We start from the raw sequence: 57,403 nt of genomic DNA on the forward strand, positions 1-57,403 counted from the left end.
CGCCTCGGCCACGGAGGACCTCGTCGGGCTGCTCGGGAGCGACCTCGCGGATCTGCGCAAGGCGGCCGCGCAGGCGCTCGGCGAAATCGAGGCGGCGGCCGCGGAGGCGCCGCTCCGCCGGCTGCTCGGCGACGCCGACGTCGAGGTGCGGAAGGCGGCCGGCCGCGCGCTCGAGGCCATCCGGACGGGGATCGGACGAGGCGACGAACGACATGAGACCTTTGCGAGGGATTGAACCGATGACCAGGGCACTTCGCGCGCTCGTCTTCCTCACGTTGCTCGCTGCGGTCGTCGCCGGGCTATCGTGCAAGCCCGAGGCGAAGCAGACGATCCGGATCGCGATCGGGACGCAGGACACGACCATCAATTGCGCCACCGGCGGGCTGCTCATCCGGGAGCTCAAGCTGCTCGAGAAGCACCTGCCGAAAGACGGCAAGTACAAGGACGTCACCTACGAGATCGAGTGGAAAGACTTCACCTCGGGGCCGCCGCTGACGACCGAGATGGTGGCCGAGAAGCTCGATATCGGCGCGATGGCCGACTTCCCCGGCGTGCTGAACGGCGTGGCGTTCCAGAAGCAGGGGAGCCGCAGCCGCTTCATCGCCACGCTCTCCGGCAGCGCGCTGGGGAGCGGCAACGGGATCGTCGTGCCGAGCGACTCCCCGGCCCAGGGCCTGAAGGACCTCAAGGGCAAGCAGATCTCGGTGCCGTTCGGGTCGTCGGCCCACGGCATGCTGCTCCGGGCGATCCGCGATCTCGGCTGGGATCCGGACAAGGACGTGACGCTCGTCTCGCAGTCGCCGGAGGTGGGCGGCTCGTCGCTCAAGGCGAACAAGATCGACGCGCACGCGGATTTCGTCCCGTTCGCGGAGCTGTTCCCCTTCCGCGGCTTCGCCCGGAAGATCTACGACGGCTCCGGCGTGAAGGTGCCGACGGCGCACGGCGTGCTGGTGCGCGAGGCGTACGCGGAGAAATACCCGGAGATCGTCGTGGCCTTCCTCAAGGCGGCGCTCGAGGCCGACCGCCTGTTCGCGGAGGAGCCCGAGAAGTACAGCGAGCTCATCGAGAAGGTGACCGGGGTGGACGCCGAGGTCGCCTACATGTTCCACGGCCCGCTCGGCATCCAGACGCGGGACTTCACGATCAAGCCCGAGGTCCGCCGCGCGCTCCAGGTGGCGGTCGACACGCTCACGCTGCTGAAGCGCACGGACACGACCCTCGATGTCGGCACCTTCGTGGACGACCGGTACATCCGGCGCGCGGCGGCGGAGCTCGGGCTCGACTACGAGGCGCGGCTCGCGAGCTACGCGAAGCTCCCGCTGTCCGGGAAGGACGCGCTGTCCGGCGAGCCGATCGCCGAGCCGACGCTCGTCGCGCAGATCTGGGTCGCGGGCGAGCCGAAGGTGCGCGCGTACGCCAGCCCGGGCACGGCGCTCGCCGCGCTCGGGCAGCTGACGATCGAGGGCAAGGAGATCCGCGCGGTGTTCGTGCACGATCGCGCGAGCGGGGTGAAGCTCCTCGCCGATCGCGCGTGGTACGCGAGGCGCCCGGACGGCGGCCTGTCGGCGTTCCTGGCGAAGGAGGACGCGGAGCGGTGGGCCGCGGAGAACGGCGCGGCGGTCGTCGACTTCGCGACCCTGCGGGCCGAGCGCGCGAAGCTCACGGCGGCGGCGCCATGACGATGATCTCCGAGCGCAGCGCGCCGGCCGGGGCGGAGCTCGCCGGGGGCGCGGCCTTCGCGCCCGCCCCGGCGAGCGCGGCCCGGCGGGGCGCGCCGTCCCCCGCGCCGGGCCGCGCGCCCGGCGAGGGGCGCCCGCGGCGCGACCTCCGCCGCGCCTTCCTGCGCGCCCTGTCCGTGGCGGCGTGCGTCGGCCTCTGGCAGTGGGCGTCGATGACCCGCGCGGATCTCGGCGTCGTCACGTTCCTCAACGTGCCTGCGCCGACCGACGTCCTCGCCGCGGCGCGGGAGCTCTTCGCCTCGCAGAAGCTCTGGCAGCACCTCGGGAACAGCGTGTTCCGCGTCCTCGCGGGGTTCGCCGCCGCGGGCGCCACGGGGGTCGTGCTCGGGCTCCTCATCGGCAGGTCGCGGCTCGCCGAGGACACCCTGCTGCCGCCGCTCGAGATCCTGCGCCCCATCCCCGGCGTCGCCTGGCTCCCGCTCGCGATCCTGATGTTCCCGTCGGCCGAGCTGAGCATGATCTTCATCACGTACATGGGCGCGCTGTTCCCGATCCTGATCGCGACGATCCACGGCGTGGGCGCCCTCGATCCGCGGCTCATCGCGAGCTCCCGAAGCCTGGGCGCGCGCCCGCTCCGCCTGTTCATCGAGGTGGTCCTGCCGGGCGCGCTGCCGAGCATCGTCACGGGGATGAGCATCGGCATGGGGACGTCCTGGTTCTGCCTCGTGACCGCCGAGATGATCGGGGGGCAGTACGGCATCGGCTACTTCACCTGGGAGTCGTACAACTTGCAGCGTTATCCGGACATCGTCCTCGGCATGCTGCTCATCGGCCTGCTCGGGATGCTCAGCAGCGCGCTCGTCCTGCGGGTCGGCGCGTGGCTCACCCCGTGGCAAGAGCCCCAGGAGAAGGGCCGATGACGCTCGACGCGAACCGCGCGGCGGCGCGCCGGGAGAGCCCGGGGGGCGCCGTGGAGATCCGCGGCCTGTCCGTGGCCCTCGGGACGGGCGCCCGCCGCGTCGAGGCGGTGCGGGATCTCGACCTCCGCGTCGAGGGCGGCGAGCTCGTGAGCCTCCTCGGCCCGTCCGGGTGCGGGAAGTCGACGATCCTGAACGCCGTCGCCGGGTACGTGGCGCCGGAGCGCGGCAGCATCGTCGTCGGCGGCGAGCGGGTCGAGGGGCCGGGGCCGTCGCGCGGCATGGTCTTCCAGCAGAGCTCCCTGCTCCCCTGGAAGACGGTGCTGAACAACGTCGGCTTCGGCCTCAAGATGCGCGGCGTCCCCGAGCGCGAGCGCAGGGAGGCGTCCCGGCGCCTGCTCTCGCTGGTCGGGCTGTCGGGGTTCGAGGACGCGTATCCGGCGCAGCTCTCCGGCGGCATGCGGCAGCGCGTGGAGATCGCGCGCGTGCTGATCACGGAGCCGCGCGTCGTGCTGATGGACGAGCCGTTCAGCGCGCTGGACGCCCAGACCAGGCTCTCGATGCAGGAGCTCTTGCTCGACGTCTTCCGCCAGGTCCGCACGACGGTGCTGTTCGTCACGCACGACATCGACGAGGCCATCTTCCTGTCCGACCGGATCGCCCTGATGACCCGCCGCCCCTGCCGCGTCGGCGCGGAGATCGCGGTGCCGTTCGGGCGGCCGAGGACGGCGGCGATCGTGGGCTCCGGCGAGTTCGCGGCGATCAAGCGGCGGTGCCTCGAGGCCCTCCGCGACGAGCGCGCGGCCGCCGCGCACCGCCACGACCTGGAGGCCCAGACCAGCGCGTGAGGCGCGGGCCGGCGCGCCGTGCCCGGGCCGCGGGGCCCCGGCGCCCCGGGTCCGGCGGCGCCGGTCCTCGCGTACGCGCTTGATGTCCCGGGCGTTCCTCCTTACTACCGAGCCGAGAGGAGTGATCCCGATGCTCAAGAGATTCCTGCGGGTGACCGACGTGCCGTTCTCGGCCTCGGTCGGGCTGCTCGCGCTGCGCGTCGTTATCGGCGTCGCGTTCATGTTTCACGGCTGGGGGAAGATCCAGGCCCCCTTCAGCTGGATGGGGCCCACCGCGCCCGTTCCGGGGTTCTTGCAAGGGCTGGCCGCGCTCTCGGAGTTCGGGGGCGGCCTTGCCTGGATCCTCGGCCTCCTGACGCCGGTCGCGTCGCTGGGCCTCGCCGCCACCATGGCCGTCGCGGTCGCGGTTCACGTCTCGAACGGCGATCCGTTCGTCGCGATGGGCGGACCCTCCTACGAGGCGGCGGCGGTCTACCTCGGCATCTCCGTTGCGCTCCTCCTCGTCGGGCCGGGGAGGCTCTCCGTCGACGCGGCGGTCTTCGGGACGAAGCGCTGAGCGCTCGCGCGCGTCCTCGCCCGATCCGCGCGAGGGCGTCGCCGCTCGCTCTCGCGCGGCCGATCTGAGCCGCGTTGCCCTGCTGCGTCCCGCCGGGCGGATGATGTCGGCACGCGCTGGAGCGCCCTGATCCATCTGGGTTGGACAGCGTGTGCGCCGACCCATGTGGGCGCTTGAATCGCGCCTGTGAAGCCGCGCCGTCCCGGCACTATGCTCGGGTCGGGAGGACCCGATGAGAGACGCCGAGGCGATGGCACCTTCGAGCAGCGCGCGGCGGCGCGGTGTCGTCATCGCAGCGACCTGCTCGTTCGCCATTGGGTGCGTGACGCTGCTCGGCTGGTGGATCGGGGCGACCGCCCTCGTCGCCATCGCGGACGGCCTGCCGCTCATGGTGCCCAACACCGCCGTCGCCCTCGTCCTGGCGGGGGTCTCGCTCTGGGCGCTGGGCCTGCGAGCGTGTCCGGCGCCGCTCCGCCGGCTGGGACAGGCGTGCGCCGCCGTCGTCGTCGCGCTCGGCCTCGTGGTCCTCGCGCAGTACATCTTCGCCTGGGACCTCGGCATCGATCGCGTGGTGTTCGCGGGGCGCGTGGATTTCCCGGGCAAGTTCCCCGGCAGGCCGCCGCCGAACGTCGCGCTCTGCTGTGTCCTGATCGGCCTTTCGCTCCTCTCGCGCCGCGTGGAGACGCGGCGAGCGTGCCTGTTCTCGGAATGGTGCGCGCTCCTGGCCGCGGCGCTCGCGCTGACGGCGCTGACCGGCTACGTGTTCGGCGTCGGCTACTTTTACGGGCTGCCGCCGCTATTTCCGTTCATGGGGATGGCGCTCCACGGGGCGATCGCGTTCCTCGCCCTCTGCGCCGGGCTCCTCATGGCGCGGCCCGATTGCACTGCGCTCGCCACGCTGACGGCCAGCAAGTCCGGAGGCATCCTGCTGCGGCGCTTCCTGCCCTACGTCGTCCTCGTTCCGCTCGTGAGCGGCCGCCTCTTCCTGTTCGGCGCGGCGCGCGGAGCATACCCCATCGCGGCGTCGTTATCGCTCGCCTCCGCCATCACGACGCTCCTGCTCGGGGCCATGCTCTGGGTCAGCGCGGCGCGCATGAACCTCCTCGACGAGGCGCGGCAGCGCGCCGAGGAGGCGCGCGCCTTCCTCGCGACCGTCGCGCAGGCCTCGGACGACGCCGTGATCGGCACCTCCCTCGACGGGACCATCCTGAGCTGGAACCCGGCGGCGGAGCGCCTTTACGGCTACCGCGCCAGCGAGGCGATCGGGAAGAAGCTGCCCCTCCTGTGCCTGCCCGAGCGCGCCGGCGAGGCGGAGGCCGTCCTCGCGCGCCTGCGCCGCGGCGAGCGCGTCGAGCGCTTCGAGGCCGTGAGCCGGACCAAGGGCGGCGAGAGCATCGACATCGAGGTCACGGTGTCGTCGATCGTGGACGCGTCGGGCCGCGCCACCGGCGTCTCGACGATCTGCCGCGACATCGGGCGCCGCAAGGCGATGGAGGCCGAGGTCGCGAGCGCGCACGAGGCGGAGCGGCGCATCCGCTCGCAGCTCGAGGCGGTCATCGAGCAGCTGCCTGAAGCGGCGATCCTGGTCGACGCCAAGGGGCGGCTCATCAGCTGCAACAAGCTCGCGCTCCAGTACGCGTCGCGCGTCGAGGACGATCCCGATCCCTGGGGCAACCGGCTGTGTTTCGAGCACAGGACGCCGGCGGGAGAGCCCCTCGCCTGGGACGAACGCCCGCTGTTCCGGGCCCTTCAGCGCGGGGAGGTCGTGACGGGCGCCGAAGGGCTCTTGCGGCGCGCCGACCGGGGCCTCGTCCCGGTGCTGGTCAACGCGGCTCAGGTGCGCTCGGACGACGGGGAGCTCCAGGGCGCCGTCGCCGTCTTTCATGACATCTCGGCGTTCAAGGAGATGGAGCGGCAGCGCCAGGAGTGGATCGGCGTCATCGCTCACGATCTCCGCCAGCCCATCCAGGTCATCGCGACCGCGAGCCAGCTCCTGGGTCGCGCTGCCGGCGAGCGGCCCGTCGCGGACTGCCGAAAACAGCTCGACAGGATCACCTCGTCCATCGAGCGGCTGCGCCGCATGATCGACGACCTCCTCGACGCGTCGCGGATCGATGCGCGGCAGCTCACGCTGGATCGTTCGCCGGTGAATCTGCGCGCGCAGCTCGGCGAGATCCTCGAGAAGTCGGCCGAGGTGACCGCGGGCCACGCCCTGCGCCTGGAGGTGAACGGCGATGTGCCCGCCGTCCTGGCGGACCCAGGGCGGCTCGAGCAGATCGTCACCAACCTGCTCTCCAACGCGGCCAAGTACGGTCGGCCCGATGGCGACATCGTGGTCGCGGTCGACGCCGGGCCGGGCAGCGCGCACGTCGCGGTGACCAACTGGGGCGGCGGTATCCCGGAGTCGTCGCTCCCGTACCTGTTCAAGCGCTTCTCGCGCGCGCCCGATGCCGTTCCGCGCAGCGTCCGCGGCGTCGGTCTCGGCCTCTACATCACGAAGGCCCTCGTGGAGGCCCACGGGGGCAGCATCTCCGTCGAGAGCAGCCCCGGCGGCGCGACGACATTCCGCTTCTCGCTGCCGCTCGCGCCCGATACCGCGCGAGCCGCCGGGGCGTAACGCGCAGACAGCCCCTCTCTGCCCCTCTCTCCCGCTTCCTGCTCCACCGGCGCCCCCATCCCGAGAAGGAGGCTATCAGGCGGGCTCGTCAATCCGCCATCGGCGAGCTCGTCAATCGATCCTCCCAATCCTCCCAGCATCGAATCGACATTCATCCTGCCGCTGTCCGTTCTCCGTATTCCGTTTTGCGGTGCTGCCATCCTTTCGCAGGTTTCTACGGCTCAGATCGTCAGAATGATTGCAGAAGGAACTTCCTGAGGTTCGCATCCTTGCTACACCTGAGATCCGCTCCGGCCCGACGCCGGAGCAGTGAGGTGGCGCAGCAGTGAATTCCTGGTTCTTGCAGGTGAGTAAGCGGCTGGGGCCCGCGGGGCGCCGGCTTTGGTTGCTTGGGTTCATGGGGGTGGTGCTTGCGGTCACGCTCGGGCTCGCCCTGCGAGCGGCGCGCGAGTCGGCTACGCAGCGTACGGCGACGTACACCGAGCTCCTCCAGATCGCGCAGGCGGGGCAGGCGACCGCGGTCGAGGTGAGCGGGGATCGCTTCCTCGTGCGTCAGGCGGGCGGCGCCGTGGTGACGGCCGTCGTCGACGAGCCGACGCTCCGGCAGGAGCTGGTCTCCCGGTTCGCGGGCGCCGGCGCCTCGGTCGACTTCGCCTCCCGGGAGGATCCGTCGCGCGCCGCGTCCGCGGTGCTCCCGGTGGTCGTGCTGGCCGCGGTCGGCTTCGCGCTCTTCACGGTGAGCCGGCGGCGCAGCCCGAAGGTCTTCTCCGACGTGAAGGCCGGGGCGGCGCGGGCGGCGGTGCGCTTCGCCGACGTCGCCGGGATGCACGAGGTCAAGCAGGAGCTCGCCGAGACGGTCGAGTTCCTGAAGAGCCCCGATCGCTTCGCGCGCCTCGGCGGCCGCCCGCCGCGCGGCGTGCTGCTGACGGGCGAGCCCGGGACCGGCAAGACGCTGCTCGCGCGCGCCGTCGCGTGCGAGGCGGGCGTGCGGTTCCTCTCGGCGTCGGGGTCGAGCTTCCAGGAGATGTTCGTCGGCGTGGGCGCCTCCCGCGTCCGCGCGCTCTTCGCCGAGGCGCGCAAGTCCGCGCCGTGCATCGTCTTCATCGACGAGATCGACGCCGTGGGGCGGGCTCGCGCGAAGGGGCACGGCGACTCCGCCTCCGCGGAGCACGACCAGACGCTGAACCAGCTGCTCGTCGAGATGGACGGGTTCGACCACGAGACCGGCATCGTGGTCATCGCGTCGACCAACCGCGTCGACATGCTCGATCCGGCGCTGCTCCGGCCGGGGCGCTTCGACCGTAAGGTCACCGTGCCGCTCCCCGACGTGCGCGGCCGCGAGGAGATCCTCAACGTCCACGCCGGGCCGATCCCGCTCCAGGGGGAGGTCGATCTCAGCTACATCGCCCGCGGCACGCCGGGCTTCTCGGGCGCCGACCTGGCCAACCTCCTGAACGAGGCGGCCATCCTCGCGGCCCGCGAGGGCGCCGACGCGGTGGACCCGACGCACATCGACCGCGCGCGCGACCGGGTGCTCATGGGGCTCGAGCGCAAGGGGGTGCTCGTCGACGAGGACGAGCGTTATGCGACCGCCGTCCACGAGGCCGGGCACGTCGCGGTCGGGCTCCTCGCGCCGAGCTGCGATCCCGTGCACAAGGTGTCGATCCTGCCGCGGGGCCGCGCGCTCGGCGTGACCCAGGCGCTGCCCGAGAAGGATCGGCTGATGTACCGGAAAGAGTACCTCGAGGATCAGATCTGCATGCTGATGGGCGGCCGCGCCGCCGAGATGGTCGTCCTCGGGACGATGACGGCGGGCGCCTCGGACGACATCCAGCGCGCCTCGACGATCGCGTGGAAGATGGTCGCGGAGCTCGGCATGAGCCACCTCGGCCCCATCTGCGTCGGCGACGGGCACCCCTCGCGGAGCCCGGCCCTGCTCGACCGGGTCGACGAGACGGCGCGGGCGCTCACGGAAGCGCAGCTCTCGCGCGCCATCGAGATCGTGAGGTCCCGGCGCGGCGAGATCGAGGCGCTCGTCAAGGCGCTCCTCGAGAAGGAGACGCTCGGCATGGACGAGATCCAGGCCTGTTTCCCGGCCGATCGCAGGCCGCGCCCCGAAGGCCAGGCCGCCTGACCGGCGGAGGCTCGAGGACGCCGGAAAGGGAAGTCCTTTTCAGGCGTCCTCGGCGGCAGGCCGCCCGCTCGCCGCGAGCGCGTCCCGCGCTCTCCCCTCTCGCCGCCGGACTCGACCCTTCCCCCTGCATCCCAGCCGTCTCCTCTCGTCTCCGACGCTCCCGCGCGTGTGGCTGGCGTGTGAAGAGCCTGTTGTCCGAGATACGTTGTGCTCGGAAAGCTCGCTTCCTGGCCGCGCGCGCCGGATTCGACCCGGCGCGGCGCTTTGAGCCGCGGCGCGTCGCGCCTTCCTTTCCGTCCAGACAGCGCAAATCTCCCCTTGCGATTGCCGGGCAAGCTGGTGAAGTGTGGCCACTTGCATGCATGGATTCCGTTTCGTTCGCGTGTCTCTCGACAGGGTAACCTCTCCGCGTTCACCGATGGCCAGGCCTCTCTCCGGCCGCTCTCTGAGCCCGGCGCGGCCGTCGCGGGCTCTCCTGCCCCGCGTAGGCTCGGAGGCGTGCGGTGCCTGAGCCTCGGATACTGATCCTGTCCAACAGAGATCCGGAGGAGGTCGTCGACGAGCCGCCACTCGCGCAGCGGGTGGGGAGCGGGCGGCTCCGGCTCGGTCGCGAGGACGGCAGCGCGGTGGTCGCGGAGAGCGTGCTCGCGGCCCTCGCCGCGGCCCCGGGCGTGCGCGTGGCGCACCGGCCCGTGCTCCGGCCGAGCGAGGTGCTCGCGGCCATCGGCGACCACCGCCCGGACGTGATCTTCAACCTGTGCGAGGCGCTCGACGGCGACAGCCGCCACGAGGTCATGTGCGCGTGGCTGCTCGCGGGGCTCGACCTCCGCTTCACGGGTAGCGATCACGTCGCGCTCCGGAGCTGCCTGCACAAGACCGAGGCGAACCGGATCCTTGCGCGCGCCGGCGTGCGCGTGCCGGCGACGGTGCGGGTCGAAGGCCCGGATCGCATCCCGGAGGTCGCGTTCCCGGTCATCGTCAAGCCGGAGCGCGAGGACGGCTCGATGGGCATCGATCGTGGCTCGGTCGTCCACGATCGCAGGGCGCTCCGCGACCAGGTCGCCGCGGTCGTCGCGCAGTGCCGCCAGCCGGTGGTGGTGCAGCGTTACGTGCACGGGCGGGAGATCTCGGTCTCGCTGCTCGGGTGGCCGACGCCGCGCGTGCTGCCGCCCGGCGAGGTCACGTTTCAGGGCCTGCCCGAGGGGCACCCGCACGTGGTCACGTACGAGTCGAAGTGGCGCCCGGAGACGGCCGCGTCGATCGGGACGCCCTCCTCGGCGGCGGTGCTGCGGCCGCTCGAGCTGCGCCGGGTCGTCGCCGTGGGCCGCCGCGCGTTCGAGGTGCTCGGGCTGCGCGACTACGGCCGCGTGGACGTGCGGCTCGACGAGCGCGGCACGCCGCACGTCATCGACGTCAACCCGAACTGCGATCTCTCGCCGGACGCCGGCTTCGCGCGGGCGGCGGCGCGCGCCGGCCTGTCGTACGCCGACGTCGTCTGGGAGATCCTCCGCGCGGCGCTCGCCCGCGGCGCGCGCCACGACGATCTGCTCCGCGCGCGGGGCCGCGCGCCGGCGCGCGGCCGCGCCGCGGCGCGCTCCGCTGCCCGCGGCGCCCTCTCCGCCGCGCCCGAGGCGCCGTGATCACCCAGCGCGGCCTCCGCGCGGAAGATCGGCCGCTCATCGCCGCGCTGCTCGAGTCGGTCCCGGCGTTCACCGACGACGAGCGCGCGGTGGCGCTGGAGCTCGTCGACGTGACGCTCGGCCAGCCCTCGACGGACGGTTATGGCTACCGGTTCGTGCTGAGCTTCCAGGGCGCCCCGGGCGGGGACGGGGCGCCGCGGCTCCTCGGGTACCTCTGCTACGGCCGCACGCCGATGACGCAGTCCACGTACGACCTGTACTGGATCGCGACCTCGCCCGATTTCGCCCGGTCGGGGGTGGCGCGGGGGCTCGTGGCCACGATGGAGAGCGAGATCGCGCGCGAGGGCGGCGGCCTCGTGCGCGTGGAGACGGGCAGCCGGGAGGGGCACGGCGCGGCGGTGCGCTTCTACGACGCGGTGCAGTTCACGCGGGCGGCGGTCCTCGCCGACTTCTACGCGCCGGGCGACGATCTCATGATCTACACGAAGCGGGTCGCCCCGGCGCGCGCCCCGGTGGCGCCCTCGGCCGGCGAGGCGCCCGCGCGCGGCGAGGCGCCGGCGCGCAGCGAGGCGCCCGCGCGCGGCGATACGCCGCCGCCGGCCGAGCCTGCGCTCTACGACGCGGCGTTCGGCTACCGCGACTACGCCGCCGAGCGCGACTTCCTGCTCGCGTGCGCGCGCCGCTTCGGCGGCCGCCCGGTGCAGCGCGTCCTCTCGTGGGCCTGCGGGCCCGCGCGGCACCTGGAGGCCTTCGCGGAGCTCGGCGTCGGCTGCGCCGGCGCGGACGGCTCGGCGGCGATGATCGCCTTTGCGGAGCGCGCCGCGGGCGCCCGCGGCGCCGGGGCGTGCATCCGCTTCTCGTGCGCGGAGCTCGACGAGCGCCCGGACGTCGCGCCGGTCGATCTCTCGTTCGTGCCGCTCTCGGCGATCCACCAGCTGGCCACGCCGGCGGCGCTCGAGCGCCACCTCCGGCTCGCCGCCTCGCTGCTCCTGCCTGGCGGCGTCCACGTCATCGAGGCGACCCACCCCGCCGATCTCACGCCGTCCGGCGTGAACAGGACGGAGTGGACCGAGCTGCGCGGCGAGCAGTCGATCGACGCGCGGTTCCGCATCCACATCGAGCGGTCGACGCCCGATCGCGTCGTGCCCGTGACCCTCGAGGTGGTGTGCTCGGCCCGGCGCAACGGCGGCGCGCCGAGGGAGCTCTCGTCGATCCGGCAGGAGGCGACGTGGTATGTCCCGGACCTCGCCGGGTGGCGGCGCGTCGCGGAGCGGGTGCCGGAGCTCTCGCTGGTGGCGACGCTCGGCGACTTCAACGTCGACGTGCCGTTCGAGCACGCCGCGGCGTGGCGGCTGATCCTGGTGCTGAAGCGCCGCTGATCGATCGACGCCGCGCGCGACCGCGGCGAGCGCCCACAGCGGGTTCAGTTCAGGTCCCAGAAGTACTTGCCCCCGCTCGGCGGCGGCTCGTCCGCGCCGCCGCCGGGGCCGCCCGTGTCTCCGTCGCGCGTCAGCTGGAGCACCTCCTCGAGCGAGCTCGCCTCCTCGCGCCAGTACGCCTCCGTGCCGAAGTGCGGAAAGGTCCTCGGGAAGATGGGGTCGTGCCATCGCCGCGCGATCCATGCCGCGTAGTGGATCATGCGGAGCCCTCGGAGCGGCTCGATCAGCCCGAGGGTGGAGCGGTCGAAGCGGCGGAGCTCCTCGTAGCCCTCGATGAAGAGCTCGCGCTGCTGCCGGGCGGCCTCGTCGCGGCCGGGGAGGAGGAGCCACAGGTCCTGCACGGCGGGGCCGACGACCATGTCGTCGAAGTCGAGCACGCGGAGCGCGCCGTCGCGCAGGAGCAGGTTGCCCGGGTGCAGATCGCCGTGGATGCGGTGCACGTCGACGCCGCGCAGGCGCTCCTCGGCCGCGTCCGCGACGGCGCGCGCGGCCGCGAGGTACCGCCGCTCGACGGGCGCGGGGATGAGCTTGCGCTCGACGAGCCAGCCGAGGTCCTCGCGCGCGTAGGTGTCGGCGGAGAGCCGGACGCGGTGCTCGGCGGCGCTGGCCGCGCCCACGTTGTGGATGCGGGCGGCGAGCCTGCCGAGGCGCACGAACAGCTCGTCGCCGAGCTCGTCGGGGGCGCGGCCGCCCATGCGCTCGAAGAGGCAGTACGGGATGTGGTCGATCTGCTTGAGCGTCTCGCCGTCGGGGAACGGGCGCGTCGGGCAGACGGGGATCTCGGCGTCCGCCAGCTCCGCGAGGAACCGGTGCTCCTCGAGGATCTGCTCCCGCGTCCAGCGCCCCGGCCGGTAGAACTTGGCGATGACGCGGGTGCGATCCTCGCGCTCGACCTCGTAGACGCGGTTCTCGAACGAGTTCAGCGGGTAGCAGACGCGATTGCAGTGGACGCCCGCGGCCTCGACGGCCTCGATCACCTTGTGCGGCGTCAGCGACAGGAAGAGGTCGGTCGGGGTGGTGGTGCTCATGGTGGGGAGAGTTGAGCACCGACCGGCGTCGCGCTCGACGAGAACTTTCGCCGCGCGCTGCCGGAGGCCGTTGCCACGCGCCGTCGCCTCGCGGCGAGCGCCGTTACTGAGCGGGCTCAGGGGCGCTGTGTCAAGCGCGGCCGTGATACGCTATCCTGAGGACCTCATGATGGAAGAAACGCAGCTTTCGTTTCGTCACCTCGAGATCAGCAGGCTCGAGGCGATGGTCGAGATCATGTTCCTCGCGGCGTACGCTGACGGATCCATCAACGAGGCCGAGCGCGCCGAGCTCGCGCGGCACGTGGCGGCCATGAGCGAGGGGCGCGTCGGGGCCGACGTCGTCGAGTCGCTCATCTCCATCATCGAGCGCTCGGTGCGCGACGAGGGCAGGAGCGGCCGCTTCGCGGCGCTGCGCGTCCGCCTGCCCGACGTGCGGATGCGCGAGGCCGCGATAGAGCTGGCCGTCCGCCTCGTGGCCGCCGACGGCGTGATCCACGAGAGCGAGCACGCGCTGCTCGTCGAGGCGGCCAGGGCCCTCGAGGTGCCGATCGCGTTCAAGGGGCGCGTCGTGCCCGGCTCCGCCCGCTGAGCGGCGCGAGGGGCGACCGCGCCGCGGCGATCCCGGCGCGCGCCGCGGGGGCCTCGCTGGCTATCGGACGATCCTGACCGACATCCGCTGTCGATGTACCCGTCGAGCGCCGGTGTGGCGCGCAGGGAATGCGTGGTGCGACGACCGTTGCGCCGACGGATCGGTCGCGCGCTCGTCCCGGGACCGCGCCGGCGGACGACGCGCCGCGGCCGCGGAAGACGCGCGCGCAGGCCCCGGGGCGGGCCGATGGCCGCGGGCGCCGGATCTGATGCCTCCACACCGCAATCCCGGCGCCGCGGCGGGCGGGAAAGAGGCGGATCTGCGGCGATTTCCATCGGCCTGCTCCTTGCAAAACACGTGGGCAAGGACATGGACAGCCACCGAACTGACAGCTCCACGACGCCACATGGCGGCTCGATGGATCCCGCGTCGAATCGATCCCGCCCCCCGAGCGGGGGACGAGCCTCTCAGCGCGCGTACCGCTCGCCGCGGTCTCCGCGCTGGCCCTCGTCTCACCGCCCTCCGTTCGAGCCCGTCGACCTCCGGACGTCGGGCCGCCTGTCGCGGCCGTCCGGCTCGACCTTCCGTCACGGCGGGGACGTCGCGCCGCTGGAGACGCCGAGCGACGCTCCGGCCACCCCGGCGAGCGTACCGCCCGCCACGCTGCGGACCGGGCTTGCCGGAGCGCCCCCCGCCGCCGCCCTGGCGGTTTCTGCGAACGATCCGTGCTCCGCCGCGCTGCGGCGCTACGCCCCAGGCGACGTCCTCGGGGGGCGCTATCGCCTCACAGAGCTCCTCGGAGAGGGCAGCATGGGCGCCGTGTGGAAGGCGCGGAATCTCTCCCTGAGCCTCGATGTCGCGCTGAAGCTCATCCGTCGCGACTGCGCCGTCCCCGAGGCCGCCTCGCGGCTGATCCGGGAGGCGCAGGCGACGGCGCGGGTGTCGCACCGCGCCGCGGTGCGGATCTTCGATCTCTGCTTCACGGAGGAGGGAGAGCCGTTCGCGGTGATGGAGCTCCTCCAGGGCCGGTCGCTCGCCCAGGCGCTCGCCGAGTCGGGCGCGATGTCGCCCATCTCCGCGGTCCAGCTGCTCCTCCCCGTGATCGGCGCGCTCGGCGCGGCGCACGGCGCGGGGGTCGTGCACCGGGACGTGAAGCCGGCGAACATCGTCCTCGTGCGCGAGGGCCGCCGCACGGTCCCCAAGCTGATCGACTTCGGGATCGCGTTCACCGAGGTGCGCGCGGCGGGCGACGAGCGGAGGGAAACGCTGGTCGGGAGCCCGGCCTACATGGCGCCCGAGCAGGTCCGCGGCGGGCAGGAGTCGGACGCGCGCGCCGACGTGTGGAGCGCGTGCGTCGTGCTCTACGAGCTCGTGAGCAGCCGTCGCCCGTTCGGCGGCCCGAGCAGCATCTCCATCGTGCACGACGTGCTGCGCCTCGCCCCGCCGCGCCCCGAGGCCCTCGAGCTGCACCCGCGGCTCTGGGAGATCATCGAGCGCGGCCTGGCCAAGGACCCTGACGGGCGCTTCACGACCATGGCGGCGCTCGGCCGCGCGCTGGCCCAGTGGGCGATCGCGGCCGGGGTCGCCCACGACGTGACGGGCGCGTCCCTCGTCGACTACTGGCTGTCCTGAGAGGGGCTCTCAGTACGTCACGCCGCAGCCCTTCGCGTCGGCGAAGGCCTTGATCGTCTGGAGCTCGGCCGCGGTCGCGTCGCTGTAGGCCCAGCTGATCGCGCCCGCGTATCCCTTGCTGTACCAGCTCTCCAGGAGCGTCGGCAAAGCGGCCGTCGCCAGGCCGGCGATCGGGAAATCCCCCATGATGACGGGCTTGTCGGTGATGCCGTAGTCCTTTGGCGACTGGTTGTAGGGCCAGTACAGGTTGACCCGGTCGTTGATATGAAAGGTGTAGAAATCGACGTCGGTGTTGCGCCAGGACCGCGCCCACTTCATCGACGCCGAGCCGATCGTGACGAGCGCCGTGCTCTCCGCGCGCAGCGCCCGGATGGCCTCGCCGAGGAACGCCGCCATCTGCGCGTGCTCGATCGGATCCACCTGGGCGTCCGGCTCGTAGCGAGGGCCGTCGTCCGGGCTCGGTCCGGTCATGGCCAGCTCGGGCTCGTTGATCACGTCCCACGCGACCATCCGGTGCCGGTAGGGGCTCTCCGCCACGGCCCTGGCGATCGGCCGGACGACCTTGTCTATCAGCTTCGCGCGCCGCTTCGCGTCCTTCACGATGGGGGTGATACCGACGGTCTTCACGTCGGCGTCGAGCCGCGTCGGGTGGAAGTTGTCGAAGGAGAACAGGCAGAACACCAGGTTGACGTCCGCCTGCTCGGCGAGCTCGAGCGCCTTCTGGACGTCGCGCCGCGTCGTCCCGCCGAGGCCAGTCGGGTTCTCGCTCGTGTCGAAGACGACGCTCTCGCCCCGGATCTCCGGCAGCATCCACCACCGCACGACGCTCGCCCCGTGAGCACGGATGTCGGCGAGGTTCTTCGCGTGGGTCTCCGCCTCGGCCGCGACGCCGCGCTTGTCCCACGCGGCGATGCCGCCGAAGTCGCCGGCGAAGTTGTGCCACGCGTAGTTCATTCCGAACATGAAGCGCTTCTTGCAGCCGATCGTGATACCAGCGCTCTCTGCGGGGCACTCGTCGACACACTCCATGGTGTCGATCGGCGCGCCTCCCTGTCCTCCGTGGCCCCCCTCGGAGGAAGCGCTCTCGCCGCCGCCGCCGCCGCCGCCAGCGCCCTTGCCGGTCGCCTCGCCAGCAGGCGGGCTCGCGCCGGTGCAGGCGACGAGGACCAGCGCGGCTGTTGCGATGAGCGCGCGGAGACCCGGTGGGCAACGGAGTGTGTTCATGAGGACAGCGGGGTGATCGTACGCGTGCTGTCACGCGAACGCCATCCTCGGGTGGCGGCGCGGGCAGCGAGCGGGCTGCGTGATGCGGGCAGGAAGGGCGGCGCAGTGCGGGCAGGCTGGACGGCGGGCGAGTCGGGGCGGCGCTTGCGGGGTTCCCCTTGAAACCTGCTTCCCCGCCCGGCTATGGGAGGGGCTCGGGCGCCGCTCGGGCCCCGAACGCCCCGCTTGCGGGAGGAGAACCACCGATCATGAAAGCGCGCGCAGCCGTGGCCCACAAGGCCGGCGAGAAGCTGACGGTCGAGGACGTCCAGGTGGAGGGCCCTCGCGAGGGCGAGGTCCTCATCGAGATCAAGGCAACGGGCGTCTGTCACACCGACGCTTACACGCTCTCAGGCAAGGATCCGGAGGGACTCTTCCCCGCGATCCTCGGCCATGAGGGCGCGGGCGTCGTCGTCGACGTCGGGCCGTCCGTGAAGAGCCTCAAGAAAGGCGATCACGTGATTCCCCTCTACACGCCCGAGTGCCGGCAGTGCTCTTATTGTACGAGCGGAAAAACCAACCTCTGCCAGGCCATCCGCGCCACGCAGGGGCGCGGGCTCATGCCGGACGGAACGAGCCGATTCTCGATCGGCAAGGAGCGGATTCACCATTACATGGGCACGTCGACCTTCTCGAGCTTCACCGTCCTGCCCGAGATCGCCGTCGCCAAGATCCGCGAGGACGCGCCGTTCGACAAGGTCTGTTATATCGGCTGCGGCGTGACGACGGGTATCGGCGCCGTCATCAACACCGCGCAGGTGAGGCCCGGCGACAACGTCGTGGTCTTCGGCCTCGGCGGCATCGGGCTGAACGTGATCCAGGGCGCCCGGATGGCCGGCGCCGACATCATCGTCGGCGTCGACATCAACCCGAAGCGCCGCGAGCTGGCCGAGAGGTTCGGCATGACCCACTTCGTCAACCCGAGCGAGGTGGCGGGGGATCTCGTGCCCTACCTCGTCGATCTGACCCGGGGCGGCGCCGATTTCAGCTTCGAGTGCATCGGCAACGTCAAGGTGATGCGCCAGGCGCTCGAGTGCTGCCACAAGGGCTGGGGGACGAGCATCATCATCGGCGTCGCGGGGGCAGGCGAGGAGATCGCCACGCGCCCCTTCCAGCTCGTCACCGGGCGCGTCTGGAAGGGCACCGCGTTCGGCGGCGCCAGGGGGCGCACCGACGTTCCCAAGATCGTCGACTGGTACATGGAGGGCAAGATCAAGATCGACGAGCTGATCACCCACACGATGCCGCTCGACGACATCAACCACTCCTTCGATCTCATGCACGAAGGCGAGTCGATCCGCAGCGTCGTGCTCTTCTCCTGAAGCGGCGCGGCGCTCGACGCCGGCCGCCTCGCGCGCGACCGCAGGGGCGGACGAGCGCGCCAGGCCGCTCGGCGCGCGGGCATGGCGCGCGCCGAGCGGGCGCGTGCGCCAGGCCTGCGCGCCATGCCCGCGCGACAGCCTGCTCTTCGGGGCGCATGTCGGTGCCGTGTCGGTGCCCTATCGGCGGCGACGGGTGCTGCAAAAATGCTGACCCATGTGACATCATTCGCCGCCATGGTCCATGTCACCTCCCTGGCGGGGCTGCCCGCCAACGCCCTCGCGGAGTCGAACGCGGCGATCGCGGCGTGCGATGCTGTCGTCCTCGTCGCGCCGTCGCCCATCGCGAAGTACGCGGGGGGGCTCGGGTCCGCCGTGGGCGCGGTGGTCGAGGCTGCGGCGCGCGTCGACTCCGCGCTCGAGGGCAAGAGTGCTCCGCTCGTCCTGCCGGCGCCGGGGGTGCCTGGCGGGCGCCTGGTGCTCGCGCCGATGGGGCCGCTCTCGGAGGACGTCGATGATGTCCGCTCCGTCGCGGAGGCCGCGGCGGCCGGCTTCGCGCGGGCGGTGGACGCGGGGGCGAGCCGGCCGCTGCTCGTCGTGCGCGCTCCGGTGGGCGCCGCGCCGCGGTTCGCGCGGGCCGTCGAGGTGGGCGCGCTCGCCGCGCTCGGGAGCCAGTGGACGCCGCTCGAGGCGCGGGAGGCGGAGATGGCCCCGCGCTCGGCCGAGTCGGTCGCGGTGCTCGGGCTGTCGGAGGCGCGCGCCCGCGAGATCGCGGCCATCGAGGTCGGCCGGGCGCTCTGCCGCGACATCACGGGCACCGAGCCGGAGCGGATGGCGCCCCGCCGCGTCGCCGAGATGTGTGAGGCGGCGTTCGCCAGGACGGGGGTGCTCGTCAAGATCGAGCGCAACGTCGATGACTATCCGCTCATCAGCGCGGTCTCGCGGGCGTCGCGGGTCGTCGAGCGGCACCGGCCGTGCGTCGTTCGGCTCGACTACAGGCCTCGCGGGGAGATCCGGCGAACGGTGCTGCTCGCGGGCAAGGGCGTCACCTACGACACGGGCGGCGTCGATCTGAAGACCGACGGGCACATGGCCGGGATGTCCCGGGACAAGGGCGGCGCCGGCGCGGTCGCCGGCCTCGTGCGCGCGGCCGCGGCGCTCGGCCTGGAGGGCGTGCGCATCGTCGGGCTCCTCGGGCTCGTGCGCAACAGCATCGGCGAGGAGTCCTATGTGAGCGACGAGATCATCCGCAGCCGCGCCGGCGTGCGCGTCCGGATCGGCAACACCGACGCCGAGGGCCGCCTCATCCTGGCTGACCTGCTCGCGCTCGGGCGGGAGCTCGCCATGAGCGGCGCGGCCGACCCCATCGTGTTCTCGGTCGCGACGCTGACCGGGCACGTCTACCGCGCCCACGGGCCTTATACCGGCGCGATCGGCAACTCCGCCGCGCGGCCGGAGCTCGACAGGCTCGACGTCCTCGCGGAGCGCTGGGGCGAGCCGATGGAGCGCGTCCGGCCGCGGCGCGAGGACTACGCGTTCGTGGCGCCCCGGTCGAGCGCCGAGGACGTCGTCTCCTCGAACCGCCTCGCCTCGGTGAACACGCCGCGCGGGCACCAGTTCCCCTTCGCGTTCCTCGACATCGCCTCGGGGCTCAAGGGCGGGGCGCTGCCGTTCATCCACCTCGACATCGGCGGCGTCGGGGTCGAGTCGGCGGACTGGCAGTTCGGCCGCCCGACAGGCATCCCCATTCCGAGTCTGACAGCTTATCTCTCTGGCGAATCCTGACCGATAGGAGCGGGAAGGAGGAGACAGGGGGCCTTCCGAGCTCTCGTGGAGAATCGGGAGGGAGGTCGTGTCGTCCGCGCTCGATGGGCCGGTGATCCGTTCTTGGTGGCCGAGGTGGGGCGGCCCGAGCGGATGTGTTGCGCGGTATCATCGGGGCGATGGGGGCGGCCGGCACGTCGCTGGCAAGCTGGGCCGTCATGCGGAGAACTCGCTCGACCACGACCAGCCATCGCGCACCGATCCCGCGCGCGCTCGCCGGGGGACTCGCCCTCGCGGCCACCGCGTGCAGCACGGGGGAACGGGGGATCAACCTGGATGTACCGCGCCTGCCGGCACAGCGCGACAGAGGCGATGTCCTGCCGGCTGTCACGAGCGACGGCGAGCAGGCCGAGCGCGCGCAGCCGGCGCCCGATACGACCGGGGTCACGAGCATGGCAGTCCCGATCGGAAGCACCGGATTTGCGCGTGGACGGTCGACGGTGGTCGTGAAGGGCTCGCTGGAGCGCGTGCGGGCCGCGGTGCTCTCGTTCGAGCGTTATCCGGAGTTCATGCCGCACTACAAGAAGTGCCGCCTGCTCGGGCGCACGCCCGCGGGCGGGTGGGATCTCTACATGGAGGTCTCGGCCCTTTCGGGCGCGGTCACGATGTGGGCGCGCATCGAGATCCAGAAGCCGGTCGTCGAGGATGGCGTCGAGACGTACTCGTCCCGCTTCATCTCCGGCAATGTGCAAGATCTCCAGGCCACCTGGCGGCTCGAGAAGAACGACGCCCAGGCGACGCGCCTGTCCCTCGAGGTGTTCCTCCGGCCGAAGCTGCCGCTTCCGAAGAGCCTCCTCAACGCGGAGAACCTGGACGGCTCGGCGCGCGCCGTCGCGGCCATCCGGGCGCGCGTCGAGCAGGCGCAGGACGGGAATCGCTGACGCGCGCGGAAGCGTGGCAGAGAGGCGGCGAGGCCGGCGTCACGAAAGCCGCTCGCTGGGCGGGCTCGCCCGTGGCCGGTGATCGCCGCCCCGCGGCGCGAGGCGCTCGCGGCCCTCAGGGCAGCCGGATGCTGAGGTTGGCTATCCCGTCCGGAGGGCCGTCGAGGGGAGGGGAGCCGAGCGTCCATTTGCGGACCGGCGTGCCCGGCGGCAGCCCGACGTAGTTGTGGCGGTGCCGGGACCCGTTGAGGTGCGCCCGGTTGCCGGTGAAGGCGCTGAGCCCCGCGGGATCCTCGTCCTGGATGCCATAAAGCGTGTTCCTCGACAGCGTGTTTCCCTCGACCAGCGCGCGCGCGCAGGCCCTCAGCCAGATCCCTTTGCCGTCGTTGTTCGCGGACTGGCAGCCGATGATCCTCGCGTCGCTCTGCCTCTCGAGCAGGAACCCCGCGCCCTTCTGCGGATCGCCGCGCGACGGACCGGCGTCGACGGGCGGGGCCGGCGGTTGCACGAACAGGGGTGCGCGGTGCACGGTGTTGCCGTCGGCGATGCAGTCGATGAACGCGTTGCCCTCGCCGCCCACGAGGCCGCCCTGCGGATCCGCGAGCGGCGTCGACGCGATGAACCCGGCCGCGAGCCCGTCGTCCTCGGCGGTCCCGCTCGCGTTCCTGTTCCCCACGGCCACGCAGCGCCTCAGCACGACGTGGCGGGTCGCGTGGAGCGCGAAGCCGCCGGCGGGCGCGTTCGCGCTCGCGCCGTGGTTGCCGAGCGCGCGGCACCCCTCGAGAAGCCCGCGGTACACCGCCCTGCCGATGCGAAAGCCGAGCGCGGAGAAGTCCTTGACCGCATCGGCGGAGGCGGCCGGGTTCGCGTTGTAGTTCCCGTCCGCCTCGCACTCGATCATCTCCAGGTTGCTCGTCGTCGAGATGTTGAACCCGCACGCGCGGTTCCCGGTGAGCGTGAAATTCCGGTTCGCCCTGCAGCGCAGGAATTTGTAGTTCTCTCCCCACGCGAAGAAGCCGGCCGGCTCTCCACCCGACGTGTTGTCGTGCGCCTCGCAGTCCTCCACGAGCACGTTGCGGCAGATGACGAAGTCGGCGCCGACGACGTTGAACTGCACGCCGCTCGGCTGGGCGCTCGTGTTCGCCGTGCGGTTGAACACGCACCCTTTGACCTGCACGTCGTCGCAGAACAGGACGAGCGCGCCCAGCGTCACGACGAAGTCGAGCCGGCTCGTGTTCTCCGAGCACACGCAGTTGATCATCCGGACGCCTTCGGCGAAGGCGACGCCGCCGGCCGCGTCCCGGGCGCCCATCACGAAGATCCCGCCGTTGCGGCACAGGAAGCCCGTGTCGATCACGCCGTCGCCGCCGCACCGCCGGACCGACAGATCGAGCAGATCCAGATGGCTGCACGCCCTGGCGGCGATCCCCACCCCCTGGATCCCGAGCACGCTGCCGTTCCTGATGACGAGCCGCGTCCTCCCCTCGGCGAACACGCCCACGTTCCCGGAGACGACCTCGCCCCGGCAAGGCCTCGCGCCCGGGTCGGGGGCGACGACGGGCGCCGGAGGGTCGATCTGCCGCAGCGTCCTGCCGCACAGGTCGAGCGTGACGTCGTCGCTCGCGATCGTGATGGCCCGCGCGTTCGCGTCTCGCGCCACCCAGTCGACGTCTTCCACGAGGGTGTACACGCCGGGCGCCGTGATGACGAAGGGGACGCGGCGCTCCGGGTCCGGTCCGCCGTTGATGTCCTGCGCCGTGATCGGCGTCGCGGGGAGGCGCGCGCTGGCGCCGGAGAGCTCGCTCATGGTCCTCGGGCGGGAGTCTACGCCGTTCAGCCCGCTCCGCGCCGCGCCGGCGAGCGCGCGCCTCACTGGATCGGCACCGCGCGCAGCGACTCGGCGAGCTTCGCGTAGAGCGAGCTCCGCGGGTCGTCGCGCCGGTAGATGAGCCGGAAATGATCGCGCGCGAGGGGCGCGGACGGCAGGAGCCGCTTCAGCTTGCCGCCGCGGAGCTCGGCGGCGACCATGTGGCGCGGCAGCACGGCGACGCCCTCGCCGGCGAGCACCAGCGCCTTGATGGCGGCGCCGAGCCCCACCCAGCGGTGCCGCGCGAACGCGAAGCAGCCGGCGCCGCCCGCCTGATCCGCGAGGTACCGGAACAGCGGCATGGTCGGGTCGATGTCGAGCAGGCAGTGCCGCGACGCGTGCTCCGGGCGGGCGAACGCCTCGCGCCGGAGCAGCCTGGGGGAGGCGACGAACGCGTAGCGCTCCTCGTGCAGCGTCTCCGCCGCCAGGGTCGTGGCGCTCCAGCGCGCGCTGGTGACGACGCAATCGACGCTGCGGTCGTAGAGGCGCCTCAGCAGGTCGTCGGAGGCGCCGAAATAGAGGTGGAGCGTCAGCTCGGGGCGCCGCCGCGTCAGCGCGCCGAGCTGGGGGACGATCCACGACATCCCGAGCTCGAACCGCGTGCCGAGCGTCAGCTCGACCGGAGCGGGCGCGGGGCCCATCGCGCTGCGGAGGCAGTCCTCGGCGAGCGCCAGGCACTGGCGGGCGCGCGGCAGCAAGGCGAGCCCGCGCGGCGTCAGCTGCACCCGGCGCGTGGTGCGCTCGAACAGCGGAGCGCCGACCTGCTCCTCGATCTGCCGGATGCGCTGGCCGAACGCGGCGGGGCTGAGCGCGACGGCGCGCGCCGCGGTCCGGAAGTTCAGCGTCCGCGCCGCGGCCTCGAAGCAGGCGAGGTTCTCCAAGGAAGGGAGCAGCATCGCGGTATCGTATCGTTTTGCGAAACAATCCCGGCCGCATAATACGGGATCGCGCCGGCCACGGCGCGTGGTCCACCTCGCGCCGCGGCCGGCGCGCGCGATCTGGAGGGCGGCTCGGGTCGTCCGGACCCCGGGGCGCTACCGAGGATCCTCGACGGGCGCGGTCTCGAGCGGGACGGTGCCGCCGTTCGCGATCCACTTGAAGCCGTCGACGAGCGCGGTCGAGTCGCGCATTTCGTCGCCGGTGTCGAAGATCATGAACCGCAGCTTGAGCTCCTCGCCGCCGGTCACCGGGGCCCGCGTGCGCAGCCAGCCGGTCGCGCCGGCATCGTCCCAGAGCCCGAAGCCGGTGCCCTCGAGCTCGTCCGTCCCGAGCGGGCACTCCTCGCAGACATCGAAGAAGCTGAGTTTGACGCCGACGGGGTTGCCAAGGCTATCGAACGAGAGGTTGCCGTTGAGCGACCCTGGCGGGGCGGGCGTCGCCAGTGCGACGAACTGGTCGTTGAAGCAGTCTTCTACGGTGAACTCGGGATATTCGAAGGTGTAGAACTTGAACGCGAACTCGTAGCCTGTCGCGTTCGTCGGCGTGCGGAGGACGAGCTCGAGGGCGATGTCGTCGTGGATGTTTGCCGAGGGAGGGCACCCGGGGGCGCCTTGCGGGAAGCCGGGCGGCGCCACGCCCAGCCCGTAGTTCGTGCAGCTATACGTGTTGCACGCGCCCGGCCACCCGGCGATCCGGGCGCGACCCGAGGACAGGACGAGCAGGCGGGTCCCGCCCTGCGGGTGCACGTTGGGGCCGAAGGAATCGAGCACGCCCACCGCGGGCGAGGGCTCCGCGGGCGAGCCGTCGCCGCGCACGTACTGCGCGCTCAGCACGCCCCACTTCCTGTCTCCGGGCGACGCCCTGGCGCAGAGGTCGATCGCGTGGGCCCCGTGGATGGCGTCGAAGTCGGCAGGAGCGATGTTCCTGTCGCAGGCCTGCGGCGCGTTGTCGATCACGCCATCGCAGTCCTCGTCGGCCGGCTCGGGCACCGCGCCGCTCTGGTCGGGCTCCGTGATCACGACCTCGACGGCGCCTGGGTTGACGTTCGTGTCGCCGTCGTTGCAGTCGCCGTCCTCGATGGTGAACCCGTCGCCGTCCTCGTCGGGAGACGGGCCCTCCTCCGCCGGCGTGCCGCCGCCGAAATCAGCCCACGAGCCCGTCGACTCCACCCGTCCGCCGCTGCCCGTCTCCGCCGTCGTGGCGCTGCTCGCGCCCCCGCCGCCGACCTCGCCAGGCGCCTGCTGGTCGCGCGCCGTCGCGGAGCACGCGCCCGAGGCCCAGAGCGCCGCCCCGACGCTCGCGCAGAGACCCAAGTAGACGAAGCGCCCGCCTCTCATGGTGCATCCACCTCGATGGTTGGTCCGGACCGCCGGAGCGCCGCGTCCCCGGCGGCCCACGGCAACATGCGAGCACATCACGGCCTGGGCTCGCTGTCTTCTGTTCGCTGCCGCGGCGGCGCGGGGTCGTCGGGCGGCGCGCCTCGCTCTGGTTCCCCTCGCTTCAGGAGCCGCGCGGCCCACAGCGAGAGCGCGAGCAACCCGACGGCCAGCGCGCCCCCGATCGGCGCGCGGTGCCGCTCGGTGAACGGAAGGTCGCGCGCGACCGGGGCGGCGCCGAGCTCCGGGTTCGCCGCCGCGGCGCCGAGCCTCGCGGCGGGGGGACGCTCGCGCACGGTGGGGTCGAGCAGGTCGGCCAGATCGTAGCTCGGGCGCTTGCCGAGCGCGTCGCCGATGTAGAGCCAGTGCGGCCCCGGCCGCGCGGCGCGGAACACGATCTCGCGCGCCCGCACCTCGCCTTGCGCGCCCGAGAGGGAGAGCGGCGCCGAGTCGCCGTCGTGGATCGTGAGCCGGAGGAAGCGCTTCCGGGTGGGGCTCAGCGGGATCCGCGTCGACTCGAGCGAGGGCCCTGACGCACCGCGCGGACGGATGCGATGGATCATGCCGCTCCCCACGGCCGGCCAGACCGCGCGGTACGTGGTCGAGGCGACGTCGACGCGGCGGCTGAACTCCGGCGTGGCGACGTCGAGGAGGACGGCCTCCAGCGGCGCGCCGTCGGCGCCGGCGTCGAGCGTGACGAGCGTCGTCTTCGCCTCGCTGTCCCGCTGCGTCTCGACGATCGCGAGCGGCGGCAGCGCGGGGGACTCGGTGGGGGCCTGCGGCTCGCACGAGACGGCGCCGCCCGTGATCCGGACGTCCGCGGCCGCGTCGCGCGCCGGGGCGCCCTCGGGGACAAGGCGGATCCGGACCAGGGCGGCGCGCGAGAGGGGATAGCGGACCGACAGGTGCTCGACCGTCTCCGAGCCCTGGGGGATGCGGTAGACGTGGGCGCCGCGCGCGACCTCGCTGAGCGCCCTCGGATCCGCGCCGGTCTCGACCCGCGCTTCGCGGAGGAAGCTGCCGCCGGTGACGCTGAGCTCGACGCGGCAGTGGCGCGTGCCGGGCGCGTCGAGCGCCCAGGTCGCGTGCGCCACGCCGGCGGCGTCGACCCCCGGATCGAGCATCGTGGCCGCGATCCGCCCGGACGCGTGCGCGGCGCCCGGCTCGCGGATCACGTAGGGCACCTCGGCGCCGTCGGGGCCTGCGATGCGGACGTCGGCGAGCAGCTCTTCCGCGCGGCTCTCGCGGTAGAGGTCGAGATCGACGTCGACGCGGTGGTCGCCGGCGGCGTCCACGCCCTCGATGGGCCGGACGAGCGGGTGCCTCTCGGTCGGGAGCGCCGCGGCGGTCTGCGCCTCGGCGGGCCGCGCGAGGCTCATCGCCGCGAGCAGCGCGAGCGGCCCGGCCGCGCCCCGCGATCCGGCGCGCAGGAGCGTCACGAGGCGCCGGCCGAACCGCGCGTAGAGGAACCCTCCGCCGACGAGCAGCGCCCCGACGCCCGTGAAGAGGGCGATCTGGTAGATGCGCTCGACGTGCCAGACGTCCCAGGTCACGAGCTTCGCGATGGTGACGGCGAACAGGGAGAGCCCGGCGTAGCGATGGAAGGCGTCGCGCGCCGCGAACCCCGCGGTGAGCAGCGCGATCGCCGCGAGGGCGAGCACGAGCGTGGTCGCCATCGCGAGGCTGCCTTGCTGGCCCTCGAGGGCGGCCCGGTGCTGCACGGTGAGCTCGGCGAACTCGGCCGCGTCGAGCGGGGCAGGGGGGGCGGCGGGGAGCGCGGTGATCGCGCTCCGCACCTCGAGGACGACGGTCGTGATGAGCAGCGCATACCCTGCGCCCAGCGCCGCCACCGCGGCGCCGCGCAGCTCGCCGCGCGCGGCGTCCGGGGGGCGGGCGAACGCCGCGCGCGACAGCAGCCGCCCCGCGGCGAGCAGGGCGGCGCTCACGCCCGCGAACGCATAGGTCCTCGCGTTGAGCAGGACGGGGACCGCCATGGTCCCGTCGCGGCCGTGCGTGGCGAACCAGGTCGTCACGAGCGCCTCGACCTCGGCCCGATCGACGACGAGCGCCCGCCCGAGGGTGGCGGCGAAGAGCAGCAAGGTGACGGCGAGCCAGGCGCGCTCGCCGGTGCGCGCCGCGATCGCGGCCGCCACGGCCGCGAGGATGCTCCAGACCACGGTGACCGTCGCGCCGCCGAGCCCGAACGCGACGGCCGCGGCGAACAGGGCGAGCGCCTGTCCGAGGAGCAGGGCGACGCGATCGGCGGGGGGCGCGGCGCCTTCGCGGGTCACGCCGGCGCGGAGGAGCGCGGCGCCGAGCGAAAGGTCCAGGGCGCCGGCACCCGCGGTGAGCAGCGCGCGGAGCGTCGGCGTGTCCTCCGGCGTGGCGCCGAGCGCGGCCGCGACGAACCCGAGCGTCGCCACGCACGCGGCGAGCGCGTCGGACCACGAGAGCGCCGGCGCGCCGGGCTCGCGCGCGCGCCGCGCCGAGGCGCCCGCGGCGCCGAGGAACACCAGCATGACGAGCGCCGATGCGCCGAGGAAACTTGCGTTGAGGGCGTTGACGGCGCTCACGGCGTCGACGGCATCGGCCGCCGCCGAGGCGCCCCCGTCCGCCGGCGCGATCGCGAAATGCGCCGCCGCCGCGAGCGCGCCTGCCGAGACGATCGCCGCGGCGAGGAGCAGGGCGGGGAGCGCGGCGCGCGCGGCCGTCCACGCCGCGAGGGCGGCCGCGCCCGCGAGCGCGAGCGCGAAGAGCGCCGCATCGGCCTCGATCAGCAGCATGCCCGCGGTGCAGGCGAACAGCGCCGCGCCGGCGGAGCACGCGACGGCGGTCTTCCGATCGAGCTGGCCCGCGAGCCCGGCGCCGCGGAGCCACCCCGCGAGGTAGACGAGCGTCCAGGCCGCGACGAGCGCGACGAGCGTCGTCCGGTGCGCGGCAGGCGCGTCCGCGAACGTCGCGGCGAAGGCGAGGAAGGCGGCGCCCATCGGCGCCAGCAGCCACGCTCCCTCCTCCGGCGGGCGCAGGGCGACCAGCGCCGCGAGCGCGAGCGCGATGGCGGCGGCCGTGAGCGCGCGCGGCGCGTCGAAGAGCAGCGCGGCCGCGCCCGCGTGGGCGAGCACGAGGGCGGCGATGCTGGTCGCCGTGGCGTCCGCGCGCGCCGCGACGCGGAGGACGCCGGTCGCTGCCCCGCCGGTTGGCGCGGCGCTTCGATCCGGGCTCGAGGCGGGCGCGCGGCGCAGCCACAGCGCGCGCAGGATGCCCTGCGCCGCGGCGAGCGCGACGAACGCGAGGGGCGCCGCGCGCGCGGCGAGCGGGAAGTAGGGCCCCGGGAGCGCCTGCGCGGGCGAGTCGAGCCAGGGCGCCGCGTCCGGGTCTCCGCCGGCCGGGGCGGCGCTGGCGTCGAAGTGCGTGGCGTACCAGCCCCAGAACAGCGCCGTGTGGCCTGCGATCGCGAGCCACGGCGCGACGCGGAAGCCGAGCCTCGCCGCGACGGCGTGGGCGACGCTCGTCATGAGCAGGAGGTAGCCGAACAGGACGAGCGGCCGGTCCTGCCCCGTCGACAGCACGACGGGGTTGAGGAAGCCGGCGACGAGGCTGAGGATCAGGATGGCCTCGCCGCGGTGGCGGAGCGCGAGGCCGGCGCCGAGCAGGAGGAGCGCCGTGTCCGCCGCGAAGGCCGCGGGGATCGGGACGAGCTCGTACAGCGCGGCGCTCGCCCACACCGACGCGATCAGGACCGAGAGGCCGAGGCCGATGAGCGTGTGGACGAAGCGACGCTGCGCGCGCCCGCGGAGCACCTCGGCGATCGCGAGGAGCGCGGCGCCGGTCGCGGCGCCGATCGCGACGCGCCCGAACGGCCCGATCCAGGCGTTGTCCGAGGCGTACTTGAAGAAGAAGAGCGCGCCGAGCAAGAAGGTGGTCGCGCCTGCGCGGGTGAGCCAGGTGAGGCCGAGCCGCTCCTCGATGGAGGGCCGCTCCGGGACCTCGCGGTGCGCGGCCGAGCCGGCGCCGGGCGCGCTGGCGTCGAGCGTCGCCGCGGGGCGAGGCGCGCGAGGCACCGGAAAAGCAGCGGGATCCGGGAACGCGACAGAGGGGGGCGCCGCGGCCGCCGCGGCGGCGAACGCCGTGGACGCGACCCCCGGGGGCGCGGGGGCGGTCGGATGCGCGATCTCGGGCGGCGCGCCGGCGGTGGCCATGTCGAGCGCGGGCGGCGCGCCGGCGGCGGCCATGTCGAGCGCGGGCGGCGCGCCGGCGGTGGCCATGTCGAGCGCGGGCGGCGCGCCTGCGCCCTCGGCGTCGAGCGCGGGTGGCGCCGCCGCTGCGGGCGGGAGCGCGCCCTGGGCAATCCGCTCTTGCTCCAGGCCGTGTGTGCTTCGCGGGCTCTCCGCCGCTGCGCTGAGCGCTGCTCGGCCGCGCCGCCCGGAGAGCTCGGCCACCCGGTGCTCCAGCGCGTGGATCCGAAGCAGCAGGTCCTCGTTGCGCCGGTTGGCCCGGACGGCGAACACGAAGGCGACGAGCGGGGCAACCAGGAGATAGGCGACGAGCGCGAGCCCGAAGAAGACGACGATTCCTGCCCCCATGCATGCTTCGTAGCATGGGGTGCGCGTCGCAGGCGCCGCCCGTCCGCGCGACGATGCCTGTGCTGTTCACGCTGCTCGCGCCGACGGGCCCATCGGAAGGGGAGGACCTTTCGGCGCGCGCTGGGATTCGGGTAAGGTGCATCCGCATGAGGAACACACGCCTGCCTGATCGCCGCGCGCCGGGCGCCTGCTATCTTCCCCGTGTTCCCGGACGGCGGCGTTGCTCGGGGGGGGAGCGCGGCCATTCGGGAACAGTTCTTCTGTCCTCTCGACCTTCTGCGGCGGAGACCTCGCGATGGTGAAGCACCCGACCGTCTCTGCATGGCAGCGGGACCACGAGGAAGGTGGTTATACGGCCGAGTTGCACGGCTGGACCTTGCGGGTCCGCTGGATACCCGAGCGCCCGGGTGAGATCCGCGGCTTCGTGTGGGAGGCCGTCGATCCCTCGGGGAACAAGGTCACCTCGCGCGAGATCCACGAGGAGATCGAGGTGGCGATGGCGTACGCCGAGGAGCGCGCGGCCCCCGATCCGGAGAAGCGCGAGGGGAAGACCGTCGATTGAGCCGCGCGCCGCGCGGCGGCGCCGGGCTCAGCCCGCCTTGTCTGCGGGCGCCGCCTTGCGGCTCCGCCTGGCGCCGTAGTTCCGGATCACGATCTCCCCCACGCGGCCTCTGGCGTCGCTCTTCGCGTTGATGCTCCGGAGCGCCGCGACGCGGTCGATCTTGAACCGCTTGTAGAGCGGCGGGATCTCCGGAACATCGGAGTTCGAGAGCATCACCTGGACGCCTCGCCCGTCGAGCTCCGCGAAGAGGGCGGCGAGGCGCTCCTGGTCGCGGAAGCCGAAGCCGCGCGCGCTGTAGGACGTGAAGTTCGCGGTCGACGAGACCGGCGAGTACGGCGGGTCCAGGTACACGAAGTCGCCTTCCTGGGCGTGGTCGAGCACGCGCTCGAAGTCGCGGACCTCGAGCTCGACGCCCTGCAGCGCCGCCGAGCAGGCCCGCAGCTGAGGCGGGTTGCAGATGGCCGGCTTGACGTAGCGGCCGAAAGGCACGTTGAAGCGGCCGGCGCTGTTGACCCGGTAGAGCCCGTTGAACCCCGTCTTGTTCAGGAAGATGGTCCGCGCGGCGCGCTCGGGCAGCGTGAGCGAGGCGGGATCGACGTCGCGAACCTTGTAGTAGTGCGCCTCCTCGTAGGCGTGCCTGCCCAGCGCGGCGATCACCTCGTCGACCCGATCGCGCACCGCCCGGTAGCAGTCGATGAGCTCGGCGTTGACGTCCGTCAGCGTCGCGCGCTTCGGCTGCAGGCAGAAGAAGAGCGCGGCCCCCCCCATGAAGGGCTCGAAGTAGCGCCCGTAGGACGCGGGGAGCAGCGGCTGGAACTGTCGGAGCAGCTGGCCCTTGCCGCCCGCCCATTTGAGGAACGGGCGTGGCGTCACGGGCGCGTCGTCGTCGGGGTCGGTGACAAGGGCGGTGGTCATCGCGCAATACTGGACGCCAACCTACCAGGGCGCGCGATCGTCCTCAACCGCCGAAGGCACCGCGAGCGAGCACGCTCGTCGGACGCGTCCGACGCGCCTCGCCGGTCCGCCCCCGACGCGCGGGCGCCCGGGGCCATGGGTCTCTCCAGGCTAGGTCGTTCTATGTCCATGCCGCGGCCCCGTCGGGCGGCGATGTGCCTTGAGGTCGACAGTCGATATGGGTCTGATTCATCAGTAATTCCGAATGCTTGTAAGCATGCATGAGCGTGCGTGTCCGGGCTGGAGCGCTGCCCGGATCATGGCATGTCGCCGCTTGCGCGATCGCCGAGCAGGGATAAGTTGAAGTCTCGACACGCGGGCTGGACAGCCGCTGGTGGAGCGGAGTTCTCCCGCATTCGCGCACCGCCGCGTCAGGCCATCTCGCCGGTGGACCTGCCCGGCGCGGCAGGGGCTCGCTCGGGCGCTGGGCGCGGGCGTCCCGCGCCGGGTGGCCGCTCCTCGAGGGGCCGCCATGCGTGGAAGCCGCCGTTGCTTCTCGACAGGAGGGATGCCGCCATGATGCTTGCCTTCGACCTCGATCGCGACGACGCCCCGCAGCAGCGCGGCCCCGGTCCTGCGGACGGACCGGGTTGTTTCGGTGAAGCCGCGGACTACCGTGCTCAGCGGATCCTGTACGCCGCCCGCGACTGGATCGGCGAGCAGGACGGCATCACCACCGACGGTCGCTCGCTGATCCTGCTGCACGCCCAGCGGACGCCGCCGGAGCGGCGCGAGGCGCTCGTGCGCTGCTTCGAGCGCGTGATCCTGCACGCCCCCCGGCCGGAGCTCACCGCGCTCTCGGCGTCGCTGCGCCAGGCGGGGCTCTCCGTGGACGAGGACCTCTCGGTGATGGGCGCCCCGGCCGGCGAGGTGCGCGCCGCCGTGCAGGGGCTCGGCCGGTTTCGCACATTCCCGCCGGGCCTGCGCCTGTCCAGGGTGTCGCCGGACGACGACGAGGCGTCGATCCGCGCGATCCAGGAGCTTCAGGCCGAGAGCGGCCACGCGCCGCTCCCGGGGTGGACCCTGCGCGGCGGCGAGGGGCGCTCCTTGACGCTCGCGCTGCGCGACGGCGCGGGGGCGCTGATCGGCTGCGCCACCCTGTGTGTCATGACGCGGCCACAGCCTGCCGAGATCGGCGGGCGCGAGGCGCTCGCGCAGCTCGGGCTGCTGGGCGCCCCGCCGCTCTGGATCTCCGACGTGGGCGAGGCGCCCTCGTGGACGGCCATGCCGATCTGCACCTCGCTGCGCGAGGACCACCGCGGGCGGGGGCTCGGGGCCCCCCTGCAGGCGGCGGCGCTCCGGGAAGGGCACGATCGCTTCGGGATCCGGTGGTTCTACGCGCTCGTCAGGGCCGGCGACGAGATCGCCAAGCGCATGAACGCGCGTTGCGGGCTCGCCCCGCACCGCGCCGAAGGGTTCCTCGTCGCGTCGGCGGTGCCCCCCGAGAAGCCCCGGCGGCCGGCGGACGGGCGCCGCGGCTCAGGCTGACAGCACGGGCGCGAGGAGAAAGCGCCGCCGTCCTAGCCGAGGCGCCATGGGGCCGGCGCCTCGCCCGCGAGGCGCCGGCGGATCGTGTCGAGCGCGCGCTCGAAATAGCCGTCGCGCGCGACAACGAACTCATCGAGCCGCACGTCGCGCGGCTCGACCTTCACGGCGCCCGCGGCGTCCGGCGGCCGCCGAGCGAGGCCGCTCGCGCGGGGCGCCTCGCCTCGGACGAGGCGCAGCGCCGCGCCGAGCGGGAGCGACAGCAGCGCTGTCACCTCGCGCGGATCGGGACGCAGCTCCTCGAGCGCGCGGCGGGTCGTCGCGAGCAGCACGTCCTGCAGCTCGCGATCGACGATGCCCGGCGCGTGATCGTCCTGGCTGCGGCGCGTGCCGAGCCGGACAACGTCGCGCGGCGAGAGCGGCAGGCCGATCTCCTCCTCCGCCTCGCGCAGCGCCCCCGCGAGATCCTCTCCGGCGCGGTAGTGCCCCGACACGGCGACCTCGAGCGCGCCGGGCCAGGTGTCCTTGTCGGGGCTGCGCTGCTGGAAGAGCACCCACGGCTCCGCGGCGCTCCGGCCGCCGTCCGGCTCCAGGCCATCGGGCCCCCGCTCGAGGAGCACCCACACGTGAACGCTCCGGTGCCAGTCGCCGTCGCGGTGAACGAGCCTGCGCGCCTTGCGCACGCCGAGCGGCCGGCCTCCGTCATCGAGGAGGTCAAAAAGCTCCTCTTCGTCCTGCGCCGCCATGCGCCACAGGGTAGCGCAACGTGAACGGAGCAGGACGTCTTCGCTGTGCTGCGTGCTCGCGCACGTCGGATGACGCTGCGCTTCGCGTCGTGCTCGACGCACGACATCAGACGGAAGCAGCAGGAAACGAGGCGAGGAGGGTGAAGTGGCGATCCCAGCGGGAATCGAACCCGCGTTACCGGCGTGAGAGGCCGATGTCCTAACCGCTAGACGATGGGACCTTGTTCTGTGGAGAAGACCGACAGCAGAGCTGAGCGGCCTGGCTGGGGGACAAGGATTCGAACCTTGATAGCAAGAGCCAGAATCTTGCGTCCTGCCGTTAGACGATCCCCCAAGGGGTCAGCGCCGTGTTCATCAGCGCCACGGGCCGCGGAATCTACTTGGGCTGCCTGGATTGTCAAGCGATCAAAATCGGACCCGCCGAAGAAAAATGCCCGCCGCCAAAAATCGCCCCTATTTCGCGTGTTTCGAGCGCTTCGCGGGTGGAGCGAGGCCTCCCCCCTGCTCAACCCCTCGTCGCTCAACCCGCTCCGCCCTCGTTGCATGCCGTCCGTTGACGTCGCTCGTCGCCCGTCGCGCTGCCATCGGTCGCGCTCTCGCCACGATCCGTCCAGGCTGTCTTCCCGCTTGTCGGAGGGGGGCTCGTCCCTGAGGAGGCTCCACGATGTCGCGACCGCGCCTCGCCGTCGCTTCTCCAGACATCTCGGCTTCGCCGTTCGGGACTCTCGGTCCCGGAAAAGTCGCGGCTCCCTGCTGCGTGCCCTTGACGCGCCGGGTGACTGATTTACTTTCGGCCGCGGTTTAGCCACCGGCCTAGGAGAGTGCCAAGACACTGCGATGTCGGGCACTTAGCTCTTGTCGCGCGGGCGGAACGCCCCAGCGGGGGGGCGAACGGGACCTCCGGCGAGCCGATGGTCAGTCAACAAGCCGAGGACGAGGGAGCCAGCATGAAAATCAGGCCGCTGCAGGATCGGATTGTCGTCAAGCGCGTCGAGAGCGAGACGAAGACCAAGGGGGGCATCATCATCCCCGACGCCGCGAAGGAGAAGCCGATCGAGGGGCGCGTCGTCGCGGTGGGCAACGGCAAGGTCCTGAAGGACGGCAAGGTTCGCCCGCTCGATGTGAAGGTCGGGGACAAGGTGCTGTTCGGCAAGTACAGCGGCACCGAGGTGAAGCTCGACGGCGAGGAGCACGTGCTCATCCGCGAGGACGACGTGCTCGCCGTGACCGAGTCCGCCTCCTGAACCAGGTCCGAGGCAACCGAACGCAAGCGTTAGTACACGCGGCCGCGCGGCCGCGAGGGGATTGAGAGATGGCTGCGAAGCAGATCGTTTTTAGCCGCGGCGCCCGCGCCGCGATCCTCAAGGGCGTGAACACGCTCGCCGATGCGGTCAAGGTGACCCTCGGGCCGAAGGGGCGGAACGTCGTCATCGAGAAGAGCTGGGGCTCCCCGGTCGTGACGAAGGACGGCGTCACGGTCGCCAAGGAGGTCGAGCTCGCCGGCAAGCTCGAGAACATGGGCGCCCAGATGGTGCGCGAGGTCGCCTCGAAGACCAGCGACAAGGCCGGCGACGGCACGACGACGGCGACGGTGCTGGCGCAGGCGATCTTCGGCGAGGGCCTCAAGCTCGTCGAGGCCGGCCACAACCCGATGGATCTGAAGCGCGGCATCGACGCGGCGGTCGCGAAGGTCATCGAGGCCGTGCAGAAGGCCGCCAAGCCGACCAAGGACAAGGACCAGATCGCCCAGGTCGCCACGGTCAGCGCCAACGGCGACAAGGAGATCGGCCAGATCCTCGCCGACGCCATGGAGAAGGTCGGCAAGGAGGGCGTGATCACGGTCGAGGAGAACAAGCGCATGACGACGGAGCTCGAGACCGTCGACGGCATGCAGTTCGACCGCGGCTACCTCTCGCCCTACTTCGTGACCGACCCCGAGAAGATGACCGCGGTGCTCACGAACCCGCTCATCCTCGTGCACGAGAAGAAGATCTCGGCCATGGCCGACCTCCTGCCGCTGCTCGAGCAGGTGGTGAAGCAGGGGCGCGAGCTGCTCATCCTCTCCGAGGACGTCGAGGGGGAGGCGCTCGCCACGCTCGTCGTGAACAAGCTGCGCGGCACGATCAAGGTCGCCGCCGTGAAGGCGCCCGGCTTCGGTGATCGCCGCAAGGACATGCTGAAGGACATCGCCATCCTCACGGGCGCGACGCCCTTCATGGAGGACCTCGGCCAGAAGCTCGAGAGCGCCACGGTGCGCGACCTCGGGACGGCCAAGCGGGTCGAGATCGACAAGGACAACACGGTCATCGTCGACGGCCAGGGCGACAAGACGGCCATCAAGGGCCGCATCGAGGCGATCCGCAAGCAGATCGCGGACACGACGAGCGACTACGATCGCGAGAAGCTCCAGGAGCGGCTCGCGAAGCTCGCCGGCGGCGTCGCGGTGGTGAAGGTCGGCGCGGCGACCGAGACCGAGATGAAGGAGAAGAAGGCGCGCGTCGAGGACGCCCTGCACGCGACCCGCGCGGCCGTCGAGGAAGGCATCGTGGTCGGCGGCGGCGTGGCGCTCTTCCGGGCGGCCGCCTCGCTCGAGTCGCTCAAGTTCAACGACGAGCGCGACGTCGGCGTGCGGCTCGTGCGCCGCGCCGTGGAGGCGCCGCTCCGCCAGATCGCCCAGAACGCGGGGGTCGACGGGACGGTGGTCGCGGAGAAGGTCCGGTCGGGCGCGCCGACGTTCGGCTACAACGCCGCGACCGACTCGTACGAGGACCTGCTCGCCGGCGGCGTCATCGATCCGGCCAAGGTCGTGCGGCACGCCATCTCCAACGCGGCCAGCGTCGCCGCGCTGATGCTCACGACCGAGGCCCTCGTCGCCGAGAAGCCCAAGAAGGAGAAGGCCGCGGCCGGCGGGGCTCCCGGTGGCATGGGCGGCATGGGCGGCATGGGGGGTATGGGCGGCATGGGCGGCATGGGCGGCATGGGCGACTTCGACATGGGTTGATCGCCTGTCCGCGCCGCTCTCGGGCTGCCGCCGCCTCCGCGCGGCGCCGGCCCGCCGAGCGCGCTGCCCCGACGAAGCGGGCCGAGGGGTCCTCCAAAGCATGCTGGCTTGGGGGGCCCCTCGCGTTTTTGTGAGCGGCAGCGCTCTTGCCCGGGTTTTTGACCCGCGGTCACGTGGGGCGCTAGACTCCCGGGCAATGTCGGAGTCGTCGTTCGCCCGCTATGGCCGCGAGTACGTGCCGGGCGACGTGCTCTTTCGTGAGGGGGACTCCGGCGGCGTCATGTTCGTCATCCAGTCGGGCGCCGTGCGGATCACGAAGTCGGTCGCCGGCGAGGACAAGGTGCTCGCGGTGCTCGGGCCCGGCGAGTTCGTCGGCGAGATGGCGATCTTGAACGGCAAGCCCCGGAACGCGACGGCCACCGTGAGCGAGCCGTCCCGCTGCCTCGTGATCGACGCGCGGAAGCTGGAGGTCATGCTGCAGCGCGACGTCGAGATAGCGCTCCGTCTCCTCAAGAAGCTGGCGAAGCGGCTCGACGCGGCGAACTCGCTCGTCGAGATCCTCATGCACCGTGACCCGAAGGCGCGCGTGATGCTGGCGCTCGCGCGCCACGCCGAGGCCTTCGGGGAGGAGACGCCCGAAGGCATCCGCGTCCGCTCCTCTCCCGAGGACATCGCGCGTGAGGTCGACGTCGAGCAAGAGACGGTGGACGAGGTGATGAAGCGGCTCCGCCGGCTGAAGCTCCTCTCGTACGGGCCGCCCGCACCCGCGGCGATCATGGTGACCGACATGCGCAGGTTCCGGGATTTCATCGAGTTCCTGGACATGCCGCAGAAGTTCGGCGGAGAGAGCTGAACCAGTGGAGCTGCGTGTCATCGGCTGCCACGGCGGGGAGACCCCCAGGCATCGCACGTGCGCGTTCGTCGTGGACGACATCCTCGCGATCGACGCCGGCTCGCTGACCAGCGGGCTCGAGGTGAAGGACCAGGCGCGGCTCGAGGCGTGCCTGGTGAGCCACGCGCACCTCGATCACATCCGCGACCTGGCCACGATCGCGGACAACCGCTGCCAGCTCGGGTGCCCGCCGCTCGTGATCGCGGGCACGCGCGAGACGCTGCGCACGCTCAAGAAGCACTTCTTCAACAACGTGCTCTGGCCCGATTTCGCGGTGATCCCGAGCGCCGGGCAGCCGACCATCCAGTACCTCGAGCTCAAGCCGGAGCGCCCCACGCCGGTCGCCGGGCGGCTCGTGCGCGCGGTCCACGTGACGCACACGATCGACGCGTCGGCGTTCGTGATCGAAGGGGACGGCGGCGCGATCGCGTACAGCGGCGACACGGGGCCCACGGAGCGGCTGTGGGAGGTGCTGAACCAGCAGCAGGACCTCCGCGCGCTGCTGATGGAGGTCAGCTTCCCCAACCGGGAGCAGCGCCTCGCCACGGTGAGCGGCCACCACACGCCGCAGACGCTCGCCCTCGAGCTCCAGAAGTTCCGCGCGCCGCGGGATCTGCCGACGATGCTCTACCACATCAAGCCGGTCTTCCAGGCCGAGGTGGAGCGCGAGTGCGCCGCGCTGAAGGGGCTGAACCTGGAGGTCCTTCAGCTCATGGATCACTTCGTCCTGTAGGCGACGCGTCGCCGACGCATCGGGGCGGGGTCCGGGGCGTCGTGCGCGCGGGGGGATGGTGACGCTGCGCTCGACGGGATCGTGGCGTCGAGCTGCCCGGCCCGAGGGGAGCGCTCGCTGCACCGGGCGAGAGCGAACCGCGCAGGAGGTGAGGCCTGCGCGGCGTCAGGGTCGGGAGCTCGCGCGCGGCCGCAGAGCGGCGCGGCGCCGCGGGCTAGCGGCTTTCCTGGGTGGGCTCGTCGTTGAAGGGGCGCTTGCCGTCGGGCACCTCTTCGACGCGGGCGAGGACGACCGTGATGTTGTCGGTGCCGCCGAAGTAGTTCGCCCGATCGATGAGCGCCTTGCACGCAGCGTCCAGCGAGCCGCTGGACATCACGAGCTCGAGGATCTGATCGTCGCTCACCAGCCCGGACAGGCCGTCCGAGCAGAGGAGGTACACGTCACCGTGCCGCGTCTCGTCCGTCACGAGATCGACGAGGACGTCCTCGCGGATGCCGAGCGCGCGCGTGATGACGTTGGCGGGCAGCTGCCTGACCTCCTCCTCGGTCATCCAGGGCGCCATGTGCGCCGCGTCGCTGACGAGCGAGTGGTCACGGGTGAGCTGCGTGATCTGGCTGTCGCGCAGGCGATAGCAGCGGCTGTCCCCGACGTGACCCACCGTCACGTGCTCGGCGTCCTTGGAGAACATCGCCGCCACGATCGTCGTGCCCATGCCGAAGTCGGCGAGCGTCTTCAGCGAGCGATCGAAGATGCGCCGGTTCGCCAGCCTGAGGCCGGTGACGACGTAGTTCTCCTCCTCGGTCAGGTTCGGATCGGCTGGGAAGGGCCAGGTGGCGTCCCTCCCGACCGTCACGGACAAGAAGTCCGAGAGGGTGCTCACGGCAAGCTGGCTCGCAACGTCGCCCGAGCGGTGTCCGCCCATTCCATCCGCCACGGCCACGACACGGTACTCCTCGCTGACGAGGAGGTTGTCCTCATTGTGGTCCCGGAGGAGCCCGGTATCCGTCATCCCGGCAAACCGGGTCCGCAACATGGGCAGAGAGTAGACGCGGAGCAGGGGGGCAGCGCAAGTTCAAGGCGAGGGCAAAGCTGAAATCCTGGGCTGGATCTCCCACAGCGGCCGCTCCATGGCCGCTGGAAGCGGCCGGCGGCAGGGGTAAAGGACCCTTCCGGAGGCGCTCGCTCGCCGGAAGCACTTTGCTCTTGAAAGATGGGGGAGGACGTGGGGCTCCCCGCCGCGCGGCGCGCGCCGAGGCGACGGGCGCTCGAGCTCAGAGCCAGCTCTCGCCGATCGCGATCCCCGCCGAGGCCGCGATCGTCTCGGCGGCGCGCACGCCGCACGCGTGCGCCTCCTCGAAGAGCGCCATCCCCGGCTGATCGACGTGGGCCCAGGCGACGCGCTCGGACAGCGCGCAGCGCGGCTCGAACGGCCGCGGGCCGAGGAAGCCTGGGCGCGGGCGCGGCATCGCGTGCCCCCAGATCATGACGTCCATCCGCTCGACGTCGTCGCGCAGGTGCGGGTGCGCCGGCGCGAGATCGCGCAGCACGCCGTCGGCGAGCGACGCCCACGGCGCGCGGAGCAGCGCCGCGCGCGCGGCGGCGACGTCCGGCCCGCCGAAGGCGCGGTAGTAGGTCAGCACGGTGCGCTGCACCGGCATCTCGAGGCGCGATCGCTGCGTCGTCGCCGCCGCGAGATCGGTGAGCTGGTGGCGCGCGTCGACGTAGCCGAGCCCCTCCGCGCCGTAGAGGACGGAATCCCACGCGTGGTTGGGATCGATGGGCCGCTCGACGTGCAGGTTCGCCACGAGCCACGCCGACGCGACCCGCTCCGGCAGCTCGCCCGCCGCGCTCCCCGCGAAGATCCGGCGCACGACGAACGCCGGCGCCGCGAGGATCGCCGCGCGGGCCTCGACGCGGCGCGCCTCGCCGCGCTGCACGTCGACGTAGTCGATCTCGACGTGGCCGCTCGGCTGCGGGCGCACCGACGTGACGAGCGCGCCGAGCGACACGCGCGGCGCCGCGCGCTCGATCAGCGCCTTCACGAGCCGGCCGTTGCCCTCGGGCCAGACGAGGTAGCGGCTGCCCGCGAGCTCGGGCGCGCGCGCCTTGCGCCCCGCGAAGTAGTGCAGCCCCGCCCAGGCCGAGATCTCCTCGGGCTCGCCGCCGAAGTCGTCGAGCATCGCGTAGCGCACGTACCAGCGCACGAACGGCGTGCGGTACCCCTCGCGATCGAGCCACGCCGCCATGCTCATCCGGTCGAGCCGGAGCAGCTCGGGGTCGCGGGAGGAGCGATCGAGCGGGATCTGGAACGCCGGGCGCCCGTCGCTGCCGGTGAGCTCCGTGAGCTCCTCCTCGAGCGCGTGGAACCTCTCGAGCTCGTCCAGCGCCTCGCTCGAGAGCGCGTCGACCGGCGCGAGGCCGGTGTGCCACGCGCCCTCGTAGAACAGCCGCTCGCCCGGCGCGTGGCACAGCCGCCGCGGATCGAACACGGGGCGCCCCGCCGCGTCCCACCCGGTGACGACGCCCATCTGCTCGAGCAGCCGCAGCGTCGCGCGCGCCTCGACGTTCGGCGCGGCGAGGTAGTGCGCGCCCCACGGGTACGGCACGACGCCGTCGTCGCCCCACGCGCTCGTGCCGCCCGGCCTCGGCTCGAGCTCGAGGACGCGCAGATCGAGCCCGGCGCCGGCGAGCCGCCACGCGGCCGACATCCCGCTCACCCCGCCGCCGACGATCACGACGTCCGCGCGCTCGGCGGGGCCGCTCGCCGCGGGCAGCGGGCCGCCGCGGAGCAGGTGGCCCGCGCCGTGGGCCGCGCCGACGATCTCGCCGGCGAGCGGCGCGCGCCCCGGCGAGGCCGCGTGCACGACCCAGCCCGCGGCCACGGAGCTCAGGAAGCCGCGGCGGTTCACCGGCTCACCGGGCCCACTCGGCCCACTCGCGCGTGTACACGGAGACGAGCTTCTGGTCGTTCAGCCGGTTGATCGGCGCCTCGACGCGGCCGAGATCGCGGGGGAACCGGAAGAGCTCCGGCAGGCCGCTCGAGTCGAGGTAGCGGAGCCTCGACGGATCGATCCGGAGGGCGCCGGGCGCGGCGAGCCCCTCGCCGCCCGCCAGGATGAAGCCCCACTCGCCGAAGCTCGGCACGTAGACGTGGAGCGGCGCGGTCTTGAAGCCGGCCGCCTCGAGCGTCGTCACGACGCTCCAGAACGACTCGCGCGCGTAGTGGGGCGACGTCGCCTGGACGACGGCGAGCCCGCGCACGGAGAGCCGCTGCCGGAGCAGGTGATAGAAGGCGTCCGTGTACAGCTTGCCGACGGCGTAGTTGCCGGGATCGGGGAAGTCGACGATCGCGAGATCGAACGACTCGGTCGACTCCTCGAGGTACTTGAACGCGTCCTCGTTGCGGACGGCGACGCGCGGGTCGCGCAGCGAGCCCTGGTTCAGGTCCGCGGCGAGCGGCAGATCGCGGAAGGCGCCGGTGACCGCGCCGTCGAGGTCGACGAGCAGGATCTGCTCGACCGACGGGTAACGGAGCAGCTCGCGCGCGGCGAGCCCGTCGCCGCCGCCGAGGATCAGCGCGCGCCGCGGCTCGCGCCCCAGCGCGGCGACGGCCGGGTGCACGAGCACCTCGTGGTACCGGTGCTCGTCGTCCGACGAGAACTGGAGGTTGCCGTTGAGGAAGAGGCGCGTCGTGCGCGGGCTCCTCGTGATGACGAGGCGCTGGTACGGCGACTGCGCCGCGTAGACGATGGGCGCCCCGAAATAGAGCGCCTCCGACCGCTCGACGAACCGCGAGACGAGCGCGAAGGCGACCCCGAGCCCGGCGATCACGATCAGGCAGAGCGCCCGCAGCCGGACGACGACGGCGCGATCGAGCGGGAACAGGAACGTGCTCGTGAGCGCGACGGCCGCGTTGAGCACGCCGAAGAACAGGCTCGTCTGGTGGATCCCGAGGCGCGGCAGGAGGAGCGAGGGGAACAGCAGGCTCGCGGCCAGCGCGCCGATGTAGTCGAGCGTGAGCACGCGCGCGACGAGCCGCTTGAGATCCAGCGAGAAGTTGAGCAGCCGGATGAGCAGCGGGATCTCGAGCCCCACGAGCATCCCGATGAGCAGCACGAGCGAGTAGAGCAGCGCGCGGAACGACCCGAGCGCCGTGTAGACCCGGAAGAGCATCGGCGCGGAGAGCCCCCCGACGAGCGCGAGGCCGAGCTCGATCTCGACGAAGCGCTCGAGGAGCCGGCTCTCGATGTACTGGGAGAGGTACGAGCCGATGCCCATCGCGAACAGGTAAAGGCCGATGACGAAGCTGAACTGCGTCACCGAGTCGCCGAGGACGTAGCTCGCGAGCGTGCCGGTGATGAGCTCGTAGACGAGCCCCGACGTGGCGATGACGAACACGCTCGCGAGGAGCGCCGGGTGCACGAGCCGGGGCAGCGGCTGCGCCGCAGGGAAGGGCGCCAGGGCGTCCCCGGGAGGGGCGCCCCGAGCTCCCGCAGGGCTCTCCTCGGTAGCCGGCATCGGCGCGGTCCTAGCACCGCTCGCGCTGGACCACAGCCTGTTCGGGCTCGCCGGCGCACCTGAAACGCTTCCTCTTTCGTCGTCGAGGCTTCTAGTATGGTGCTCGCGTGAGCACGCCCTTCGACCGAGCAGCCGCGTGCCCCTCCTGCGGCGCGCCGATCACGTTTCGCTTCGCGGGCGCGATGGCGCAGGTGTGCAAGCACTGCAAGTTCGTCGTCGCGCGCACCGATCGGGACCTCCGCGCCGTCGGGCGCGTCGCCGACCTGGTCGAGATCCCCACGCCCCTCCAGCTCGGCGTCACCGGGCGCTGGGGCAACGAGCCGTTCGTGGTCGACGGCCGCGTCCAGCTCGATCGGGCCAGCGCGCCGGGCGCGCCCTGGCAGGAGATCTTCGTCGCGTTCCCGGCCAGCGGCCGCTGGACGTGGGTCGCGTTCGCCCAGGGGCGCTGGTACGCCACCACCGAGGCGCCGCTCCCGCTGAACGGGCTGCCGCAGTGGAGCTCCCTCCAGCCGGGCGGCCGTGTCCACCTCGAGGGGCACGGCATGTTCACCGTCGTCGAGGTCGGCCGCCGGCGCGTGATCTCGGCCGAGGGAGAGATGCCCTACGTCGCCGCGCCGGGCGTGGTGACGGGCTTCGTCGACATCGCGGGGCCGAGGGGCGAGTTCGGGACGCTCGACTACGGCGACGGGCGGACGATCCCGCCCAAGCTCTACCTGGGCCGGCAGATCGACCCGGCCATCATGAAGCTCGACACCGGGGCCCCTGTGGACCAGCCCACGGCGCAGGTGTCGGCCGTCGTGTGCCCGAACTGCGGCGGCAACCTGCCGCTCGCCGCGCCCGGCACCACGGAGCGCATCGTCTGCCGGTACTGCGGTACTGCGAGCGACCTCACGAAGGGCGCGCTCGTCGCGCTCGGCCAGGTCCCCAGGCCGCCCATGGAGCCGTACGTCCCGCTCGGCGCCGAGGGCCAGCTCCGCGGCATGCGCGTGCTCTGCATCGGCTTCGTCATCCGGGGCTGCACCGTGGAGGGCGAGCGTTACCGCTGGCGCGAGTACCTGCTCTACGGCGGACCGAGCATTGGCTACCTGTGGCTCATGGAAGAGGACGGGGCGTGGCAGCTCGTGACGCCTCTCTCGCCCGGCGAGGTCCAGCCGATGGGCTCGACGGCGAGCTATCAAGGGCGGACGTATGCGCTCAAGCAGAGCGTCCACGCCGAGGTGGAATACGTCATCGGCGAGTTCTACTGGAAGGTCGAGATCGGCGAGGCCGTGCAGGCCACGGAGTACCAGGGCGAGGGCGGCAAGGTCAGCATCGAGCAGGCCCCGACCGAGGTGAGCGTGTCGTTCTGCTCACCGCTTCCAGGGAAGGAGCTCGCCGCCGCCTTCCACCTGCCACCCCCGCCGAGCCCCTCGTTCGGCGACGGGACGGGCGCCGGAGCCGGCAGGGTCGTCGTCATCGTCGTCGTCATCGTCGTCGTCCTCCTCATTCTCATCGCGCTCAGCGACTGCGGTGGGGGCGGCGGCGGCGTCCTCTTCATTCCGAGCGGTGGGGGCAGCCCGAGCTTCGGCGGCGGGAAGTGATCCAGCTCTACTGATCGATTCGGCTGCGTATGAAATGAACGGCCTGTGCCGGTGTGTCGTTTGCCATCCCGGCTGGTGTCGAGTCGGGCACGTGCAGCGCTGGACATGTCTATGTCCACCTCTGTGGAAAGGCGACATCGCGTCGAGCGGAGCGGTCGGATTCGGGCAGATGATGGTCGGTTTCGGGTATCGACCCGCTCCGGCCGCCGCTGGCGATCGAGTAATTTCAATGGCTTACACGCTGGCTCACGGCGGCCCGTGACGTGCAATGTGCCGTCCGACGCCGGTGGTGGACCGGCGGCGGAGGCCCATGCAAACGGTGAATTCGATCGACCCGCACGCACAGCTGCGCGCGCTCTACATCTCCCTGCTCCGAAACCAGGAGCACTTCGACGAGTTCAAGCAGCTGCTCGCCCTCTACGTCGTCGCGCCCGAGGCAGATGAGGAGCCGGTGGACGCGGCCAGGATCCGCGCGCAGCTCAACGGCCGCATCCGCTCCTGGATCGGCGGCTTCTTCGATGGGCTGAGCGCCTCCCAGGTGCTCCAGTGGCGCGCGATCGTGGTCGAGGAGCGCTTCAACGTGTGCCTGTCGCCCTGGAAGGAGTCGAACGTCTATTGATGCTGCGGCGCAGGCGACCGGCGGGGCTATCCCGCCATCGGCGTACGTCTCACCGGCGCGGCTCTGCCCCGGTGCCATCTACCGGCGCCCGGAGCGCGCCGCGCACCGCGAGCGCCGAGCCCGGCGCGCCGCGCCGGGCGAGGGAGGTGCCCGCGCATGGATGACGCCCTGTGGGTGGACGAGCTCTACAAGGCGTTCTGGCGGACCCTCCCCGGGATGCTGCACGCCGACGCGCAGGGGCTGGCTTACACGCTCGGCCTGTCCCCGTCGCGCGACGTGCCCTGGAGCGCCGTGTTCAGCAACGAGATCACGCTGGCCGCCCCCGCGCTGCTCGCGGAGGCCATGCCGGGCGTGCGCGGGGCCACGGTGCAGGACGCGCTCCTCGCGCACCTGCTCGCCGTCATCGAGGCGTTCGGCACCGATCGCATCAAGGACAAGCAGGTCCGCCCGACCTGGCAGCTCGAGGCCATCCTGGCGCACGCTCGGCGGGCGCGCGACGAGGCGCTCCGCCGCGTCGCGCCAGGCGTCGACGACCCGGCCATCGACTTCGCGCGCGCGGACGACGCGACGCTGTTCGCCATCGAGACCGAGCGCAGCCTCCTCGCGAGCGGCGGGCCCGCCGGCTTCAGCCGCTATTACGCGCTCTCCCTCAGCAAGCAGAGCGTCGGCTTCCCGGCGTCGATCGCCCTCGCGCACGCCGCCGGCTGGACGGCCGAGCGGCGCGAGGTGCTCGCGCGGCTGCTGTCGTCGGTGTGGCTCGGGCTGCAGCTCCACGACGACGTCATGGACTGGCAGGACGACTACCAGCGCGGCGGCGCCTGGGCCGTCGTCCTGGCCTCGGAGCTCCGATCGCGCGCGCACGGAGAGCCCCGGGCCGAGGAGCGCGATCGGGAGCGCGCCTCGGAGCCGCCGCGCCACCGCGGCGCGGTCGCGTACGGACCGCTCGGCACGCCGCCCTGGGGGATCGCGGCGACGCCGAGGGCGCAGGGCGAGCCGCCGACCCCCGACGCGCCCTCGTCCTTGCTCCCCGTCCGCCGGATGGTCCTCGAGTCCGGCGTCCTCGCGGCGATGCTCGACGGCGAGCGCCGGTGCTTCCGCGCCGCGCGGCGGCGCGCCGCGGTGCTCGGCGCCCGCCGCGTCGCCGCCTGGGCGGAGGGGAGGGAAGGGCAAGCGCAGGAGCTCGCGCGGTGCGAGGCCGAGAGCCCCGGCTTCGCCAACCGCGCCCACGCGCTCAACGCCTGGGCCAAGGCCGTGCTGGCATGAGCCGCGGCCGCGGCGCGGCCGCGCGAGGGGGGGCGGGCTCTCCCGAGGAGGGCTCCGCGCGCGCGCGTCCGGCGCCAGGTCGCAAGAGCGCGCCGCCCCCCGCGTCGTCCGCGACGCCCAGGGCGCGCCCGCGGCGCCCGCCGTGGGACTTCGGCTATGCCCCGGTCCCCACCGCCGCCGGCGACGACGACGATGGTCCCCTCGACGTCGTCGTCGCCTCGCGGTGCCCCCTCGCGCCCGACGCGGTCGCCGCGGCGCTCGGGGCGCGCTGGTCTGGCGTCGCGGTCGAGCGCGTCATCGAACGGACGCCCATCTTCTGGCTCCGCGTCCGGTCCCCCGACCGCGGGCGGCGCGCCGACGTCGCCGCGGCGCTCTCGGCCGCGGCGCTGCCGGTGCGCTACGTCGCGTCGGCCCGGCGCCCGAGCGCCGCCGTCGCCCCGCGCTTCGACGCGGCCGCCGGCGCCGCGGCGCGCCCGGAGGGGTGGACCGCGCGCCGCGCGTCGGTCGAGGACGATCCCGTCACCCCCGGCCGCTGGTTCCTGCGCGACGAGGGCGGCGGGATCGGCGTCGATCGCCGCCGCTGCGGGGGCGGCGCCGGGACGCGCCTCGGGGTCATCGACGACGACGCGTGGACGGCCGACGAGCTCGGCCTCGAGCGCGAGGTGCTCGTCATGATGGAGCGGCCGCCGCGGAGCCAGGCCCACGGCGCGTTCATGGTCGCGTGGGCCGTGGGGGGCCGTCGCCCCGGCGGGTTCCGCGGCGTCGCGCCGGACGCGTCGCCCCGGCTCTACCTGATCCCGAAGCCTGGATCGTGCGTCCTCGCCCTGCCGGTCGCGATCGTCCGGGCGGTCAGCGACGGCGCCGACGTCGTGGTGTGCGCCGCGTACGTCGAGGGCTCGACGACGCCCATGCTCGACGACGCGCTCGAGTTCGCCGCCCGCCTCGGGCGCCGCGGCCGGGGCTGCCCTGTCGTGTTCCCCACGGGCCGTGAGGCCTCGAGCCCTCCCGAGTCGCTGCACGCGAGCTTCTCGCTCGGGTTCGGCGAGCCCGCGAGCGACCCGCGCGTGTTCTGCGTCGGCCCGGGCGCCCGCGGCGAAGGGTGGTTCCTCTGGCGGGACCGGCGGGGGCGCAGCCGCCCCTTCGCCAACCGCGGCCCGGCGGTGCGGTGGCTCGCGCCGGGCGACGACATCACCTGCCCGCTGCCGTCCGCGTCCAGCGCGACGCCCGCGCTCGAGCGGCTCTGCCATGCCGAGTCGAGCGGGGCCTCGGCCCTCGCCGCGGGCTCGCTGCTCCTCGTCCTGTCGCAGAACCCGTCGCTCCGCCTGCCCGAGCTCGACGCCCTCGTGATGCGCACGCTCGCCCCGGTGCCCCCCGCGGCGCCCGCGTCGGCCGAGCCGATCGCCGACGCGTGGGACGTGCTCCCCGACGGGCGCGATCGCGACGGCCACAACGCCAAGCACGGCTACGGCCGCATCGACGCCGGTCGAGCCTGCCTCGCCGCCGGAGATCCCATCGCGCTCGCGCTGGTGTCCGTCGGCGAGGACGGCGCCGCGCGCATCTGGCACGACGCCCGCGCCGAGGGGCCGCTCGCCCGCCGCCTGTACTCGCGCCGCCTCGCGCGCTGGGCGGTCCGGGCGCTGCTCGCCGACCCGAGCCTCTGCCACGGCGTCTGCGCGCTCGTGCGCCACGCCCGCCTCACCGCGGGCGACCCGCGGCGCCGGCGCGCCCACGGCGCTGGCGCCGTGCTGCGGCAGCTCTCGCTCCTCGTCCGCGCCCTCGCCGCGAGCCGCGCGGCGCCGCCGCCCTCGCCGCGTGTGCGGGACGAAATCACCGCCCTGCTCGACCGGCTCGAGCGATCGGCGACCGACGCCGTCGCCGTCGCCGACGTCGAGTCGCGCTTCGGAGCGCTGGCGGACATCGTGTTCGCGGGCGACACGGACGGCGACGCGCGCGAGGGCGCCGCCTGAGCGCGCTGCCGTCCGGCCGCGGGGTGATCCCGCTCTCACCTCCGAGGGAAAACGTAATAATAATTGCGTAGTAGCGCCGCTGGGGCGCCGGGATCGCGGGTGACGGGCCCGTTGCGCCCCGTCCGGCGCGCGAGCCCCGTTGGTTCACCCGGAGTTCCAGCGTATCGTGAGTGGCTGGCGGCGCAATTTGCGCGCCGTCGGCTCTCCCGATGCCAGCTATCGAGAATCGCCGTTGGCTCCTCGCGGTGGTCGTCCTCGCGGCGCTCGTGCTGGGCGGCTCGGGGATGAGGAGCGCTCTGAGCTGGTACGAGCGCCCGTTCCCCGGCGTGCTCGTCGATCCGGACGGCGTGGTCTCGAGCGTGGGCCTGCCGTCCTGGGAGGGCTTCCAGAAGGGCCTCCGGTACCCGGATCGCGTCGTCGAGGTCGACGGCTGGCACCTCGAGAGCACCGAGGGGCGCTACCGCGCCGGCGCCTGGGACGCCGCGGTCGAGCGGGCGGCGCGCGAGGGGCGCCGCTCGGTGCACGCCCGCGTCGAGACGGCGGAGGGGCTGCGCGACGTCGAGCTCTCCCTCGTCCCCTTCGACGCGCTCGCCTGGTGGTTCTACGCCGGCGGGCTGATGGTCGTCGCCTCGCTCTACGTGGGCGCCGCGCTCATCGCCCTCAGCGCGAGCCCCCACGGCAAGCTCGCCCGCGCCTTCGCGAGCGCCGCGCTGTTCGCCGCGCTCTTCCAGTTCGCGCTGTTCGACTACCACAGCTCGCGCCACCTCGTCCCGTTCTTCCACGTCGCCTACGCGCTCGTCCCGATGAGCTTCTTCACGCTGGCGCTGCGGCTGCCGGACGACGTCCCGCTCATCGCGCGCTACCCCGTCTTCGCGCGGATCGCGCACGGGCTCGGCGGCCTGCTCGCCGCCGCCCTGCTCGCCTCGCACGCCATGGGCTGGACCACCGTCGCGCTCCGGAGCGTCTGCGCGATCCTGTTCGTGGCGTCGTTCTTCTTCTTCGCGACCACGCTGATCCTGCGCTTCGCCGCGGCGGAGGGCGATCGCCGCCGCACGCTGCGCGCGCTGCTCCTCGCGATGGCGCCGCCGCACGTGGTGATCGCCCTCGGCTTCATGCTCGCCATGCTCGGCGCCCCGGCGTCGACGCTCGCGTGGTTCGCGATCCCCGCGCTCGCCCTCACGCCCGTCTCGAGCGTCGTCGCGTTCATCCGCTACGACCTCTGGGGGAGCCGCGCGCTCCTGTCGCGCCCGCTCACGCGCGTCATCATCGCCTGCATGATGGTCGCGCTCACGGTGATCCTCTGCTCCGCGTGCGCGGGGTACGCCGGCCTCCCGCTGCTCGGCGCGATCAAGGTCGCGGCGCCGGCCGCCGTCGTCAGCGCGGCGCTCGTCGTGTTCGCGCTCGGCGCCGGCGATCGGAAGCTCTTCCCGGCGCGCGCGGAGTACAAGCCCACCGTCGAGCAGCTCAGCGAGGAGCTGACGCTCGTCGCCGATCCCGACGAGGTCGCCTTCGCGGTCGAGCGCACGGTGGCGCGCTGGCTCTCCTGCGAGCGCGTCACCTTCCGCCGCATCGCGGTCGACGCGGCCGACGGCGCGGGCAGCGCCGGCGCCGCGCCCGGCGAGCCGGCGCAGAGGGCGGACGAGTCGAGCGGCGAGCGGGTCATCGAGGTCGAGCCCTCCAAGGCGAGCGCGAGCGCGAGCGAGCTCTCGCTGACCGTCATGTTCCGCGGCCGGCTGCTCGGCGTCCTCGAGGTGGGCAAGAAGCGCGGCGGCGCCCTGTTCACCAGCGAGGATCTCGACCTGCTCCGCACGATCGGCAACCAGGCCGCGCTCGCCATGGCGCACGCCCACAGCTACGCCGAGCTGGAGCGGCGGCGGCGGGAGCAGGCCGCCGCGTGGCGCGACGAGCGCGCGGCGCTCATCGAGACGCTCGCGGCCGAGATCACCCACGAGGTGCGCTACCCGATCAACTTCTTCCGCTCCGTGTTCAAGCGCGGATCGAAGAACCAGAGCCTCGACGCCGAGGAGGTCGACATCGGCTGCGAGGAGGTCGAGCGCCTCGAGCGCCTCGTGATGGGGCTGCGCCGGGTGACGCACAGGAAGCTCGAGCGCCGCCGCCTCGCGGTCGAGGAGCTCGTCAGCCGGGCGGAGATGCTCCTGCGCGATCAGCTCGGCAAGCGGCGGATCGAGGCGCGCGTGAGCGCTGGATCGAGGCTCCGCTGCGATCCCGATCAGGCCACGCAGGTGCTCGTCAACCTCCTCTCGAACGGCCTCGACGCGGCCGGCGACAAGGGGACGATCGGGGTCGTCTGGGAGACCACCGAGAGCGGCGCCGAGCTCGTCGTGTGGGACACGGGGCCCGGCATCTCGGGGGACGCGTCGCGCCTCTTCGCGCCCTGGTACACGACGAAGCCCCGCGGGACCGGGCTCGGGCTCGCCATCACGCACCGCATCGTCCGGGCCCACGGGTGGTTGATCGAGCCGGAGCGGCGCGACGGCACGACGCGGTTCGTGATCTCGATCCCCGCCGCCGACGTCTCCATGACCGCGGAGGACGAGGTCGCGTGAAGATCCTGATCGTCGATGATCAGCGGAGCGGCCGCCGCACGCTGCGGCAGATCCTGGCCGCGCTCGACGAGGTCGAGGTGCTGGAGGCGGTCGGCCTGGACGACGCGATGGCCGTCGTGGAGCGGAGCGCGCCGGACCTCCTGCTCCTCGACGTGCGCCTGTCGGACGATCCGCGCGACCGCGGCGGGCTGGAGATCCTGCGGCGGGTGCGGGCCTCGGGGCGGAGCACGCCGGCGCTGATGGTCACGTCGGTCAGCGAGCTCTCCGAGATCCGGGAGGCCATGCGGCTCGGCGCGCAGGACTACGTGCTGAAGGACGAGCTCTGCCCGGAGATGCTCCTGCCGATCATCGAGGGGCAGCGCGAGCGGCTGCTCCTGAAGGGCGAGGTGGTGCGGCTCCGCGAGCGGGTCGACCGCACGTTCGGCACGAAGGCGCTCCTCGGCTCGTCCGCGGGGATGGAGCGCGTCCGCCGGATCATCGAGCGGGTCGCCGAGTCGAGCAAGACGGTGCTCATCCGCGGCGAGACCGGCACCGGCAAGGAGATGGTCGCCCGCGCGCTGCACGAGATGAGCTCGCGCCGCGGCGAGCCGTTCGTCGCGGTCAACTGCTCGGCGCTGCCGGGGACGCTCATCGAGTCGCTCATCTTCGGGCACGAGCGCGGCGCCTTCACCGGCGCCGAGAAGCGCATGCGCGGCCAGCTCGAGCTCGCGGGCGCGGGCACCATCCTGCTCGACGAGATCGCCGAGATGCCCGGCGAGCTCCAGGCGAAGCTCCTCCGCGTCGTCGAGGATCGCCGCTTCCGCCCCCTCGGCGCCGAGTCGGAGATCCCGCTGCGCGCCCGCGTCCTCGCCGCGACCCACGTCGACCTGGAGAAGCGCATCAGCGAGGGGCGCTTCCGGGAGGACCTCTTCTACAGGCTCAACGTCGTCACGGTGCACGTCCCGTCGCTGGCCGAGCGCGACGCCGATCTCATCGAGCTCCTGCTCGCGTTCAGCGCGGAGCTCCCGCGCAAGCTGCGTTACACCGACGACGCGATCGCGTGGCTGGTCCGGCGGCCCTGGCCCGGCAACGTGCGCGAGCTCCGGAACGTCGTCGAGCGGCTGGGGCTGCTCGCGGACGACGATCTCATCGACGTCCCCACGCTCGAGGAGCTCGCGCGCGAGCGGCCGGTCGTGGACGCCACCGCGGAGATCGACCGGCTGGCGCGCGCCCTGCTCGCGCTGCCCGAGCGGCTGGGATCGAAGCTCCGGGTGATCGAGCGCGCCGTCCTACACCACGCGATCGAGAGCTGCGGCGGCAACAAGGCGGCCGCGGCGCGGCTCATCGGCGTCGATCGGAAGATGCTAGAGCGGCGCTGGGACCGGCACACCGGCGAGGAGCCGCCGAGCAGCCGGCGGATGTCGATGCCGACGCCGATGGCCGCGCGCCACCTCGGCGAGGAGCCGCCGAGCAGCCGGCGGCACACGCCCGCGAACGGGACGCGGCACCTCGGCGAGGAGCTGCCGGGCAACCGCAACCACACGCCCGTGAGCTTGCCGCGGTACGGCGGCGAGGAAGCGCCGAGCACCCGCCGCCAGGTGCCGCCGCGAGACCACGACGACGCCTGAGGGGCGCGGCGCGCCACGTCGGCGCCGCGCCGCGCCGCGCAACGCCCACCGGCGTGGCGCGCTACTTCCTGCCGATGCCCGTGTAGACGAACCCCATGCCGCGGAGCTCGTCCGGCTCCCAGATGTTGCGCCCGTCGAAGAGCGTCGGGGCGCTCAGGATGCGCTTCAGCCGGTGGAAGTCCGGGCGCCGGTACTCGTGCCACTCGGTGACGACGACCAGCGCGTCAGCGCCCTCGGCCGCGCCGTACATGCCGTCGCTCAGGAGGATGCGGCTCCCGTAGATGGCGCGCACGTTCGGCATCGCCTGCGGGTCGTGCGCCTGGACCGTCGCGCCCGCCTCGAGCAGCGCGTCGATCAGCGTGAGCGCCGGCGCCTCGCGGATGTCGTCCGTCTGCGGCTTGAACGCGAGCCCCCAGACCGCGATCGTCTTCCCCTTCAGCGCGCCGTCGAAGTGGGCGCTCACCTTGCTGGCGAGCAGCCGCTTCTGCCGCGCGTTGATCCGCTCGGTCGCCCGGACGATCTCCAGATCGTGCCCGACGGAGCCCGCGGTGTAGAGGATGGCCGAGAGGTCCTTGGGGAAGCACGACCCGCCGAACCCCGGGCCGGCGAACAGGAACTTCGTGCCGATGCGCGGGTCGGCCCCGACGCCCTTGCGCACGAGCTCGATGTCCGCGCCGAGCTTCTCCGCGAGCACGGCCAGGTCGTTCATGAACGAGATGCGCGACGCGAGCAGCGCGTTGGCGGCGTACTTGGTGAGCTCGGCCGAGCGCGCGTCCATGAGCTGGATGCGGTCGCTCGCCCGCACGAACGGGTTGTAGAGGTGGCGCAGGATCTCGCGCGCCTTCGGGTCGTCCGAGCCGATGATCACGCGGTCGGGCTTCATGAAGTCGTTGACCGCGTCACCCTCCTTGAGAAACTCCGGGTTCGACGCGACAGCGAACGGCTGGGTGGCGTTCGCGCCGATGATCTGCCGGAGCCGGTCCGCCGTGCCGACGGGGACGGTGCTCTTCGTGGCGATCACTTTGAAATTGTTCAGGTTCTTGCCGATCGTCTCGCCGACGGCCTCGACGGCGGAGAGGTCGGCGGAGCCGTCGTCCGCCTGGGGCGTACCGACGGCGATGAAGACGATCTCGGCGTCGCGGATGGCGCCGGCGACGTCGGTGGAGAACCGGAGCCTGCCGTCGCGGGTGTTCTTGGCGATCAGCACGTCGAGGCCGGGCTCGTAGATCGGCACCTCTCCGCGCTTCAGCATCTCGATCTTGGCAGCGGACACGTCGACGCACGCCACGTCATTCCCGAAATCCGCGAACCCCGCGCCGGCGACGAGGCCGACATACCCTGTTCCCACGACGGCAAGCTGCATGGGCGGGACGCTACCACGACCCCGGCGCCGTTCGAGCCGGCAGTCGCACGGCGTGTGACCCCCGATCGATCTGTCCCGCTCCTCTCGCGCGCGAGCGCGCGCCGAGCGTTCGTGCTGCCCTTGCCCTGCCCGAGCCGAGGGGCTGCCGGGCGCCTGGCGGTCGTGGCGCCGTGGCGCCGCGCGGCTCAGGGGTGGACGAACACCACGGTGCCGGTCAGCGAGCGCGCTGCGCCGTGCCATCCCGGCGGGACGGCCGGCTCGGTCCAGAAGAACAGGCGGCGGGCGTCCTCTGGCGACAGGTTGATGCAGCCGTGGCTCTTGGGCCGGCCGAACTTGTCGTGCCAGTACGCGCCGTGCAGCGCATACCCCTCCTCGAAGTACTGCACGTAGGGCACGTCGCGCAGCTCGAACTCCTCACCGACGGTGTCCGAGTCCATGGTGCTCGTGACGAACTTCGTGTGGATACGGAAGATCCCGCGCTTTGTCGCGGTGCTGGACTTGTGATCATCGAGCCCTGCCTCGCCGCTCGAGATCAGCGTCGCATAGACGGGCTTCGTGCCCTCGTAGGCGACGAGCACCTGCTTCGTGATGTTGACGTCGAGCCACTTCTCGCCGTTCTTGCCCCAGGCAGGCATCTTCTTGGCAGGGTCGATGCGGCCGGCGTGGCGGTCGTCGACCCAGTCGCCGTCCTTCGTCTCGTAGTGCAGCTTGCCGCCGAAGAACTGCTGTTTGCCGGTGAGGGGCACGGCGGAGCGCCACTCGAGCTCTCCGCCGTCGACGAGCTTCTTGCCCACGACGCGCCATCGCTTGCCCCCGGCGCGGCGCACGAGCGCGAACGGGAAGTCGATGTCCTTGCCGATCTCGACGCCGTGGAACTCGGAGCCGCGGATAGGGCGGAACCTGTCGGCCGGGACGACGCGCAGATCGGTGGTGACGTTGTAGCGCCGGCCCTCGTGGAGGAACGACTCGAGGAAGGCCATCCCGTTGCGTCGCGAGACCTCGTCGATCTTCACGGCGTCGCTCGTCTTGATGAGGCCGGAGAGGTTGGGGGCGCGCCGGCCGTCGCGCAGGTACCAGGGGATCTCGCGATCGGTGATGCGCTGCGCGAGCGCGTCGAGCGCGGGCGGGGCGGGCTCGGCGCTCCATTTGAGCCAGACGTCGAGGCCGTAGGTGGCGCCGCTCTCCTCGTCCTTGGCCCAGCGATCGAGGTGCTTCTTGAGGCTCGGCTCGAAGCGCGCGAGATCGTCCTCGGTCGGGATGCGCGCGTAGGCCGGGCCGCCGCGCGTGACGGTCCCGTACATGTACGGGAGCTTGTGGGTGACGTCGGGGCGGCGGGCCGTGGCGCGGACGATCTCGTCGTCCAGGTCGAGCGTCGCATCGGGGCCGACGCACACGTAGCCGAACGGCTTGATCTTGCGGAAGCCCCCGGGGCAGCCGGACGTGCCGGCGGGCTCGGGATCCATCTCCACGACCGCGCCGGCCCGCAGGAAGCCGACGGGCTTCGCGTCGGTGCTGGGCCGCGCGTAGACCCGGGTGAGCATCGAGGTGCTGGCGAGCCGCGGGCGGCCCTCGGGGATCGGCGCCGGCGGGGTGGCGACGCCGCCGAGCGAGACGATGGGCGGGCCCTCGGGCAGGCCGGGCGGCGGCTCATCCTCGGCCGGGGCGGGGGAGGCGGGAGAGGAGGCGGAGGCAGGGCCCTGCGCGGCGGCCTCCTTGGCGCTGGCGCTGCCGGGGGCCTCGAGTGGCGAGTCGGGGGTGCTCCCGGACCGGGGCTGGCCGCAGCCCGAGAGGAGCGCACCGAGGGCGAGGAACGCGAACGCAGGGCGGCGCGCCGCGGGTGAAGCTGCGGCGCGCGGTCGGGGCGGCGTGTCCATGGCGCGGCGACGGTAATGCACGGGAGGGGGAGGAGGGCCAGTTTTTGGCGGCGCGTGTTCTGTGGGCGGTTGGCGCCTCTGTCCCGGTCCTGGGGGAATGGCGGCGCCACACCGCGGACCGTGGCGCTGAGGCGCGCGGCACGTGTGCACGATGACGGACTGACGCCGAGCAGGGCGCCGCGCGACGAGCTGGCGCCGCGCAGCGGAATAGAGCTGCGTTCCAGGGCGACACGCCGCGGCGGGAGCGAGCTCGATCTCGCTCCTCCGCGCAGCGAGAAGCCGGGCGATCTCGTTTCTGGAGGAAGCCGGAGGGCGAGCAGGTCAGGCGGGCGAGGTAGCCGGGATGGACGGGGTCGTCTAGGCTCCCGGGGCCCGCGGAAGGCTTCGGTGCACGCCCATGATCGAGACCGTCAGCTTCAAGAATTTCAAAGCGCTGCGGGACATCCGATTCCCGCTCGAGCGGTTCACGGTGCTGGTAGGGCCGAACGCCTCTGGGAAGACGAGCGTGCTTCAAGGGCTGGCAGCTCTCCACGCGGAAGACCCGTGGTCAACCCTGGAAGGTGAGCGACATCCGTCCGTGGTCCGCTCTCACGGCACCAGCGAGCCGATCGAAATTCGATGCACTGGCACCTGGAGGGGCAAGGCGGGCTCGATCGAGCTTCGTGCAGAGGAATACGACGAACTGCACTGGGGAAGGTACGTGACCGTTCAATACGGTGACCACGAGCTCACCTATCCGGGAGCTAGCTCTCATTTGTCAGAGGACGATCGAGAGGCGATAGATGCTGTTCGCCCTCCAGCGGACTTGCTCAGGCTCGACGCGATCAAGCTTGCCCAGCCGTCCTACAGCGCCTCGCTCGTTCCGCGAATAGATCCGGACGGCGATGGCCTGGCCGCCGTGCTCGCCGAGATGCTCATCTCGCGTGCAGACGACTTCCGACGCGTTGAGGAGGCGCTGCGCGCAGTCATTCCGTCTGTGGAGAGGATCCGCCTGGAGCGGTCAGCGGTGAGGCGGCCCGAGATCCAACGGGTGACCATCAACGGCCAGACGACGACGAGCACCGTAGAGCGCGAGTACGTTGGCCATCGTGTCGTGCTGGACATGCGCGGTGCGGCCAATCTACCAGCCCATGCCGCGAGCGAGGGGACGCTTATCGTGTTGGGTATCTTAACGGCGATCATCGGTCGTAAGAGCGCGCACTTGCTCCTTATCGACGACCTTGAGCGTGCGATCCACCCGAGGGCCATCGCCGATCTGGTCGCGCAGATCCGCAAGCTGCTCGACGCGCTTCCTGACCTGCAGATCGTCGCGACGAGCCACTCCCCCTACCTCATCGATCATCTCGAGCCTGAGGAGGTTCGACTGATGAGCGCCGACGAGACGGGCGCCGTGAGGTGGGCCCGGTTAAACGATCATCCGCAATTTGAGCGCTGGAAGGAGTTCATGAGCCCAGGGGAGATCTGGAGCATGGTCGGCGAGGAATGGGTCCGCGATCGAGGCCCGCAGCCCCATGCCTGAGCAGGCGGCCTACTCGATAGCGATCGTATGTGAAGCGGACGCCGACCGGCGCACGGCCTGCGTGCTGTCCGATCGAGCGCTCTGCGAAAACGTCGACTGGATTGGCTCGGAGACGATCGATTTCTTCCGCCGTTATCATGGTATCTTCCGTCAGGATTCTCACCTGAAGTGGACGAGCATGAAGGGGATGGCGAGAGAGCGGCATGTCGTCGCGCACGGGTTCTCCGGCGGAAGACCGCGCGAACCAGACGCAGCGATGGCCGAGCAGGCCCTGAAGCTCCTCGCCACGCTCGGCTCTCCTCCAGACGTTGTGATCCTCACGCGTGACGCGGACAAGCTGAGCCGACGTCGCGAGGGCTTCGAGCAGGCGCGGGATTCACAGCCGTGGCCGTTCGCGATCGTCATCGGCGTCGCCAATACCAAGCGCGAGTGCTGGATCCTCGCTGGCTACGAGCCTCGCGACGACGCCGAGAGAGCGCTCCTCGAGCGCGAGCGCAAGGATCTCGGTTTCGACCCCCGCTTGGGCGCCGAGCGGCTCACGGCGAGCGAGGAAGGCGCGAAGCGCGATGCGAAGCGGGTGCTCCATGCGCTCACGGGAGGGGATCCAGAGCGGGAGGAAGCATGTATGAAAGACCCTCCCTTGACCACCCTGAAGCAGCGAGGCGCCGCGACCGGGCTCATGGACTACCTCACGGAGATCGAAGAGCGCCTCGTGCCTCTGTTCGCCCCGGTCGCGAAGCGCTGACCATCGACCTTCCCCGGCTCCCTTGGCCGAGGCGCGGCGCTGCGCCTCCACGCCGGGCGCGGCGCAGCGCCGTCGCGCACGATGAGGGTGAACGGATACCGCTCTTCCCCTCTCGCGTCGGGATCGTAGGCCCCGGTGGGCAGCGCGGTCACCACGAGCGTTCGTTTCCCATCCGCCGCGAGCCTCAGCTCCGCGGAGCCGGTCGACAGGTCCAGGATCTCGCCGTCCGACTCGGGCGTCAGACCGGGGACGGCCTGGACGACGAAGCGGCGCCTCG

General features: G+C 72.4%; 42 protein-coding genes and 2 tRNA genes (2 of these 44 only partly in view). 28 read left to right on the forward strand and 16 right to left on the reverse strand.

Annotation, left to right across the window (positions count from 1 at the left end; genetic code table 11):
* The 9 genes from WMF34_RS14390 to WMF34_RS14430 form a co-directional block, all read left to right on the forward strand.
* A protein-coding gene (locus WMF34_RS14390; protein ID WP_437993636.1) for a HEAT repeat domain-containing protein crosses the window boundary here: on the forward strand, window positions 1–235 show its 3' end. Its footprint begins 761 nt before the window's first position; only the last 235 of its 996 coding nucleotides appear in the window; the start codon falls outside the window, past its left edge; the stop codon is at window positions 233–235.
* A gap of 4 nt (window positions 236–239) precedes the next feature.
* Window positions 240–1,679 (forward strand): ABC transporter substrate-binding protein, encoded by a 1,440-nt coding sequence (locus WMF34_RS14395; RefSeq protein ID WP_437993637.1) that lies wholly within the window; start codon window positions 240–242, stop codon window positions 1,677–1,679.
* On the forward strand, window positions 1,676–2,599 hold the full coding sequence (locus WMF34_RS14400; protein ID WP_437993638.1) for an ABC transporter permease: 924 nt from the start codon (window positions 1,676–1,678) through the stop codon (window positions 2,597–2,599). Before WMF34_RS14395 ends, WMF34_RS14400 begins: the two co-directional genes overlap by 4 nt.
* Window positions 2,596–3,444, forward strand: coding sequence for an ABC transporter ATP-binding protein (locus tag WMF34_RS14405; protein ID WP_012235391.1), 849 nt, complete (start codon window positions 2,596–2,598; stop codon window positions 3,442–3,444). Before WMF34_RS14400 ends, WMF34_RS14405 begins: the two co-directional genes overlap by 4 nt.
* A gap of 130 nt (window positions 3,445–3,574) precedes the next feature.
* On the forward strand, window positions 3,575–4,000 hold the full coding sequence (locus WMF34_RS14410) for a DoxX family protein (protein ID WP_437768367.1): 426 nt from the start codon (window positions 3,575–3,577) through the stop codon (window positions 3,998–4,000).
* Between the two features lie 250 nt (window positions 4,001–4,250).
* On the forward strand, window positions 4,251–6,617 hold the full coding sequence (locus WMF34_RS14415) for a PAS domain-containing sensor histidine kinase (RefSeq protein ID WP_437993639.1): 2,367 nt from the start codon (window positions 4,251–4,253) through the stop codon (window positions 6,615–6,617).
* Between the two features lie 397 nt (window positions 6,618–7,014).
* The gene (ftsH, locus tag WMF34_RS14420) at window positions 7,015–8,751 is read left to right on the forward strand and encodes an ATP-dependent zinc metalloprotease FtsH (protein ID WP_437993640.1); all 1,737 of its coding nucleotides are present in this window, start codon (window positions 7,015–7,017) and stop codon (window positions 8,749–8,751) included.
* A 503-nt stretch (window positions 8,752–9,254) separates the two neighbouring features.
* Entirely contained in the window at window positions 9,255–10,391 is a 1,137-nt protein-coding gene (locus tag WMF34_RS14425) for a D-alanine--D-alanine ligase family protein (RefSeq protein WP_012235395.1), read from the forward strand.
* Window positions 10,388–11,770 (forward strand): GNAT family N-acetyltransferase, encoded by a 1,383-nt coding sequence (locus tag WMF34_RS14430; protein ID WP_437993641.1) that lies wholly within the window; start codon window positions 10,388–10,390, stop codon window positions 11,768–11,770. Before WMF34_RS14425 ends, WMF34_RS14430 begins: the two co-directional genes overlap by 4 nt.
* 44 nt (window positions 11,771–11,814) lie before the next feature.
* Here WMF34_RS14430 and WMF34_RS14435 read toward each other — a convergent pair whose 3' ends face one another.
* A complete protein-coding gene (locus WMF34_RS14435; protein ID WP_437993642.1) occupies window positions 11,815–12,858 on the reverse strand; it encodes a serine/threonine protein kinase in 1,044 nt (347 codons plus the stop codon).
* A gap of 166 nt (window positions 12,859–13,024) precedes the next feature.
* Here WMF34_RS14435 and WMF34_RS14440 point away from each other — a divergent pair, with 166 nt between their 5' ends.
* Both WMF34_RS14440 and WMF34_RS14445 read left to right on the forward strand, forming a co-directional pair.
* Window positions 13,025–13,447: a tellurite resistance TerB family protein gene (locus WMF34_RS14440; RefSeq protein ID WP_437993643.1), complete on the forward strand. Its 423-nt coding sequence runs from the start codon at window positions 13,025–13,027 to the stop codon at window positions 13,445–13,447.
* Between the two features lie 738 nt (window positions 13,448–14,185).
* A complete protein-coding gene (locus WMF34_RS14445; RefSeq protein ID WP_012235399.1) occupies window positions 14,186–15,079 on the forward strand; it encodes a serine/threonine-protein kinase in 894 nt (297 codons plus the stop codon).
* Between the two features lie 9 nt (window positions 15,080–15,088).
* Here the strand turns inward: WMF34_RS14445 and WMF34_RS14450 are convergent, their stop codons facing one another.
* Complete coding sequence (locus WMF34_RS14450; RefSeq protein WP_437993644.1) at window positions 15,089–16,303, reverse strand: hypothetical protein; 1,215 nt, start codon at window positions 16,301–16,303, stop codon at window positions 15,089–15,091.
* A gap of 248 nt (window positions 16,304–16,551) precedes the next feature.
* Here WMF34_RS14450 and WMF34_RS14455 point away from each other — a divergent pair, with 248 nt between their 5' ends.
* The 3 genes from WMF34_RS14455 to WMF34_RS14465 all read left to right on the forward strand — a co-directional run bounded on the left by WMF34_RS14455 (window position 16,552) and on the right by WMF34_RS14465 (window position 20,366).
* The gene (locus WMF34_RS14455; RefSeq protein WP_012235401.1) at window positions 16,552–17,664 is read left to right on the forward strand and encodes an S-(hydroxymethyl)glutathione dehydrogenase/class III alcohol dehydrogenase; all 1,113 of its coding nucleotides are present in this window, start codon (window positions 16,552–16,554) and stop codon (window positions 17,662–17,664) included.
* A 216-nt stretch (window positions 17,665–17,880) separates the two neighbouring features.
* On the forward strand, window positions 17,881–19,446 hold the full coding sequence (locus WMF34_RS14460) for an aminopeptidase (protein WP_437993645.1): 1,566 nt from the start codon (window positions 17,881–17,883) through the stop codon (window positions 19,444–19,446).
* Between the two features lie 197 nt (window positions 19,447–19,643).
* Complete coding sequence (locus WMF34_RS14465) at window positions 19,644–20,366, forward strand: type II toxin-antitoxin system RatA family toxin (RefSeq protein ID WP_437993646.1); 723 nt, start codon at window positions 19,644–19,646, stop codon at window positions 20,364–20,366.
* A 115-nt stretch (window positions 20,367–20,481) separates the two neighbouring features.
* Here WMF34_RS14465 and WMF34_RS14470 read toward each other — a convergent pair whose 3' ends face one another.
* From WMF34_RS14470 to WMF34_RS14485, 4 genes are all read right to left on the reverse strand, one after another.
* A complete protein-coding gene (locus tag WMF34_RS14470; protein ID WP_437993647.1) occupies window positions 20,482–22,173 on the reverse strand; it encodes a right-handed parallel beta-helix repeat-containing protein in 1,692 nt (563 codons plus the stop codon).
* A 62-nt stretch (window positions 22,174–22,235) separates the two neighbouring features.
* Entirely contained in the window at window positions 22,236–23,129 is an 894-nt protein-coding gene (locus tag WMF34_RS14475; protein ID WP_437993648.1) for a LysR family transcriptional regulator, read from the reverse strand.
* Between the two features lie 138 nt (window positions 23,130–23,267).
* Complete coding sequence (locus WMF34_RS14480; RefSeq protein WP_437993649.1) at window positions 23,268–24,509, reverse strand: putative metal-binding motif-containing protein; 1,242 nt, start codon at window positions 24,507–24,509, stop codon at window positions 23,268–23,270.
* Window positions 24,510–24,586: 77 nt separating this feature from the next.
* Window positions 24,587–29,131 (reverse strand): DUF2339 domain-containing protein, encoded by a 4,545-nt coding sequence (locus tag WMF34_RS14485; protein WP_437993650.1) that lies wholly within the window; start codon window positions 29,129–29,131, stop codon window positions 24,587–24,589.
* A gap of 295 nt (window positions 29,132–29,426) precedes the next feature.
* Between WMF34_RS14485 and WMF34_RS14490 the strand changes: the two genes are divergently transcribed.
* Entirely contained in the window at window positions 29,427–29,693 is a 267-nt protein-coding gene (locus WMF34_RS14490) for a hypothetical protein (protein WP_437993651.1), read from the forward strand.
* Between the two features lie 27 nt (window positions 29,694–29,720).
* On the opposite strand, the gene WMF34_RS14495 is transcribed toward WMF34_RS14490, so the two are convergent.
* Window positions 29,721–30,608 carry a DNA adenine methylase gene (locus tag WMF34_RS14495; protein ID WP_012235409.1) on the reverse strand — a complete coding sequence of 296 codons (888 nt, stop codon included), beginning with the start codon at window positions 30,606–30,608 and terminating at the stop codon, window positions 29,721–29,723.
* 555 nt (window positions 30,609–31,163) lie between these two features.
* Between WMF34_RS14495 and WMF34_RS14500 the strand changes: the two genes are divergently transcribed.
* On the forward strand, window positions 31,164–32,135 hold the full coding sequence (locus tag WMF34_RS14500; protein ID WP_437993652.1) for a hypothetical protein: 972 nt from the start codon (window positions 31,164–31,166) through the stop codon (window positions 32,133–32,135).
* Window positions 32,136–32,167: 32 nt separating this feature from the next.
* Here WMF34_RS14500 and WMF34_RS14505 read toward each other — a convergent pair whose 3' ends face one another.
* From WMF34_RS14505 to WMF34_RS14515, 3 genes are all read right to left on the reverse strand, one after another.
* Window positions 32,168–32,878 carry an NUDIX hydrolase gene (locus WMF34_RS14505; protein ID WP_437993653.1) on the reverse strand — a complete coding sequence of 237 codons (711 nt, stop codon included), beginning with the start codon at window positions 32,876–32,878 and terminating at the stop codon, window positions 32,168–32,170.
* 146 nt (window positions 32,879–33,024) lie between these two features.
* A tRNA-Glu gene (locus WMF34_RS14510) sits at window positions 33,025–33,099 on the reverse strand.
* 39 nt (window positions 33,100–33,138) lie between these two features.
* Window positions 33,139–33,212: transfer RNA gene (locus WMF34_RS14515), tRNA-Gln, on the reverse strand.
* 613 nt (window positions 33,213–33,825) lie between these two features.
* Between WMF34_RS14515 and groES the strand changes: the two genes are divergently transcribed.
* The 4 genes from groES (at window position 33,826) to WMF34_RS14535 (ending at window position 37,504) form a co-directional block, all read left to right on the forward strand.
* On the forward strand, window positions 33,826–34,122 hold the full coding sequence (gene groES / locus WMF34_RS14520; RefSeq protein WP_012235412.1) for a co-chaperone GroES: 297 nt from the start codon (window positions 33,826–33,828) through the stop codon (window positions 34,120–34,122).
* Between the two features lie 68 nt (window positions 34,123–34,190).
* Window positions 34,191–35,879, forward strand: a complete 1,689-nt coding sequence (groL, locus tag WMF34_RS14525; protein WP_012235413.1) for a chaperonin GroEL — start codon at window positions 34,191–34,193, stop codon at window positions 35,877–35,879.
* Window positions 35,880–36,075: 196 nt separating this feature from the next.
* Window positions 36,076–36,732, forward strand: a complete 657-nt coding sequence (locus tag WMF34_RS14530) for a Crp/Fnr family transcriptional regulator (protein ID WP_044964875.1) — start codon at window positions 36,076–36,078, stop codon at window positions 36,730–36,732.
* A 4-nt stretch (window positions 36,733–36,736) separates the two neighbouring features.
* Window positions 36,737–37,504: an MBL fold metallo-hydrolase gene (locus WMF34_RS14535; RefSeq protein ID WP_012235415.1), complete on the forward strand. Its 768-nt coding sequence runs from the start codon at window positions 36,737–36,739 to the stop codon at window positions 37,502–37,504.
* Window positions 37,505–37,718: 214 nt separating this feature from the next.
* On the opposite strand, the gene WMF34_RS14540 is transcribed toward WMF34_RS14535, so the two are convergent.
* The 3 genes from WMF34_RS14540 to WMF34_RS14550 form a co-directional block, all read right to left on the reverse strand.
* Complete coding sequence (locus WMF34_RS14540) at window positions 37,719–38,537, reverse strand: PP2C family protein-serine/threonine phosphatase (RefSeq protein WP_012235416.1); 819 nt, start codon at window positions 38,535–38,537, stop codon at window positions 37,719–37,721.
* 238 nt (window positions 38,538–38,775) lie between these two features.
* A complete protein-coding gene (locus tag WMF34_RS14545) occupies window positions 38,776–40,413 on the reverse strand; it encodes an FAD-dependent oxidoreductase (protein ID WP_437993654.1) in 1,638 nt (545 codons plus the stop codon).
* 4 nt (window positions 40,414–40,417) lie between these two features.
* Window positions 40,418–42,022, reverse strand: coding sequence for a polyamine aminopropyltransferase (locus WMF34_RS14550; protein ID WP_012235418.1), 1,605 nt, complete (start codon window positions 42,020–42,022; stop codon window positions 40,418–40,420).
* 107 nt (window positions 42,023–42,129) lie between these two features.
* Here WMF34_RS14550 and WMF34_RS14555 point away from each other — a divergent pair, with 107 nt between their 5' ends.
* The 6 genes from WMF34_RS14555 to WMF34_RS14580 all read left to right on the forward strand — a co-directional run bounded on the left by WMF34_RS14555 (window position 42,130) and on the right by WMF34_RS14580 (window position 51,625).
* Entirely contained in the window at window positions 42,130–43,602 is a 1,473-nt protein-coding gene (locus tag WMF34_RS14555) for a DUF4178 domain-containing protein (protein ID WP_012235419.1), read from the forward strand.
* A 310-nt stretch (window positions 43,603–43,912) separates the two neighbouring features.
* On the forward strand, window positions 43,913–44,221 hold the full coding sequence (locus WMF34_RS14560; RefSeq protein ID WP_157906673.1) for a hypothetical protein: 309 nt from the start codon (window positions 43,913–43,915) through the stop codon (window positions 44,219–44,221).
* Between the two features lie 156 nt (window positions 44,222–44,377).
* Window positions 44,378–45,484, forward strand: a complete 1,107-nt coding sequence (locus tag WMF34_RS14565; protein ID WP_012235421.1) for a hypothetical protein — start codon at window positions 44,378–44,380, stop codon at window positions 45,482–45,484.
* Window positions 45,481–47,451 (forward strand): S8/S53 family peptidase, encoded by a 1,971-nt coding sequence (locus WMF34_RS14570; RefSeq protein WP_437993655.1) that lies wholly within the window; start codon window positions 45,481–45,483, stop codon window positions 47,449–47,451. The genes WMF34_RS14565 and WMF34_RS14570 overlap by 4 nt, the downstream gene beginning before the upstream one ends.
* Before the next feature lie 209 nt (window positions 47,452–47,660).
* Window positions 47,661–50,018 (forward strand): ATP-binding protein, encoded by a 2,358-nt coding sequence (locus WMF34_RS14575; RefSeq protein WP_437993656.1) that lies wholly within the window; start codon window positions 47,661–47,663, stop codon window positions 50,016–50,018.
* Window positions 50,015–51,625, forward strand: coding sequence for a sigma-54-dependent transcriptional regulator (locus tag WMF34_RS14580; RefSeq protein WP_437993657.1), 1,611 nt, complete (start codon window positions 50,015–50,017; stop codon window positions 51,623–51,625). The genes WMF34_RS14575 and WMF34_RS14580 overlap by 4 nt, the downstream gene beginning before the upstream one ends.
* Before the next feature lie 61 nt (window positions 51,626–51,686).
* Here the strand turns inward: WMF34_RS14580 and WMF34_RS14585 are convergent, their stop codons facing one another.
* Complete coding sequence (locus tag WMF34_RS14585) at window positions 51,687–52,988, reverse strand: UDP-glucose dehydrogenase family protein (RefSeq protein WP_012235425.1); 1,302 nt, start codon at window positions 52,986–52,988, stop codon at window positions 51,687–51,689.
* A 185-nt stretch (window positions 52,989–53,173) separates the two neighbouring features.
* On the reverse strand, window positions 53,174–54,862 hold the full coding sequence (locus WMF34_RS14590) for a L,D-transpeptidase (protein ID WP_437993658.1): 1,689 nt from the start codon (window positions 54,860–54,862) through the stop codon (window positions 53,174–53,176).
* 397 nt (window positions 54,863–55,259) lie between these two features.
* Between WMF34_RS14590 and WMF34_RS14595 the strand changes: the two genes are divergently transcribed.
* Together WMF34_RS14595 and WMF34_RS14600 are read left to right on the forward strand one after the other, a co-directional pair.
* The gene (locus WMF34_RS14595) at window positions 55,260–56,381 is read left to right on the forward strand and encodes an AAA family ATPase (protein WP_437993659.1); all 1,122 of its coding nucleotides are present in this window, start codon (window positions 55,260–55,262) and stop codon (window positions 56,379–56,381) included.
* Window positions 56,374–57,126: a hypothetical protein gene (locus WMF34_RS14600; protein WP_437993660.1), complete on the forward strand. Its 753-nt coding sequence runs from the start codon at window positions 56,374–56,376 to the stop codon at window positions 57,124–57,126. The genes WMF34_RS14595 and WMF34_RS14600 overlap by 8 nt, the downstream gene beginning before the upstream one ends.
* Here the strand turns inward: WMF34_RS14600 and WMF34_RS14605 are convergent.
* Window positions 57,066–57,403 carry the final stretch of a hypothetical protein gene (locus WMF34_RS14605; RefSeq protein WP_437993661.1) on the reverse strand. It continues 1,048 nt past the right edge of the window, so 338 of the gene's 1,386 nt are visible here — the last part of the coding sequence; its start codon lies beyond the right edge, outside the window; its stop codon occupies window positions 57,066–57,068. The two genes, WMF34_RS14600 and WMF34_RS14605, sit on opposite strands and share 61 nt — an antisense overlap.

The organism is Sorangium sp. So ce145, assembly GCF_051525985.1.
GTDB lineage: Bacteria > Myxococcota_A > Polyangia > Polyangiales > Polyangiaceae > Sorangium > Sorangium cellulosum_B.

Excerpts from the sequence above, each read along its gene's own strand:
- WMF34_RS14395 (WP_437993637.1), top strand. The coding sequence starts at position 240 with ATGACCAGGGCACTTCGCGCGCTCGTCTTCCTCACGTTGCTCGCTGCG.
- WMF34_RS14400 (WP_437993638.1), top strand. The coding sequence starts at position 1,676 with ATGACGATGATCTCCGAGCGCAGCGCGCCGGCCGGGGCGGAGCTCGCC.
- WMF34_RS14405 (WP_012235391.1), top strand. The coding sequence starts at position 2,596 with ATGACGCTCGACGCGAACCGCGCGGCGGCGCGCCGGGAGAGCCCGGGG.
- WMF34_RS14410 (WP_437768367.1), top strand. The coding sequence starts at position 3,575 with ATGCTCAAGAGATTCCTGCGGGTGACCGACGTGCCGTTCTCGGCCTCG.
- WMF34_RS14415 (WP_437993639.1), top strand. The coding sequence starts at position 4,251 with ATGGCACCTTCGAGCAGCGCGCGGCGGCGCGGTGTCGTCATCGCAGCG.
- ftsH (WP_437993640.1), top strand. The coding sequence starts at position 7,015 with ATGGGGGTGGTGCTTGCGGTCACGCTCGGGCTCGCCCTGCGAGCGGCG.
- WMF34_RS14435 (WP_437993642.1), bottom strand. The coding sequence starts at position 12,858 with ATGAGCACCACCACCCCGACCGACCTCTTCCTGTCGCTGACGCCGCAC.
- WMF34_RS14440 (WP_437993643.1), top strand. The coding sequence starts at position 13,025 with ATGATGGAAGAAACGCAGCTTTCGTTTCGTCACCTCGAGATCAGCAGG.
- WMF34_RS14450 (WP_437993644.1), bottom strand. The coding sequence starts at position 16,303 with ATGAACACACTCCGTTGCCCACCGGGTCTCCGCGCGCTCATCGCAACA.
- WMF34_RS14455 (WP_012235401.1), top strand. The coding sequence starts at position 16,552 with ATGAAAGCGCGCGCAGCCGTGGCCCACAAGGCCGGCGAGAAGCTGACG.
- WMF34_RS14465 (WP_437993646.1), top strand. The coding sequence starts at position 19,644 with ATGCGGAGAACTCGCTCGACCACGACCAGCCATCGCGCACCGATCCCG.
- WMF34_RS14470 (WP_437993647.1), bottom strand. The coding sequence starts at position 22,173 with ATGAGCGAGCTCTCCGGCGCCAGCGCGCGCCTCCCCGCGACGCCGATC.
- WMF34_RS14475 (WP_437993648.1), bottom strand. The coding sequence starts at position 23,129 with ATGCTGCTCCCTTCCTTGGAGAACCTCGCCTGCTTCGAGGCCGCGGCG.
- WMF34_RS14480 (WP_437993649.1), bottom strand. The coding sequence starts at position 24,509 with ATGAGAGGCGGGCGCTTCGTCTACTTGGGTCTCTGCGCGAGCGTCGGG.
- WMF34_RS14485 (WP_437993650.1), bottom strand. The coding sequence starts at position 29,131 with ATGGGGGCAGGAATCGTCGTCTTCTTCGGGCTCGCGCTCGTCGCCTAT.
- WMF34_RS14490 (WP_437993651.1), top strand. The coding sequence starts at position 29,427 with ATGGTGAAGCACCCGACCGTCTCTGCATGGCAGCGGGACCACGAGGAA.
- WMF34_RS14495 (WP_012235409.1), bottom strand. The coding sequence starts at position 30,608 with ATGACCACCGCCCTTGTCACCGACCCCGACGACGACGCGCCCGTGACG.
- WMF34_RS14500 (WP_437993652.1), top strand. The coding sequence starts at position 31,164 with ATGATGCTTGCCTTCGACCTCGATCGCGACGACGCCCCGCAGCAGCGC.
- WMF34_RS14505 (WP_437993653.1), bottom strand. The coding sequence starts at position 32,878 with ATGGCGGCGCAGGACGAAGAGGAGCTTTTTGACCTCCTCGATGACGGA.
- groES (WP_012235412.1), top strand. The coding sequence starts at position 33,826 with ATGAAAATCAGGCCGCTGCAGGATCGGATTGTCGTCAAGCGCGTCGAG.
- groL (WP_012235413.1), top strand. The coding sequence starts at position 34,191 with ATGGCTGCGAAGCAGATCGTTTTTAGCCGCGGCGCCCGCGCCGCGATC.
- WMF34_RS14530 (WP_044964875.1), top strand. The coding sequence starts at position 36,076 with ATGTCGGAGTCGTCGTTCGCCCGCTATGGCCGCGAGTACGTGCCGGGC.
- WMF34_RS14540 (WP_012235416.1), bottom strand. The coding sequence starts at position 38,537 with ATGTTGCGGACCCGGTTTGCCGGGATGACGGATACCGGGCTCCTCCGG.
- WMF34_RS14550 (WP_012235418.1), bottom strand. The coding sequence starts at position 42,022 with ATGCCGGCTACCGAGGAGAGCCCTGCGGGAGCTCGGGGCGCCCCTCCC.
- WMF34_RS14560 (WP_157906673.1), top strand. The coding sequence starts at position 43,913 with ATGCAAACGGTGAATTCGATCGACCCGCACGCACAGCTGCGCGCGCTC.
- WMF34_RS14565 (WP_012235421.1), top strand. The coding sequence starts at position 44,378 with ATGGATGACGCCCTGTGGGTGGACGAGCTCTACAAGGCGTTCTGGCGG.
- WMF34_RS14570 (WP_437993655.1), top strand. The coding sequence starts at position 45,481 with ATGAGCCGCGGCCGCGGCGCGGCCGCGCGAGGGGGGGCGGGCTCTCCC.
- WMF34_RS14575 (WP_437993656.1), top strand. The coding sequence starts at position 47,661 with ATGCCAGCTATCGAGAATCGCCGTTGGCTCCTCGCGGTGGTCGTCCTC.
- WMF34_RS14585 (WP_012235425.1), bottom strand. The coding sequence starts at position 52,988 with ATGCAGCTTGCCGTCGTGGGAACAGGGTATGTCGGCCTCGTCGCCGGC.
- WMF34_RS14590 (WP_437993658.1), bottom strand. The coding sequence starts at position 54,862 with ATGGACACGCCGCCCCGACCGCGCGCCGCAGCTTCACCCGCGGCGCGC.
- WMF34_RS14595 (WP_437993659.1), top strand. The coding sequence starts at position 55,260 with ATGATCGAGACCGTCAGCTTCAAGAATTTCAAAGCGCTGCGGGACATC.
- WMF34_RS14600 (WP_437993660.1), top strand. The coding sequence starts at position 56,374 with ATGCCTGAGCAGGCGGCCTACTCGATAGCGATCGTATGTGAAGCGGAC.